This is a genomic window from Paenibacillus sp. FSL R7-277, from assembly GCF_000517965.1.
Lineage (GTDB): Bacteria > Bacillota > Bacilli > Paenibacillales > Paenibacillaceae > Paenibacillus_AQ > Paenibacillus_AQ silagei.
Map to the genome: position 1 here is coordinate 1 of NZ_ASPX01000121.1, position 57,671 is coordinate 57,671.

Here is a 57,671-nt window from a genome sequence, read left to right on the forward strand (position 1 = left end):
TCGCTGGTCGATGGTTCATCATTGCTGATTGGAAAGATACCGGCTGTTACACCGAGCGCCACATCTCCGGTTAACCCATTGACACTAAGTGCTCCACCCTCTGCTCCCGGAGCTCCGATAGGTCCAGCAGGACCAACAACCGGTCGAATATCTGCAGCTGTCTGGAGTTTGGATTGCAGCATCATTTCATGGCGGATAATTTTTTTCAACATAGCTTGAGTACTGCTGCTGACCTGACCTAATTCGGCAAGTGTAACGGGAGTGGTTCCTGGAAGGGTGCCGACCGCATACTGAATCTTCTCTCCTTCAGCATTGAGGATATGCGCCAGTCCTAATTCCTCCATGGCAATAGAGGAAAATAATAGATTAATTACATCGTCCCGCGATATGGATATCGTTGGGGTGATATTGGGCAGGTTCGGTTTTGACAAGTGATTCCCTCCTTATCTACAAAATGGGCAGGGGGCTCTTGCCCCCTTGCTCATCCCTTAATCCTCCTCAAAAAGCGGAATCTGTTCGTTTAACGGAACCGGATAATACTCAGGTTAGACCGATCCGTAACATAAGTTCCCGTACCGGCGCTTAGGTTATAAGTAGCATCGAGAGTCATGGTATTGTCAGTGGGGCCGGTCTGAAGAAAACCATTTCCTTCTAGAGAGAAATACACGGTAGCTCCGGTCCCGCCATTTTTTTGTCCGGTAACCGTTATAGGCTGGACATTACCGTTCAATCTAACTATAATTTCAGAACTGGTTACATTGTTTGTTTCAGCAGAGAGCTCAATAGTTATGGTAAACGAAACATAATATAAGCTGTTTGGGAGCACCGTGATATTGCTTGGGGGCGTTCCAAGTTCAATTCCGCTGCCATTAATAAAAATTTCTTGAAATACAATAGGTGTTAAGGTCGAAGCGACTGCAGCCGTTGCGGGCTCAAACATCGCATTGTTAGTTACAATAATAGGCCCGGTGACGCCGGTAGCTCCCGTAACGCCGGTAGCTCCGGTGAGTCCAGTGGCCCCTGTCAAACCAGTAGCGCCAGTGAGCCCGGTCTCCCCAGTGATGCCAGTAGCCCCGGTGACGCCAGTGGCTCCGGTGAGTCCGGTAGCCCCCGTCCCCCCGGTCTCCCCGGTGAGTCCGGTAGCCCCTGTCAAACCAGTAGCGCCAGTTAGCCCGGTCTCCCCAGTGACGCCAGTAGCCCCGGTGAGTCCAGTGGCTCCGGTGAGTCCGGTAGCCCCCGTCACCCCGCTCTCCCCAGTGACGCCGGTAGCCCCAGTGACGCCGGTAGCCCCGGTGTCACCGGTCGCTCCAGTGAGTCCGGTAGCGCCGGTGACGCCCGTGGCTCCGGTAACGCCGGTAGCCCCGGTAACGCCGGTAGCCCCGGTAACGCCGGTAGCTCCTGTCAATCCAGTAGCCCCGGTGACGCCAGTAGCCCCCGTCACACCAGTAGCCCCCGTCCCCCCGGTAGCTCCGGTCTCACTGGTGGCTCCGGTGACGCCGGTGGCCCCAGTCTCACCGGTGGTTCCGGTTGGCCCGCGAGCACCGATTTCTTGCCAATCTGACCAGCTCTGGCCACTGTCTGGACTACTGCGGTAATATAATGCTAGGTTGGAAATATACAACTGCTGGATATAAGGCCCTACCTGGGAGACGTAAATCGTCCATGACGGAGGATTGTCAACTCCCAGTGGACCATGTTCCGGACCTACACCAATTGGATTTCCCGAGCTATACACCCCGGCATTGATTAATCCGTTCAAATCTTGGGTTGATGGTTCATCATTACTGATCGGGAAGATACCAGCATCTGTAGTCAACACAATATCGCCCGTCAATCCATTGACGCTGTTTACTGCACCGGCAGCGCCGGTTACCCCCGTGGCTCCTGTGGGTCCGACTAATGATGGAATATCAGAAGCGGAGGTGAGTTTTGAATCCAGCATCATTTCGGTGCGGAATACGGAATCGAGCATCGCCTGAGCACTGCTGTTTATCTGAAGAACCTCACCCAGCGTAGCAGGTGTGCTCCCCGGAAGTGTACCTAAGGCAAATTGGATGTTTTCCCCTTGGGCATTAATAACATGCGCTAAGCCTAGCTCTTCCATTGCAATGGAAGAAAATAGAAGATTAAGCACATCATCTCGAGATAAAGTGATCGTTGGCGTGATATTGGGCAGATTAGGCTGTGACAATATAACCCCTCCTTTTATATAAGATACATCACTCTATTCAGGTGTATTAGTTGCAGTGTTAGGCATATCATTCATTTAAGTAGACTTTATGGATTTAATAATTGGTGTAATAGAATCCGCCGGAAGCCCGTTTTCACCTGCATTATGCCCCGCACAGATGCTCCATACGTCATGGAAATGGACGGTGGGGCATTTTTTTGTGTGCAGTCAGCAGGAATAAACTGGAGTGTTATCGAATATTAGCGATTATCAACATAATTCGACTTTCAACTACATACATAAGCGGGGGTTTGCGCAATGAAAACATGGAAAAAGACAGTATTCTTGATCGTTACCTTCGGACTTATCTTTCTGCTCCCGTTACTCGGCAGTATGGCGAAATGGAAGGGGATGCCCCCGGGTTACGGGGATTTCCCGGCCCAGAAGGTCGAGGCAGACCCCGGATTCAGCCTGCTGTATTTCTCGCTCGCCTGCGTCGTGGCCCTGATCATCACACTGGTCCTGGTATTCCCCGGATGGTTCGGCTTCAAAAAGACGGAGGAGGCACCCCGGAAGGCGGGGGCGGCCACCCCTTTCCCTGTCTGGTTCTGGTGGAGCCTGCCGGTGCTTGCGCTTAGCTGGTTCCTGATGTGGGCACGGGTGGAGCTTTTTATGTCCCTGGAGCATTACACGTTTGTTCCCCTCTGGTGGTCCTTTATTCTGATTCTTGACGGGCTGGTCTACCGGAGAAATCACGGAGCCTCGATCATCTCGCGCAAGCCCCGGGTGATGCAGCTGCTGGCGGTGGTGTCCTGCTTCAGCTGGTTTGCTTTTGAATACCTGAATTTCTTCGTCCTGGAGAATTGGTATTATCCTAATAATGAAGTCTTCTCTAACTTCGGCAATGTGTTCTGGTTCTCCTTATCCTATACCACTGTTCTTCCAGCTATCTTCGAATGGTACTTACTCCTCAAGACCTTCCGTCTGTTCCGCAACCGTTATAGCCATGGGCCTAAGCTGAAAGTGTCACGTGTGTGGCTGATTGTCTATTATATTCTCGGGCTGATCCTGGCCTTGGGCATGGGCTATTATCCGTACCTGCTGTTCTGGGTGCTGTGGGTTGCGCTGGTTCCGATGCTGTCAGCAGCGATGGCGCTTGCCGGTTACTGGACCCCCTTCACTCCGGTGAAGAACGGGGACTGGTCCAAGGTCATTCTGGTGGGGCTGGCTACGCTGTTCAACGGCTTCTTCTGGGAGTTCTGGAACTTTGGCAGTGAATGGTTCCATGACAATGCCCCTACCAATCCGAATTACTGGAAATACTCGGTACCTTATCTGGACAAATTCCATATTTTCTCCGAGATGCCGGTTCTGGGCTATTTCGGTTATCTGTTCTTTGGGCTGAATTGCTGGATTATCTGGCTGATCGCTGCCTATGTATTTAAATTCGATGCCGATATTGAGGTTACGGGAGAACAAGGCTAAAGGTGGAGTACAATGATTGCTAATGACCATTATCAGGTCCTCGAGACCATTTCAGATAATCCGATAAAAGCTGTATACCGCTGCACAGAGACTTCCTCTGCGGAAACGGTCATTCTCAAGGTGTTAAAATCGGAATTTGCCGGAACCGAAGCGGTGATGCGCTTCAAGCAGGAATATAAGCTGCTTACTGAGCTTAGCACCACCACAGAAGGGGTTATCCGTCCCCTGAGGCTTGAGGAGCAGAACGGCCTCTATGTCATGGTTCTTGAGGATATTGCAGGACGTTCGCTGAAGCGGATTCTGGCGGAAGAGCAGCCGGGGGAAGAGGATTTACTGAGACTGGCGGTCAAGGTTGTGGATATTCTCGGCTCCATTCATGAGCAGAACGTGATCCATAAGGATATCAAGCCGTCGAATATCATCTGGAACCGGGAGCGGGATATTGTTCAGGTGATTGATTTCGACCTTGCAGTGAAGCTGTCCAAGGAGAGACGGGATTTCCAGAACAGCGGCGTGCTGGAGGGCAGTCTGCTGTACATCTCACCGGAACAGACCGGCCGGATGAACCGGAATATTGATTACCGGAGTGACTACTATTCACTGGGTGTCGTCCTGTACGAGATGATGACCGGCCTTATGCCGTATCCATCGTCCGAGATGCTGGAGCAGATCTATTCCATTATTGCGAAGGAAGCTGTCTCTCCTTACCATGCAACCGGAGGCAGGGTTAGCAGGGGCTTGTCGGCGGTCATTATGAAGCTGATGGAGAAGTCGTCGGAGGACCGGTACCGCAGCGCTCACGGCATTAAGGCCGATCTGAAGAGATGCCTGGCCGGGCACGCGGATTTCGTGATTGGAACGGAGGATCTCCTGAACACCTTCCGCATTCCGCAAAAAATAGTCGGCAGACAGCAGGAGCTGTCCACCCTGGAGGCGGCCTTCCGCAGCAGCGTTAACGGGAGTTCACAGGTTATGCTGGTCTCCGGTGATGCAGGTGCAGGCAAAACAGCACTGGTCCATGAGCTGCACCGGACGATCAGCCGGGAGAAGGGGCTGTTCGCTGAAGGGAAGTTCGACCAGTACAATAAGAACATTCCGTACAGTGCGCTCATCCAGGCCTTCCGCAGACTGGTCAGCCAGCTGCTGGAGAGTCCGGATGAGGAGTACAGGAGTGAAGTCAGCCGTTCACTGACCCGGCTGCTTGGCGGCAACGGCGGTGTAATTACAGGATTAATCCCTGAGCTTGCCTCCTGGATGGGGACCCAGCCGGAGCCGGAGCCGCTGAGCCCGGCCGAGGAGACGAACCGGTTCTTCCTGACCTTTGCCAAGTTCGTGCAGGCCATGACGCAACCGGACCGGCCGCTGGTTCTCTTCCTGGATGATGTCCAGTGGGCGGATTATTCCAGCCTGCAGCTGGTGGAGAAGCTGGTGCTGGATAACCATCTGCAGCGGATGTTTGTGATCTGCTCCTTCCGGCAGAATGAGATCCATGAAGGTCACCCCTTGTTCGCCGCGATGGTTAAGATCGGCAAAAACCGTGAGGTTGGACGTATTCATCTTCAGCCGCTGCAAGAGACAGATGTACAAAGCCTTGTGGCAGACACGCTATACAGCAGCATGGAACGCGTTGAAGGAATTACCGGACGGTTATACAAGCGGTCCAAGGGGAATTCCTTTTTCCTGACGGAAATTCTGAAGGATCTTTACCGGCGGGGGATTATCTATTTCGACAAGCGGGACGGGGTATGGAGCTGGAGCCTGGAGCGGCTGGAGGCGCTGCCGGTCCATGACAGTGTGGTGGATTTCCTGGTCGGACAGCTGCAGCATCTGCCTGAGGAGGTCCGTCATATCCTGATGCTTAGCTCGGCGGCCGGCAGTGTATTCGACTACGGGATGCTGACGCTGATCGGCGAAGAAGCGCCGGAGGTGATTGCCGCTGCGATTACCCGGGCGGTCCAGGAAGAATATATCGTCCCTGCTGACCATAAGTATGCCATATTCTCCGCTACGCTGGCTGAATCCGGCCCCGAGGCTGCGCAGGTGGGCATCCGGCTGAAATTCGCCCATGACCGGATTCAGCAGGCTTTCTACCAGCTGCTCGATCCAGAACGGGGGAAGAGGCTTCATCTTAGTATCGGCCGGCTCCTGCTGCGGAATCTCACAGAGGAGGAAGTGGAGGACAAGCTGGTCGATATCGCAACCCATATCAATCAAGGGCTGGAGTTAATCACCGATAGCGCTGAGGCGCGTGAGATCGTCGCTCTGAATCTGCGGGCAGCACATAAGGCCAAAGCAGGATACGGGTATGATTCGGCCTTCTTACTGCTTGAAGCGGCAATGGAATTGCTCCCGGAGCAGATCTGGAGTACAGACCCGGGGCAGGCGGCGGAGATCTACAGGCTGTATGCGGAATGCAGCTATCTCACTCATCATATCGATCAGGGGGATCAGGCTTGCCGTCTGCTGCTGGAGCAGACTACGGAGCGGATGGCTATTGCGGAAATCTATGAGATGCAGACCAATCATTATATGTACCTTGGCATGATGCCCGAGTCGATTGCATCGGGGAGACGGGGACTGAAGGCGCTCGGAATTAAGATTCCGGCCAAGGTTGGAATGCCCGCCGTCCTTAAGGAGCTGCTGGTAGTTAAGGCCGCGCTGCGGTCGAGAACGCCGGAGACGATTTTTGCACTGCCGGAGATGCAGGACCCGGAGATGAAACTGGTGATGCGGCTGCTGGTTAACTTTATACCGCCGGCGTTTATCTCGGGGGAGACCTCGCTATTCGGGCTGGTGGTGCTGAAGAAGGTGGGGCTAACGCTGAAATACGGTAACTCGCCGGAGTCGGCGCTTGCTTTTATCGGCTATGCCATGCTCTTGTCCGGCTTCGGCGATACCCGGGGGGCCTTCGCTTATGGACGTCTCGGGATCAGAATTAATGACAAATTCAATGATCTGCAGTGGAAAGGCGCGGCGCATGTCCTGTATACGCTGTTCAGCCACGCCTGGACCGAGCCTTGGGATACGTTGCAGGACTGGTTCGGCACCTCAATTGAAGCCAGTCTGCGGACAGGCGATCTGCTCTATCTGGCCCATTCCGCCTTCTATGTGAATCTCTGGAATCCGTCGATGGACATCCCGGCTTTGCTTCAGGAAAGTGCGCGTACGATCTCTATGATTGAGAACACGAAGTACAGGGAGTCGCTTGCCACAGCACAGCTGGCCCGCCAGTATTACCTCAGTCTTGCCGGAGAGCTGCCGGACCGCACCTCATTCAACAATGAAGCCTTCAGCGAAGAGGTCTATCTGCACGAATTGCAGGAAGCGAGGTATTACTCAGGGATTGCGATTTATTATATCTACAAAATGAAGCTGCTGTTTCTCTACGAGAAGCATGATGAAGCGCTGGAGTATATCGAGCGGGCCTATCCGATTATCGGGACGCTGGCCGGTTCGGCTTTTATGGAGGAATTCGCGCTCTACACCTTCTTGAATCTGGCTTATGCTTACAAGGATTTGGGTGTGAACGGCAAGCGGAAGGCCAGGTCCAAAATGCGCAAGGAGCTTGGCCGGGTACGCAAATGGGCCAGCAATGCACCGGGAACCTTCCGCCAGCATGAATATCTGATGAGGGCCGAATGGGCCCGGATCTCCGGGAACAGTACGCGCGCAGGCTATTATTATGATCTGGCCATTGAGGCCAGCGAGCAGGGAGGCTTCGTCCGCTATAAGGCACTCTGCAACGAGCTGGCGGCCCGGTACTATATGGACAAAGGCTTCAACGAGTTCGCCGCCTATCTGCTGAGACAATCCGAATACTATTATTCGGTCTGGGGCGCCAAGGAGAAGATCGCGTTCATCAAGGAGCGATACCCTGCTCTTGACCAGAAAATCAGCAACAAGGAGTTCATGCACGGCAGGACGGTGACCGATTATACTGAGAGCATTGATCTGAATTCCATCATTCTGGCTTCACAGGCCATCTCCAAAGAAATTGAGCTGAACCACCTGCTGGAAGCGCTGATGGAGATTGTGATCATGAATGCCGGAGCGCAGCGGGGCTGCATCCTGATGACCTCCAAGGCCAATCTTCTGGTCGAAGGGGAATATAAAGCGGACACGGACCGGATCTCTGTGGCCATTCATGAGTCGCATCAGCTGGACAATCTGCCTGCTGCGATCATCAGACAGGTGGAGGAGAGCCGGGAGAGCCTGATCTACAATGATGCCTATTCCGAGACTCCATTCGTGAATGATCCTTATATTGTGAGGCAGCAGCCGAAATCGATGGTCTGCATGCCGCTGATTAACCAGAATAAGACGATTGCCATCATCTATCTGGAGAATAATCTGGTCACCGGTGTATTCACCGAGGAACGGATGAAGATTATCAATCTGCTGTCCAGAGAGATGGTCTTCTCGCTTGAGAATGCCAGTCTGTATAATGAGCTTGAGCGCTCTGAGGAGAAATACCGCCAATTAGTCAACAACCTGCAGGACGGGGTGTTCGTGGTCCAGGATATGCGGTGTGTCTATGTTAATGAGGCGCTGGAGCAGATGCTGGGCTATGAACCGGGCGGGATGCTGGAGCAGCCCTTCGGGAATTTCATTACGCCGCCGGAGCGGGAGAAGGTGATGCATTATTATGCCAGACGAGTCGAGGGCAAGCAGGCACCGGAAGAGTATGAGACTAGGCTTTTGCATAAGGATAAGTCGCATGAAGTTATCGTCATTCACAAGGTTGTCCGGATTATGTATCAGGATAAGCCGGCGATTCAGGGAACGATCAAGGATATTACCGAGCGGAAGAAGGCGGAAGAGGAGCTGCGGCGCCATAAGGAGCATCTGGAGGAACTGGTAGCCGAGCGGACGAAGGAGCTGGAGTTCAACAACGGGGAGCTGAGCAAATATATCGGACTGATTGAAAAGATCTCGATCACCGATGAATTAACCGGGCTGTACAACCGCAGATACTTCAATAAGCTGTTCCTGGATGAGGTGGACAAGGCTGCTGCAGGCAAAAGGTATTTAACCTACCTGATGCTGGATATTGATTATTTCAAAAAATTCAATGATACCTACGGACATTATGAAGGCGATACGGTACTGCGCAGAATCGGCGGGGTACTGAAGGAGCTGGCTGAACAGGCGGATGGAACCGCGTTCCGGCTGGGTGGTGAAGAATTCGGGATTGTGGCCGCCGGACTTACCCCTCCAGAGTCCCGTGTGTTCGCTGAATTAATCAGACGAAGCATTGCGGAGCTGGGGATTCAGCATGACCAAAGTCCGGAATACGGAAGAATTACCGTCTCTATCGGCGTAGCCGCCGTACTTGTTGACGGTCTGCGCGAGGAGGATATCTACAAGCTGGGTGACGATGCACTGTATCAGTCAAAGGCGGAAGGGCGCAACTGTGTTACATTGTTCGAGCGATAAGATTCAAGCGATAAGAGATGTACATAAATAAATAGGATTAGGGAGCTGTTGAAGCAATGAATACCGAACAGGAATCAGGACAAGAATCAGAAATGGACCAGCTGCGGAAGGCGCTTGAAATATCTTTGCCCCTGGTGCAGCGGCTTTTCCCGCTGGACGTAATGTTTGCCTTAACCGATACGGAGAAGTTCATCTATCATCTACCGGGGAAAGAGCTGCATGCCCGGGTCGGGGAGGGGAGTCCCATTCCGCCTAGCGGGGGAATCCGGACTGCGCTAGAGAGTGGAGAAGAAGTCAGCGCCATTATTCCCAAAGAAGTCTACGGGCTGCCCTTTAAGTCCTCATCGATGCCGATCCATGACCGGAACGGGGCGGTTATTGGCGTGTTCACGATCGGAATCAGCCTCAGCAATCAGGTAACACTCAGCGATGCAGCGAATGCGCTGGCGGTAACCTCCGACGAGATCAGCTCGACATCGGTAGAGATTGCAGGCACGGCCTCGGATCTGGCGAATACCGTAGGGGATCTGAAGGAGCTGGGCCAGAAGGTGGTAGAGGATCTGCAGCAGACCGACGAGATTCTCGATTTCATCCGCAAGGTGGCGGAGAATTCCAACCTGCTTGGGCTGAATGCAGCGATTGAAGCAGCGCATGCCGCTGAGCATGGACGGGGCTTCGGCATCGTGGCCCAGGAGATCCGCAAAATGTCGGTATCCAGTGCTTCATCGGCGAAGGATATTGCCGGCATATTGCAGATGATCAAGCAGAAGATTAACCAGATGGATGCCGTGCTTACGGATTGTCTGGCACAAAGCGAACGTCAGGCCGCAGCCACAGAGGAGATTACCGCCTCCATGCAGCAGCTCGCTGCTTCCGCCGTGGAGATTGAGAGTATCGCTCGTCTGATCTAGTCCGCACCGGTCTCTAGTGTCAAAGAGTTCCTCCCCTGCATATAGTATCTGGACGAATGCCCAGTGTTACTTAAGGCTACAATCCAGTCTGAGGAGGAACTAACCATGCTAGATCCAGTATTGCAGGCACCGGACCTGAAGCTTGCCGCCGATTCTAATCAGGTGCTTAATTATAAGCGGGATGCGAACAATTATATTACCCAGCTTTTTGGCGAACAGCTGCCGGCGATACGTAACGGGTTCTTCAATGCCCATATGAGCAGAGGCTTCATCGTCCAGCCGCACTGGCACACGAACGTGACGGAGATGATCTTCGTGATTAGCGGAGAGCTGATTGCTTCGGTATTCGATCCGTTCACCCAAAAGCTGATGACCTATCATCTGAAGGCCGGACAAATTGCTGTCTTCCCGAAGGGATGGTTCCATTGGATTCTGGCCGAGAGCGAACAAGCCCATTTCCTGGCGATCTTCGATGCGCCGACACCGGATATTGTGTATGGGTCAGACTTCCTGCGGGCCGTTCCCGCAGAGGTCATCCAGCGCGCCTATTGCATTAATGAAGAGGAATACGCCAAGGCCGTGGCCCCGCTGAAGGAATCGATTATTCTTGGACCGCCTCCGGGCTGCGCCGTAGCAGGGTCTGCCGGGGGAATGAATACGGATTCGTCCGCCAAAAGCATGCCCGCCTACGCTGCCCAGCAGCCGGCGGCGGCATTCTATCCTTATCAGATGTATCCGCGCCGTTAAGCGGCGGCTACGCTATACTAATGAAAAGAAAAAGCAGGCCAGGGAGGAATTCCTTGGTCTGCTTTTCTATGGAATGCAGGGTGTGCGTGGTTTATTTCGCTTCTTCCAGCTTGTGGTTAAGGTCCTTATATTGACTCAGCAGTGCGGACAGTGCCTGCTTAATTGCTGCTGCATCTGTGGCTTGTGCAGCTTCTGCCAGTGCAGCTTGTGCTTTGAATAAGCCATCGATGTACGCCGCATGTAAGGTTACCACATTGGCAAGCTTGCCGGATTCCAGAGAGTCAGGCACCGTTAGTGTGAGGCTTGCAGCTGCTGAGGCGGACGGAACTGCCTTAACACTGCCCCCAGTTGTCCCGTATTCCGGCACAGTGGCAAGCGGAAGCGTTTCTGCGTCCGTCAATGTTCCAGGCGTGGCTAATTGCACATCCATAATACCGGTTTTTTCTGTCCATGGAGCGGCAGACGTTGGCGTGGCGAGAACCACATTAAGCGCCTTCGTGCTTGTTAATGCATGGTAGCGGCTGAGCGTATCCCGCCAATCCTGGGAAGTTTCCGGGGCATAGCTGTTCACCAGCGCCAGAACCTGCGGTTCAAGCAAGGGGAGCAGCCTACTGCCATTTGTGGATGCAGCGGCTGTGCTTATGGTGGCAGTGGGTCCCTGTGCTGGGGGCGGCGCGATTCCCGTATCCGCGAAGACCGGGGTGGCGATACTGGACAGCAGCAGGGTGGATAGAGCCATTCTTTTCACGATTAGACGATTCATGTACGAACACTCCTTCAGGTGATTTGTCTTACAGCTCTCACTATAGCGGGGTTCTGTGGCAGGAGAGGGTCAGCAATGTGGAAAAACAATGGCAGCGCCCAATCGGGCTCACCCGCTTGCTATAATGGTGAAGAGACAAATCACGGAGGTTACCTGGATGAACAATCAAACGGTCATTGCCGTTGTGGACGATGACGAGAATATACGCAATCTGGTGGAAGCTTATTTACATAAAGAGAATTACCGGACCATTGGCCTTGGAAGTGCCGAGGAGGCATGGGATTTATGGAGGAATGATCCTCCAGGCATGTGGGTGCTCGATATTATGCTTCCGGGAATGGACGGCTATGAGCTATGCAGGCGTATCCGTGATGAGGCGGAGGTGCCGATTATTATGATCTCTGCCAAGGATAATGAAGTGGATAAAATCCTGGGTCTGGAGCTGGGCAGCGACGATTATCTGGTCAAGCCCTTCAGTCCCCGTGAGCTGGTAGCCCGGATTAACCGCCAGCTGAAACGGTGGGAACGTCTTCACGAATCCAAGTCTGCGGCTGTTCTACCTGCTGTGCATACAGGGATAGAGCTGGGCAGTCTGCTGCTGCATCCTGAGGAGAGAAGATCCTTCTGGCGGGGAGATGAAGTGGAGCTGACCAGCAAGGAATTCCTGATGCTGATGGTCTTTGCGGGAAGTCCGAACCGGGCCTTTACGCGCGAAGAGCTGCTGGGCCATGTCTGGGGGGAGGATTATTTCGGCAGCGACCGCGCTGTCGACCACCTGATCAAGCGCATCCGCAAAAAAATGGACGGCCTGCCGCTGGAATCGGTCTGGGGTCACGGCTACCGTATGAGAGAGGTGCAGGAATGAAGAGGATGGCGGAAAGGCTGAGCCTGCGGATGAAAAAGCTGAAGCTGGTGCATCAGATCAACGCTGCTTTTGGACTGTCTCTGCTGCTGGTCCTGTCTATCACGGGAGTGATGATCCATTATGTGCTGATGGACCATTTCATTGGTAAGGAGCAAGAGGGATTAAGGACACTTGGCGCTTCCCTGACCGCGAGTCTGCAGCGGGCTCCATTCACAGAAGGAGGGGCATTCACATTGGGCAAAAGCGAGCCGCTTACAGCTCCATATCCTACGCTCTACAGCGGAGTACAGGCCATTGTGAGCGACCAGCAGGGGAATGTGGTCTCGGGATATCTCCCGGCCCAGCCCGTGCAGGCCGGAGTAACGGTGGATGTCACAGCTATGGAGCAGGGGAGCTTGCAGAGCTTATGGGATGGCAATGATCCGCGTTATCTGGTGCAGGTCAACACACTTCCCGAAGGTAAGCTCACCTTGCTGACTCCTGTCAGCAGAATCAAGGCCATCGAGCAGTCGCTCTTGAAACGGCTGATTCTTGTCTTTGCTGCGGGAGCGGCAGCGATGCTCCTGTTCAGCCTGTTCATTACGCGGAAGCTGATTGATCCGCTGATCAGCCTGCGTCAGGAGCTGGGGAAAGTGAAAAACCGCCGGTTTGCCGAGGTAAATCTGATCCGGGCGGGCGGTGAAATCGGTTCTGTCGCCAGGGCAGTATACGAGATGGCCGGTGAACTGCACCGGTTCAACCGGGTGCAGAAGCAGTTTTTCCAGAATGCCTCGCATGAGCTGAAGTCTCCGCTGATGTCGATAGCCGGTTATGCAGAGGGCATTAGGGACGGGATATTTGAAGGAGAGGGCGTCCGTAAAGGACTGGATATTATTCTGAGTGAAAGCGGGCGCTTACGTGATCTGGTCAGCGAAATGACTCTTCTGGCGAAGCTGGACAGTGAAGAGGATATTTACCAGGCGGAGGATACAGATCTGGAGGAGCTGCTGAGCGAGGCGGTGGAGCGGGTCAATCCGCTGCTGGCAGCAAGGAAGCTGTCGCTGCATCCGGCAGTCTCCGGGGACTATGGGGGGATGGTAAGAGCGGACCGGGATAAGCTGCTGCAAGCTCTGCTGAACGTGTTATCCAATGCAGCCCGTTATGCCGAGAAGCGTATTGATGTAGAGGTGCATACAAGCAGAGGGAGAATTACATTAACGGTTGCTGACGATGGTCCGGGCATTGCGCAGGAGCTGCTGCCCAGCCTGTTTCACAGGTTCGTCAAAGGAAAAAATGGCGAATCCGGGCTGGGACTCGCCATCGCACGTGCTATTGTGGAACGCTGCGGCGGAGACCTGAGTGCCCGGAACCGCCCGGAGGGCGGCGCAGTCTTCACCTTTGAGTTCCCGCCATCTGCGGGCAGCGTTTAATACTCGTTGAACATTGCGGCAATTTCATCGTAGCCGGTGGTTTGCGTCAGGGCGAGGGAGAGCAGGATTCTGGCTTTTTGCGGGACCAGGCTGTTGCAGGGAATAGAATTGGCGGACAAGTCAATGTACGAGTCCTTCAGTGTAATTCCGCTGGAAATCCGCGAGCAGCGGACTACAGGGATGTTATTGTTCTTCAGCTCCCCCACCTTATCAATCCAAGGCTTGCTGTAGATCCCTCCGCCTGCTCCGGCAATGACAATCCCCTTGGACACCGTAGCCAGATAATCCAGAATCCCGGGATTGGCATCCACATGGAAATAAGCTACGGACACTTCCGGCAGCTCCTGAATAACAGATACATCGAACTGGGTTGCGGTGGTATGCCGTTTCAGGGTGCGCGTATAGAAGAAGGCATGGCTGTCACGCATATATCCGAGGCAGCCGAAATCGCGCTCATCGAAGGCGTTGGCCTTGAAGGTGTTCACCTTTTGCACATCCCGCCCGCTATAGATGCCCTCAGCGAAGACAACCATCACGCCTTGGCCGGAGGCCTCGGGATTTGCCGCCAGTGCTACGGACTGGTACAGATTCAGCGGACCATCGGCGCTGATTGCGGTAGCCGGGCGCATTGATCCGGTAATGATTACCGGCTTGTCAGTCTTGATCACCAGGTTCAGGAAGTAGGACGTCTCATCGAGGGTGTCGGTGCCGTGTGTAATGACGAATCCGTGCACATCCTCCCGGAGGGCGAGCGTGTTAATGTATGTTGCCAGGGTAAGCCAGTGCTGGCTTGTAATATCGGCGCTGCACAGATTGCTTACCTGTACCCCGGCGCAGTTCGCCAGCCGTTCCAGGTGCGGCACACTATCCAGCAGATCCTGCACGGGCAGAGCGCCAGGCTCGTAATTCAAGGTTTTATGGGCTTCGCCGCTGCCGGCAATCGTACCGCCGGTGGCGAGGATGACTACATTTTTGAGGCCGGGATTATAGTAAGGGGAAGCGGTGAAATTCACTTCGGGAATAGTATTCATCATAGGTCGTTTCCTTTCAGGTTGAGCCAGAATTCAGTCATTCGCATGACATTGAAAGTATTATAACATTCATTCCTCTATGGGTGACATAGTAAGGTATAATAAGTGTGAAAATATAAATGGGAGGAGATAAGCATGCTGAAGCTAGACAGCCGGGATTACGCCCTTGCCTGGCCGCTGTTAAAGGAAGTCAAGATCAACACGCTGTTCGCTGAAGGAGTTCTGAGCGGGCAGACGACAGGCAGTGTGTATGTGGACTCTGTACATAACCCCCGTAGCTTCTATGTGGCTCATGAATACGGGATGTCGCTGGTCTATGGGGATTCGGGCAATGAGGAGTTTAACCGGAGTCTGTCTGATTATATTACGAACAAGGCGGGGCACCGGCATTCAGCGGAATGGCTGCAGGCTGATCCGGCAGGGGGCTGGGACCGGCTGATTGAAGCTATGCTTCCTGAGCATAATGCACGGCTTGACGCGGACGATACACGCAGAATGTACATACAGACCCGGGTGAATTTTACGTTCGATCCGGAGGTCTATTACCGCGCGAAGGCGCAATGGTACCGGCAGGATGCTGAGATTGTCCAGATGGACGGCGAAGGATTCGGCGAGCAGACGGGTGCGGTGATTCCCCGGTATTTCTGGCGTGACGCGGAGCACTTCCTGACTTCAGGCCGAGGATACACTTTATTGTGGGAGGGAGAGCAGGCCTCCAGCGCCTTCTCGGCTTACCGGACAACGGATCAGCTGGAGATTGGAATCGAATCGGCACCGGGTCACCGGGGAAAGTATTTCGCCTTCTCAGTGTGCTGCAAGCTAATCGATTACTGTCTGGAGCAGGGTTTGGAGCCTGTCTGGGGCTGCCGCCAAGAGAATGTGGGCTCGTACAGACTGGCGCAGAAGCTGGGCTTCAAGCCTGCATTGAACATCCCCTACTACCGTTTGTCCGAGCTTCCCGCTTAACAAAGAGCAGCAAATCTCCACATAGATGGGGGATTGCTGCTCATTTGCGTTACATGGGCGGTACAATAGGTGGATTTTCTACACTTGCTGATGAATGATTGGCGACTGCTAGGACCATAGTTGGAAAAACGGCACTTAATAAATCGCACTTCCGCTTAGATGGGGAAATAGACAAAATTAGATGCTGTTTTTCCACTTGTGTACCTGTAAATGCCGGGAATTGCTGAATTAAGATAAGTTTTTCCACTAGTTTGTTGAAGGGAAGGCGGGGGCACCTGCGAATTGTGTGGCGTGCGCAATATCGGCTCAACTTCCGTTAGCCTAGCTTCTCAGCCACTCAACGCCCCAGCACTCCATGCCCCGCCAACTCACACCACTGCAACCTAGCGCCCCCGCCAGCACATGCCCCAGCACTCAGCCGTCATATCCGGCGGGCATCCACAAAGCAGTGCAGGTGCAGCGGTGACAACACCTTCAGCCCTTCCCCCAGCTCGAAGCCCCTGCCTTCGGCCAGCTGGCGGCCTTGCTCGCCGAAATAGAACCGGTACATGGCCAGCTGCTCTTCATTGAACTGGCTGCGGTGCAGGGCCATGGCCGCGAACTTGCGCTCGAAGTGATCCGTGATGTCGATGACCGTATTAGGCTCAGCGGTGAAGTAGAAGCCGATGGCCTTCGGTTGCCATGGCCGTGTAAGGGTGCCTCTCGGATACAGGGGCAGCCCGGAGGACAGCACAGCCTGGGCTGCGGCCCTGCCGGTAACGATATGGTCATAATGCGCCTCATAGCTCAGCCAAGGATCAGGACACAGTATCAAGTCCGGCTGAACCGTCCGGATGATCTCGGCTATCTCTCCCGCGAGGGCTGGGATATGCTCCAGTGTACCGTCGCCATGGTCCAGTTGGTGGAACACGGTGGCCCCCAGCGATCTTCCGGCCGCTTCGAGTTCGCTTGCGCGGATGGCAGCGATCTCGGCGGAAGACAACTGCTCGTCCACCGCGCCCAAATCCCCGTTCGTGATCGTCAGATAATGAATCTCGCAGCCCCTCTCGGCGAATGCGGCGATCGTGCCGCCGATGCCTACTTCATTGTCGTCCGGGTGCGGCTGTATACATAATGCCGTCCGGCATCCGCTAAGATCCGGAGGGGACATCAGCGCTGCTAGTGTGGATATATCCATAATCCAAATACCTCCCTATTAATCTGTGATGAGGGTACAGTTAGCCCCTCTGTAGGTTGGGTGAAGAGAAATCACTCAACCGGGCCTGCTCCTTACGGACCGGAGAGCCGTTATTTACAAGAAAATAGCCTATTGGGTTGCCTTGCGGACTGAGGCGGTCTTATTCGCTCCATAATCAATGTTACGGCGCAGAAAATCCGGCAATAAAGGCCGTAGGGTCCGTAACTTGCTCCAATCGTGGCTTTTGCCAGAAGTAAGTGCAACTGAGTCCGTTACGCCTGCCGCCCCCCTGACCATGAACGATTCAATCAGGGAAAAACAAAAGGAAGCGGGAGCCGGAAGGGCAAGTTAGAGAACATGAGCATGGGACCCCACTACAGGGACCGGCTGTGATTCAGATCGCTCAGGATCTGCACCCGCTGCTTCTCCGTTATATTATAGAAGAGAATCGGCAGAATAGCGGCCAGGAAGCACAGTGCAGGCAGCAGAAACATCACGAAGCTAAGGCCGTGCTGGAGCTGCGGAGTCGCCGGCTGATTCTCCACATAGCTGAGCAGGCCGAGACTGGCTCCGATAATCATCCGCGATACCGCTCCGCTGAACTTGGTAATGAAAGTGTTCGTTGAGAACACAATGCCCTCGCCCCGGAAGCCCAGCTTCCATTCCGAATAATCTATCGTATCGAGCAGCATCGAGGTACTGACAATCGTCGTCATGCCCGAGAAAAAGAAGCTGACCCCAAAGAACACCAGGGTGTTCAATACGTTATGGTCACCCAGCAGATAAGGCAGGATGCAGGCTACGCTCCCCAGAATGCAGGAGACAATGAATACTTTCTTCTTGGCGAAGCGGCGCAGCAGCGGCGGCGTAGCGATCATCCCCAGCAGCATACCGGCCACCAGACTGATCCCGACCTGCGTGGCATACCCCGCGTCCCCCCAGACATAGACCACATAATAGAGCTGAATACTCTGCCGGATGCCGTTCACCAGGTTGATAATCAAGAGAGAGGCGAGCAGGGTGAGCAGCGGCTTGTTCTTGTACACCGTTTGCAGGTTCTGGCGAAAGGAGATCTTCTCAGCGGAAGGGACGACCCGTTCCTTGGTGAGCATCCCGGTCAGGAAGATCGATAACGCCGCAATGACCCCGATAATGATTGCCGAGTACAGATAAGCCTGCGTATTCCGTTCTCCGCCGAAGGCGAGCAGAAGCTGGATACCGCCGATGGTGATAACGACTGCGCCGAGCGTTCCGCCGATTTTGCCCAGTGTGACGAATAAGGTGCGTTCCCCCGGATCGGTGGAGACTACGGACGACAAGGCCCAGAGCGGCGTGTCACAGACCGTGTACAGCATTCCCCATAGCAGATACGAGACGGTTGCGATTACAAGGGTCAGGGTCCGCGAACCGCCGAAGTCCCAGAAGCAGAGGACGGTCGCCAGCGCGATCAGACAAGGGGCGAACAGCAGGTAAGGCCTGAATTTTCCCCATCTGGAGCGTGTTTTGTCGGTAATCATGCCCATCAGCGGATCAAGACAAGCATCGATAATACTTGCTGCGACCAGAATGACGCTGGCGGTGGTTGCCGGAATTCCCAGCAGATCCGTATAGAAGAACAGGATGTACATCGACATGAAGCTGTAGAGCATATTCTGGCCCAGCAGACCGCCTGAGAACACCAGTTTTTCGGCCACAGGTACTTTTGCTGACATGACAAGCCTCTTTTCGCGGGGGATAAAATGGGATTGAATCGTTTGCTAATTATGTCTATTTATAACTTATTTCTATGTTCTGTCAAGCGGATTCTGCATCAAACTACGGAATAGTGAACATTTCAATTGATGAAGGGGAGGATTGCACTGAGTTTGATGAAAAAAATATGAAAAACACAAATTAGAATATAATTTTTTTGATATAAAATGTCGAAATATAGCTAATGATGTCCCGCCGGCTGATGGGGGAGTGTTAGGATAACGCCGACAAGATGGACACGATGTTTTAACCACAGGGGGAAGCACTATGAAATGGTTCGGGAACTTGAAAACAGCTACAAAGATTATCTCCGCTTTTTTGATTGTCTCTTTAATCCTGGCAGGACTTGGAGTCTATTCGGTCTTATCCCTGCGCAGCAGCAACCTGAATATGAAAGAGATGTACAGCAATAACCTGATCTCTGTCAGAGATCTGTCTGCTGCCGAAATCAGGTATCAGCTTAACCATGTCTATATACGGGATATGAGCAACACAACAGATGCAGTGAAGATTGCTGATTATGAGCAAAAGATTACGTCAGGCCGCCAGGAAATCGCCCGGAAGGTAGACAACTACCGGCCGCTGGCGACCACCCCCCGGGAACAGGAACTGCTTACCGCATTCGACCAAGAGTATGCAAGCTATGAAAAGCTGTTCGATCAGGCGTTAGTTCTGGCAGGGCAGGAGAATACGGCCGCATTCAATACCTTTCTGAACACACAGTTGTCCGTACAGGGCCAGAACGTGCTGAACAACCTGGATGGCCTGATCAAGGTAAACGTTGAACTGGCAGAAGAGGCAAATAGCGATTCCCAATCCGCGTATTCCACTTCGTTCACCGTAACGGTTTCTTTAGTCATTGTAGCGTTCATTCTAAGTATTCTGATTGGGTACCTGATCGCAAGAGCGATCTCAAGACCCTTGATGCAGATGCTGCATCTCGCAACAGAGGTAGCCGGCGGCAATCTGACCCAGCAAGCGGATATATCCTCGGAGGATGAAGTCGGACAGCTGGCTGCAGCCCTTAACCGGATGGTTCATAACCTGAAGGAATTAATCAACGGGATTGTGTTGAATTCACAGAGCGTTGCCGCCTCTTCCGAACAGATCTCAGCGAGCACCCAGGAGATTGCCAGCACCAGCACCAACCAGTCGGCGGCAGCGACCAATATCACCGAGCTGTTCAAGGAGCTGTCGCTGGCGATTGATTCTGTGGCCTCCAGTGCCGAGGAAGCGGCAGAGCTCTCCAATGATACCGTACGGACCGCCCGGGAAGGCGGATATGTGGTGGAGACTTCGCTGCAAGGAATGCAGACGGTGAACCACCAGATGAAGCAGCTTGAAGACGATTCCAGCAAAATCGGGGATATCATCGAAGTGATCGACGATATCGCCGAGCAGACCAATCTCCTGGCCCTGAACGCAGCGATTGAAGCGGCGCGTGCCGGAGAACAGGGGCGCGGCTTCGCCGTGGTGGCGGACGAGGTCCGCAAGCTTGCCGAACGCAGCAGCGATGCCACGAAGGAGATTACGAAGATTATCAAGGTCATGCAGGAGAATACGAAGCAGAGTGTGAGGGCAGTCGCTGAGAGCGTAGAGCAGTCTTCGATGACCAGTCAGGCGTTCGAGCAGATTATTAAGATGGTCAACACCTCCTCACTCAAGGTCAACGAGATTGCAGCAGCCTGCGAAGAGGAATCTGCACAGGCTGCTGAGGTGATGGACTCGGTTCAATCCATTGCGGCCTCCAGCGAGGAATCGGCAGCGGCTTCTGAAGAGACGGCGGCTACCTGCCAGGCCCTGGCGTTGTTATCCGAGGATCTGGCCAAGTCCGCTGCCGCATTCAAGACCCATTAATTCAACAGACGGAAGGTGAAGCCATGTCGTCCTTACAGAAGGAACAATATATCGAGCTTGCGGTAGGAGCCGAGACCTGTGCCATCCGGATTGAAGAGATTCATGAGATTATCAAAATGCTCAGCATTACAGATATCCCCTTCAGCCGGAATGAAGTCAAAGGTGTAGTCAATCTGCGCGGCAAGGTGGTCTGTGTCATGAGCCTGCGCAATCTGCTGGGAATGGCGGATGAGCCGTATACCCGGAGCACAAGAATTATTGTGGTTAACTACCGCGAGGAATTCGTCGGACTGATTGTAGATAAGGTGAACAAGGTGACTACGTACGCCGAGATTCATCCGCCGGCAGGCGGACATAACCGCAGCCGCGATGCGGTGTTCCACGGAGTGGGGCAGCGGGATGACCAGCTGATCGGTATTCTGAAGCTCGAAGAAATATTGGGCGGGTAAAAAGGGGAACAAGCAATGATGATGGAACTGTCGGCTTACCGCGATATATTCATAGAAGAGCTGAACGAGCAATTAGAGCGGATCGACCAGTCCCTGCTTGCGCTGGAGCATGCTCCAACCGCTGAGCTGATTCAGACGATCTTCCGCGCAGCCCATACGATCAAGGGCTCTGCCTCCACGATGGGCTTCCGCGAGATGAGCGATCTCACGCACGAGGTGGAGTATGCGCTGGAGTGGGTGCGGGAGAAGAAGCCGGAGATTACCGGCCATCTGATTGATACGCTCTTCCGGGCATTGGATGCGATGAAGCTGCTGCGCACTCAGTATGTCAGCGGGGAGGGCTTTACAGACTGCTCAGCTGTGGTTGCGGAGATCAAGGCGCTGATTAATAAGCCGGCTGAACTTCAGCCGGTACTGCTTCCGGTCTTAAATGCAGCGGAGCTGCTTCAGGCGGAAGAGGCCGTGGCAGCGGGCTACTCGCTGCTGGCTCTGGTAGTCACCTTGAGAGAGGACTGCCAGATGAAGGCGGCCCGGCATTATATCCTCTTGCAGCGTGTCGAAGAGGTCTGCGGGCCGGTGATTGCTGCTGCCCTGGCGCCCCCGGCGGCGCCGGGAGCCGATGAAGACGCCCGCTACAGCCAATTTGCTGTAGTCGCTGCTTCCCCGCGCGAGCTCCGGCAGGTGTCCGAGCAGCTGGCAGGGGAGACCGATGTCGAGAGCATTGTCATTACACCATTCGTGCCCGCACCTGCTGCCGGGACTGACGTCCAGACCACGGCCGGACCGGTGCCTGCAGAACCTTCGTCCTCTACTCCTGGCAAGGGGAAATCCCATGAGGTACAGTCAACCGTCAGGGTGAGTGTGGAGCGGCTGGACCATCTGATGAATCTGGTGGGGGAGCTGCTGATTGAGCAGACCTCTCTGGCCGATCTGAGCGCTAATGGACAGCGTACGGATCCCGCCAAGGTTCTACCTGATATCGGCTCGATATCGGATCATATGGGCGGAATTATCAAAGAGCTTCAGGAAGGGGTCATGAAGACCCGGATGCTGCCGATGGATCAGCTGTTTAACCGTTTCCCGCGGCTGGTGAGGGATTTGGCCCAGAAGCTGGGTAAGGATATTGAGCTGCAGATTCAGGGAGGCGAGACCGAGCTGGACCGGATGATCATTGAAGAGCTGAGTGATCCGCTAATCCACTTGATCCGTAACAGCGCCGATCATGGAATCGAGAGTCCAGAGGTGCGCGTGCAGCAGGGTAAGGCTCCGAAGGGCAGAATTACGCTTACTTCTTTTCATGAGGAGAACCAGGTCGTGATTCGTCTGGAGGATGACGGACAGGGCATCGATGCCGCCCGGATTACAGCCTCTGCGCTCAGCAAAGGGATCATAACAGAAGAACAGGCAGGGTATTTGACTGCACAGGAAGCCGTTAGTCTTATCTTCGAGCCAGGCTTCTCCACAGCCTCTGAGGTCAGTGAAGTGTCTGGGCGGGGCGTGGGGATGGATATTGTCCGCAGTCAGATTGGACGTCTCAACGGAATCATAGATATTCAGACCGAGCCGGGGGCAGGGACTCTGTTTACAATCCGTCTGCCGCTTACGCTGGCTATTATCAAGGGGCTGCTGGTCAAGGTGTCCGGGCGTGTTCTGATTTTACCGATGTATAATGTGGCTGAGATTGTGCGGATCTCCCCCGAAGAGATACAGGTCGTTCAAGGGGAGCAGGCGATTATCAACCACGGGCGGATTGTTCCGCTCTCCTGGCTCAGAGACAAGCTGCATTATCCGCGCACAGAGCGCCGTTCCAAGACGATTCCGCTCGTGATTGTAAGATCTGTTGACCGGATCGCTGCGTTCGCAGTCGATGAGATCATCGGCAACCAGGAGGTGGTCATCAAGTCCCTGGGCGCGTATCTGGGGACGATGAATCATCTGTCCGGGGCAACGATCCTGGGCAACGGCCGGGTCGCTCTGATTCTGGATGCCTCTTATCTCGTTAGCCACTGATTACTTTCCATTATCACAGTCTGGTATAGAACCGGCAGCAATGGTGAAAAATATGGAAAGAAACACCGGAAAGGGGTGAAGAGTTGGATATTACAATGGCTTCAGATGAAGTTATCAGTAGGATCAAGCAGCTTCAGTCTGGTGGGGGCAAGATGAACAAGAAGCAGATCAAGCAGCAGGAGCCCGAGCTGATGAGAAGTGCGCTGTATTATTTTCCAAGCTGGGAACACGCCGTGAAGAATGCGGAACTGCTCTAAGGAATAGCAACGCCTAATAACCGGAAAAGCCGCAGAAGCCTGCGACTCTTCCGGTTATTTGTTATTGTAGTGCCACGGTCAGGAGGTCTGTTCTTCGGTTCTCAGAGGCTTCGGGCGGTTGAACTGCAGCTCAAGAGCCTGCTGGTTCAGATGCAGCTCGTCCATATAGGCCTTGATCTTAAGCTGGAGCGCATGCAGCATTTCAGTATGCATATCATCTATACGGTCCTCGTTACAGAACGCTGAACAGGCCAGATAGCCATCTGTATAGGATTTGGTGTCATCCACTACCGTATTCAATTTTTCTTTGTAGATCCGTTTAACCGGTCCGCTCTCCGGCTTGATCTCATAATAGCGGTTCGTTTCCACCAGCAGACGCCAATGGCTAACCTCAAGACCATATTCATCCTTTTCCAGCTGCACGGTCACTTTGAAGATCTTGATAGGACTGTTCATGTTGTTGTTCCATTCTCATTGTAGGATTCAGAGATTATAGCATGTACAGACCGCAATGCCCACTGGAAGATTATATAGATATCGTATAATTTGGCATCATAGCATAAAATTAAACCATTATTGTCCTGAAGCGGCAATACGTTAGCCTACTATAAAGGAGATCTGAAATGAAAAACACTGCTGCACAAAGACATCCGCTCTTTTACTCGCTGGTATGGGGAGTAGTCCTGACTCTAATGGTATCCATAGCCGCTGCTGTCGCTACCATTCAGGAGTTCGGCGATATGGGGATACGCAATGCCCAGGCCTGCGCCTTCCTGGTTATGGGCATTATTGTAACCATTTATATGAAAAGAAAGGATTCTTCGCTCGTCAGCTTCGGCTTCCGCAAGCTGGAGGCTGGTCCGTCCCGGGCGGTGTTGTTCTACATCCCGCTGCTCATTATTGCGGTGGCCCAGCCGCTGATGAATGGAATCAACGTTGAACTGGGAGCGCCTGAAATAATCAGCATCGTCATTATGACCCTGCTGGTGGGCTATACTGAGGAAGCCATTTTTAGAGGGGTGATCTGGAATCTTCTGAAATCCAAAGGTCCGGTCTTTTATATTGTGTTCTCCTCCATCTTCTTCGGGGTTCTGCATATGGCCAACGCCTTTGGCGGAAATGATATCATACATACGATTCTCCAGGTTATCAATGCGCTGCTGCTGGGCTGTGTGCTCGCCTTGCTGATGGAGACAGGCCGGAATATTGTTCCGCTGATCGCGTTCCATTTTATCTACGATGCACTGGCCATGGTCAGCAATGAGAATCTGGAGCATGAGGTACTCATCGTCTCCATTCTTAATATTCTGTATCTGCTCTATGGAATTTATCTGCTCATGGTATTCAGCCGCAAGCACAGAAATCATAGTCTCACCCTGTAGACACACCGGCCAGTCCGGGGAAGGAATTCCTCAGGCTGGCCATTCATTTTCATATGAAATGATAGCGCATACATGAAAATGATCAGCTAACGGGAGCAAATAATCCGTAAACGGAGCAATGTTTAGAGATGGGCATTTTATTTGCAATCCTACTGGAATATCGCAGATTCTGCGGGGATATGCAGGTTTTTGAAAGTTTAAATTTAAGCGTTTCTCAGGTATAATGTAGACATCACCACAGGAACCACAGCATCAAGAGCACCAAGCATTACAGGTGGTACCGCAGGTGATGGTCTCATTCCTAAATTTAGCAATTAATGAAGGAAAGGAGAGAGCCCCGATGTACTAGCGTTAGCGAAGCATGCCGGAATCGGCTGCTGATGAAGAAGGTGGATGATAACATCTTCTGGCAGATCGTGGGTATGCGGGAACCCAAGAAGCAAATCTTTAATTGGAAGAAGAACGAAGCTTATCATTCAAGCAGGAGAAGTCTCTTGCGGAAGAAAGAGCGTGATTCCAATGAAAAAGGTTAGCGAAGCGTACAACTGCGATTCCTCACAGTAGGGAAAACGTCCGTGAAAACGTTTTTCGTGAAATCGTGTACGCGGGAATCCACCCCATATGCAGGACATGGAGCAACACTCCGGACAGGAGCGAACGGGCAACACGGAAGCATGAAGTGAACATGAAATTGAGAACAATCACCATGTCAGGGATATGGCTTTTGTTACTTGGAGGAAATGATTGAATTGAATAGCGTAATCAACACATGAATCCCCGGGCCTTAAGCAATCAGGCAGCGGGGATTTGTGCGTCTGTACATAATAAGCTCTTTCTCTCTTGGCCAGGGGGAAGGGGCTTTTTTTTGACGGGAAAAGCCGCTGCTACGTGGTTTAGAAATAAACCCACTTAGGCAACACTGGATACATAATTACGCGACGACACAGCAGGGAGAGTCTACACATGAAATTTCATGAACAACACCCCGGTGATTTGCCTAAGGAGCATCCACAGCGCCTAAGCCGGGAGTCTCACATCAATACGGAGCTGATCTGCCGCAGACTGGGGAATAGCTCGGATGTCAGCGTCCGGTCGTTGCGTCTGGATTGGGCTCATGTACAGCGGGAATGTGTCATTCAATTAATCTTCCTGGACGGGATGGTGAACAATCAGGTTCTGGAGGAGTCGTTCATTCCGGCGATTCAGTCTGCACCGCCTGCCCCGGAAGGGCACAGTCTGCTGGACTATTTCAGCAACCAGATCCTGAGCGCGGGACAGGTCCGAACGGCCGGGGAGCTGAGCGGAGCGGTCAAGGATATTTTATCCGGCTGTGTCCTGGTGTTGATTGACGGCTGTGAAGAGGCACTGGCGCTTGCCATCCAAGGCTATGAGAAGAAGAGTATCGATGAGACCAAGACGGAAACAGTGATCCGGGGGCCGCAGGAAGGCTTCACGGATGATCTGCGCACGAATATTACGATGGTCCGCAGGAAAATGAAGGATGAGCGGCTGAGAATTGTAACCCGTTCCGTGGGGCAAGTCACGCAGACGGATATTTCAATCCTCTATATCGAGGGGCTGGCCGATGAGCAGGTGCTGAACCGGATCACGGAGATGTTCGATCAGATCGGATTGAAGACCGTACTGGAAGGCGAATTCATTGAAGAATATCTGCAGGGCAACAAATATACAGTGTTTCCGACAGTGCTGAATACGGAACGGCCGGATAGCATCACGGCAGGCCTGGCAGAAGGCAGGGTAGCCATTATGGTGGACGGAACTCCTTTTGTCATGATTGTTCCCTCCCTGTTCCTGGATTTCATCCAGTCGGCAGAGGACAGCTATCAGCCTTATCTGTTCTCCAGTCTGATTCGGATCTTGCGGCTGACCGCTGTAATTATCAGTATCTTTGCTCCCGGACTCTATATTGCCATTACAACCTTTCATCAGGATCTGCTGCCCACCCGGCTGCTGTTGAGCATCATGTTCCAGCGCGAGGGCGTGCCGTTCCCGGCATTTGTTGAAGCAACGCTCATGGAGATTACCTTCGAGATCATACGTGAAGCCGGAATCCGTATGCCCCGCAATATCGGCCAGGCAGTATCCATTGTAGGGACGCTCATAGTGGGACAGGCCGCGGTAGACGCCGGAATTGTCTCGGCAGGGATGGTTATCGTGGTGGCGATCACCGGGATTTCCAGCTTTGTCATTCCAGCCTATAATATGTCGATTCCTATCCGGCTCATCCGGTTTCTGTTCATGGGGGCGGCCGCTTCCTTCGGGATCTACGGGATTACTGTAGGGTTCGTCATTCTGACCGTGCATATCTGCAGCCTGGAGTCCGCAGGAGTCCCTTACATGCGGCCATATGCGCCTTATTTGAAGAGTGAACAGGCAGACGGCGTCTTCCGTAGTCCTTATTGGTCCAGCTCGCGCAATAAACGCACCAGGAATGGAGCTTAGCCATGAGAAGAACGGTAATCCTGATCTGCGTCCTGGTTCTGATGAGTACGCCGTTAACGGGCTGTTGGAGCCGCAAGGAGCTGGGTGATTTGGCGGTTGCCATTGGTCTTGGCATTGACCGTACGGACAAGGGCTACCGGGTAACCGTCCAGATTGTTGCGCCCAGTCTGGCGGCTGCCAGCAGCGGCGGCGCGGGGGGACCGCCGGCCCTTGTGGTTGCCACGGAGTCGGCAACGATTATGGAAGCTCTGCGCAAGTTGACCACCATGTTGCCGCGTAAGGTATATCTGTCCCATCTGAGCATGCTGCTGCTTGACGAGGCTATGGCGAGAGAAGGTATCCGCAAACCGCTGGATTTCCTGTTCAGGGATCATGAGGTCAGGCCGGATTTCGATGTAGCGATCGTCCGGGAGGGAACGGCTTACGATGCCTTGTCGATTATGACGCCGCTGGAACGGCTGCCGGCCAGAGACCTCTATGATTCGCTGAACGGGTCGCAGAAGAATTGGGCGCCGACCTCGGCGGTGCGACTGCTTGATCTGATGAAATGGTTTGATCTGGACGGCCAGGAGGCCGTATTGACGGGTCTGCATATGGTTGGGGATCTGGAGAAGGGGAAGACGAAAGAAAATGTAGATTCCATTAACAGCCCGCTTAAATTTGAGTACCGGGGTATCGGCGTGATGAAGGATGATGTTCTGCTCGGCTGGCTGAACGAAGAGGATAGCAAGGCTTATAACTATGTGACTGGCAAGGTGAAATCAACCGTGGGTAAAGTGGACTGCCCGGATAAGGACGGGAATTTTGTAATGGAGGTACTGGATGCCAAGACCTCCATTAAGCCTGAGGTGCGAAACGGGGAGCCGTCAGCCACAGTCAAGGTTAGAATTGAAGCCAATGTGGGAGAGGTAGAGTGCAGTCTGGATTTGAACAGCCGCAAGACACTGGAGAAGATGAAGGAGAGGGCCATTGCGCGGACAGAGGCGCTGATTGTCACCGGGATCAGGGATGTACAGAACCGCTTTGGCGTAGATATATTCGGGTTCGGCAATAAATTTCACCAGAAATACCCCCGGTATTGGCACAAGTGGCAGGATCAGTGGAATGAGAAATTCAGGAGGATGGATGTGAAGGTGGTTGTGGAATACATCATTAAGGGCAGAGGAAGAATTGTAAATCCGCCATTTAAGGAACCGGACGAATGAGTGCTTTTCTGATTTCGGTCAATGTGCTGTTATGGATGTGGCAATTCAGCCGGTTCCGCAAGAAGCGGGGGAGCCTCCGGGAAAAAACGCTGGTGTACGCTCTGTATGCGGTAGCCTTAGGTTTAAACATTATATCGGCCAAGGACGGCTTCACCCCCGATCTGTTGCGGCCATTCATTAATCTGCTGCAATTCTTGAAACCGTGGGCCATTCTTGGTTAACAGGGGGATTAGACCGAACATAAGGAGGGGATGGACAAATGAGTTCCCGCCAGTTAATGATGCTGCTGACGCTTCATTATTGGGGTAGCGCCCTGCTGGGGCTGCCTTCCATGGTCATCGGACTGTCCGGTAAAGATTCGTGGGCGCCGATCCTGCTGGGCATGCTGATTCAGCTGCTGATCATCCGGTTATTCGTGGCGCTGTATTCCCAAATGAACGGCGATACCCTGGGGCAATTTCTAAGCCGGGTTCTGGGGAAGGTGGGCGGTAAAATCATGCTGGCCCTGTATATATTCTGCGTGCCCTTTCTCATCTTCATCCTGACACTCCGCAGCCTTGGGGACTTTACCGGCAACGACCTGTTTATAGAGACTCCGCCATCAGCTATCTATGTCCTGATCCTGTTCGCCCTGGTCTATTGCCTGTATAAAGGGATTATTGCGGTTGGCCGGTCTGCTGAAATAACATTCCCGGTTGCCATGGCCCTGCTGCTGCTGTTCCTGTTGTCCCTGCTACATGGGGCGGAATGGACCAGCTTCCTGCCCGTTTTCGAGAAGGGGGTTCAGCCCGTATTCCAAGGCACGATTATGTTTCTGGGCTATCCGAGCAGCGAGGTCGCTTTAAGCCTGTTTCTGGTTCCACTCGTTAAGGACAAAGCTTCTTACCGAAAAGCACTCGTCCACAGTACATGGATTACCAGTGTCGCCTTACTCCTGTTGACGGTGCTGATTATCGCGGTGCTGGGAGAAAGCCTGCCGCCGAACATGCCTTATGTCAGCCAGTTTGCGGCCAAAACAGTAACGATAGGCGGATTCTATGAGCGGATCGAGACTATTGTCACGATCATCTGGTTTATCGTCATTTTTTACCGGCTGGTTCTTACCCTCTTCGTCTCAACCTACGGCTGCGCTGAATTATTCGGGATTAAGCAATACAAGGGAATGCTGATTCCGCTGTCTCTCATCAGTATTCCCTTGGCGATGAATGTCTGGGATAATCCCTCGGTAATTGCCGATCTGAATGAAATCTGGTATCTCAATGTATTCTTCTTCAACCTGTTGTGTCCGCTGCTATGGTATGCTGCCGGTAAGCTAAGGAGCCAGCTTAAATAGATCCCAGTAAAGGCACGATATAGTCACGGAACACATCCGGCGGAGGATTATTCTTCCCGCGCTTGTTATCCTGGGTCAGCACAGTGACCAGTTGAAGCTCCGGCACTACATATATGAATTGTCCGGCATACCCGCGGGCGTAATAGTAGTCCACCAGACTGGATTCTCCGGTTGCTGAGCTGCAGGACAGGGCATCTGTCCACCAATGCCAGCCGTATCCGCCGTGGCGGGGAGGCTCCGTGTGCATGACTGGCTGTACCGAATGTACAGCCCGACTGCCGGAGATAATCTGCGAATCCTTCCATATCCCCTGCTGCAAATAGAGCTGTCCGAAGTTCAGCAGGTCTACAGGCCGCAGCTTCAGACCGAAGCCGCCGGTATGGATGCCCTGGGGGTCCGATTCCCAGTCATAGTCCCGGATGCCGAGCGGTCCGAAGAGAACCTGTTCGGCATAGCTGGCTGTGTTCTGTCCTGTGGCTTGTACCAGAATCGAAGACAGTAACTGCGAGATTCCCGAATTGTATTCCATCCGGGTGCCCGGCTCATCTGCGAGCGGTTGCTCCAGCACATAATTCACCCAGTGCGGGGTGCGGGTCATCTTCGGGAAGGAATTGGCCCCGCCGAACTCCGTCCAGCGGAAGCCTGCGGACATAGTCAGCAGCTGTTCGAGCGTAATGTTCCGCTTCCGTGCGTCCTTATCGCGCAGGACTTGCGGGAAGAAGCTGCTGAGCGGAGCCGAAGGGCCGGGCAGCAGCCCCTGGTCCATGGCGATGCAGATCAGCGCAGAGAGGATGCTCTTGGTGCAGGAGTTGATCTTCGCCAGCTCTGAGGCCGTGCGCTGATCTCTATAATGCTCGAAGATCAGCCTGCCTTGCTGCTGAATCAGACAGCTCCGCAGATTCAGCGGCGCAAGCGCGGCTGATAGGGTGGATAGGTTCATTGGGATTTTCCTTTCTATATATACAACTATCACTTGAATGTCTGTATACTCGCTTGATGAATTCCCCTGTATTATCTCAATCTGACGCCGGGAAGTCCAATTTGTTTATACACATTTATTACCAGCCGGGGCTTCCTCTAGTCAGTTATTATAAGATTAGTTGGCAATATATTAACTGTTCCGGAGGGATTCTATGATTCAGGATCATGAACTGCAGATTCGCCCAATAGCTGAAGGGGATCTGCCCAGGCTGTGGGAGCTCGCTTATAAAGAGGAAGAGCCGGAATGGAAGAAATGGGATGCGCCTTATTATGAGCACAAACGAATTACATGGGAGACGTATTACGGGAAGCGAGCCGAAATTATTGGCCGTGGGAACAATTGGGTAATAGAAGTAGAGGGCGGAATATACTATGATTCTATCCGGATGGGGCTGCTTAGAGAGGAGTGGGAGGATACGTTGAGAGAGTAAATATGAATGTTTGTGAAAAAAGACACAAATTCGTGAAAATTATCACGTTGTATTCATAAAATTTTAATATATAATAAAGTTAACTTAAAGAAACAGGGGGAATTAAAATGAAATTATTTAAAGTATTAGTAGTAGCAGGGGTATCAGTAGCTTTGTTGTCGGGTTGTGGATCGGATAAAAACAATGCAGACAAAGGGGCGGCAGCGACAACTGCACCAGCAACAGAACAGGTAGATGCAAAAACCTCCGCTTCGATCGTGAACCAGGCTGATTCTTTCATTAATGCAGTAAGCGACAAGGGAACCTGGATCGTTGCTGTGCTGAATGATCTGACAGTGGATAAGGATGTAGTGGTAGCAGGCGAATTCCACGACAAGAACGATACAGCTAAGCCAATCTATCGTAAGCTGGCCCTGTACGCACAGGATGCAGACCACAAAGTTACAGCTACTTACACCCTTACAGCACCAAAAGTAACTGTACAGAGCGAGAACTTCCGCGTTCAAGGCGGTACGATCAAAGGTGATGTATATGTAGAAGCTAACGGCTTCAACCTGTATAAGGATGCTACAATCGACGGCAACCTGTACTTCTCCAGCGAAGATGTGAAGGCAACCGCTGTGCTTGAAGGTAAAGTTACCGGAGCTACTGAAGTAAAATAAAATAAGTATATTGGAATCCATTCAATTACTATAATGAAATACAGCCTGTAGACAGGGTCCCGGAGGGGCTTGCGCTACAGGCTTTTTATATGTTATGGGGGGATTTTGTAATCTGGACCGAAATCATCTATAGTTAAATGGAAGCTGTTGTAAGCGCAAACAATCGGGACGGGAGATGCACTCATGAAAACTACACGGAGATGGGGGATGGCTGCGGGAGTGATTCTGGCTTCTGTAGCGGTACTCTATTTATTGTTATATATGTATGAAAGACCCGGCGGGTGGTCGGACCAGCGGATGTCCCGCTCATTGGGAATGAATCAGTCGCTCCAGATTCCCCTGGGCTCAAGTCCAGAGGAGGCCGTGCGGTTATTCCGTGAGTCTGATTCCATGACGGTGGTACATGAGGAGACTGTTGGCAGGGGGAAGCTTGTTTTTCTCACCCGTTCGGGCGATCAGGACCGCAGCAATCTTCAAGTCGAATATGTCCGCAAAACCTGGATCGGCTGGAAGTGGGTCTGGGGGGCGGGCTACGGGATGGACGGAGACCCTACCGTGTCGGCAATGAATTATATGAGGCTGCCTGAGCTGGAGCAAATCTCCACTCCGTTTCCTATGGTGTTCGGTGAGGTGCTGGACCCGTCCATTCAGCAGATTATCGTTCAGCAAAAGCAGACCGGGACCGATAAGTCCGAGGCAAAGCTCATTCAGACGGCGCAGGGCCGGACAATTTGGTTTGCTTTTCAAGCGGCGACGGCGGGCGTTCCGTTCGAGATTGAAGGATTGGATAAGGCAGGGGAAGTAGTCGCCTCCAAAATCATAACAGACGCCAGAGACAGCGGGTCGATACCGCCCGGTAAATGAAATAAGAGTGGAGGTAGACAGATAACCGGTCACCTTGTAGTCAACCGCATACAACACATCATAAGTTGTATGAAAAGCGGACGAAGACTCCGGCTGTCGTGCCTGCACGGACTGCCGGAGTCTTCATTTGTAATAGGATTCGTTCCTGGATTTATACTTTTAATGCAGAAGCAAATGATTTCGCATAAGGTACAGCTTGCAGGTCATCAACCGGTGCTGTGCTGAACTGTATATGGTGCAAATCAGCATAAAGTCCGTCTTGCTTCAGGAGTTCATCATGTGTACCCTGTTCTACAATGGTGCCATGATCCAGGACAATGATACGTGAGGCTTCCCGCACTGTTGACAGGCGGTGGGCTATCACGAGGGTGGTCCTGTCTTTCATCAGCAGATCTAGCGATTGCTGAACCAGCCGTTCGGACTCGTTATCAAGTGCCGAGGTCGCTTCATCCAGCAGCAAGAGCGGCGCATTACGCAGAAAGGCTCTGGCGATGGCAAGGCGCTGCCGTTGACCGCCTGATAGAGTAGATCCGTGTTCACCGATCAATGTGTCGTATCCTTCGGGCAGATACATAATGAATTCATCTGCACCTGCCAGCCGGGCAGCTTCCCTGATTGCTTCATCGCTGGCATGATCAGCACTGAACGCAATATTCTCCCGGATGCTGCCGGAGAATAAGTAGGGATTCTGTGGCACGTAAGAGATCATCCGCCGGGCAGCTTCTAGCTGATCGTGTACGGAATTGCCGCATACGGTAATGCTGCCGGCCTCCGGTTCGTAGAGTCCGCAGCATAAACGCACAAGTGTCGTCTTGCCCGAGCCGCTGGGTCCGACAACAGCAACGGTCTCGCCATATTGGAGCTGGAGATTAATCCCTGACAAGCCGGCCTCCTCCTTGGACCGAGGTCCTGCGAAGCTGTAGTGCAGCCCTTGTATGCTCAATGCGGCAGCTTCGGCAGAGGCAGAGGCTGCTGCTCCCGGGGAAGAGGAGCGGTCCCTGTAACCAGAGGTTGTTCCTTCCAGGGGAGCATCAAGAATTTCAAATACACGATCAGCCGCACCGAGCGATTCCTGTACCGCGCCCCAGGTCTGCGACATTTGGACAAACGGCCACTGAACACGTCCCATCAGGATAATGAAGGCAAGCACTTCTCCCGCCGAGGTCTCCCCCCGTATTGCTGATCTTGCAATTAGAACAGCGCAGGCAATCATAACAACATTGTTGATGAATGCAGAAGAATGCCAGAGCAGAGCGTTAAGCAGGGTTCTTTGCTGCTGCAGCCGGTTCAGCTTCCCTCGTTCAGCCGCGTACCTGCTCAGCAGCGTATCCTCCAGTGAAAACGAACGGATGACCTTCATTCCTTGGAGGGTCTCCTGCAGAATTCCCCGTAACAGAGCCTCCTGGGCATAGATTTGGGTGAACAGCTTGCGGAGTCTGCGGTCAAAGAAACGCCCGGACAGAAATACTACAGGTCCCGTGCCCAGCGCAAGGAGTGCAAGCCAGACATCCATGTTGGCCAGATACAGAAATGCAACCAGGCAGAGCAGCAGATTATAACCCAAATCGTAGACCAGACTGCTAATCATTCCCATGGCAGCTCCAGCATCCTTCGTGTTGCGTGAGGTCAAATCTCCGGAATGCATGGCTTCCAGCTGGCGGAAAGTCAGCCGGTGGCTGGTATCAAACAGCTTCGTCCGGAAATCCCAGGCGATCCGGCTGTGCACGGTGAAGCGGAGATAATGCTGCAGCATAAGACAGAGAATGATCACACAGCAGGCCACTGAACAAATTAGGGTTATCCGTGTCAGTGACTGCATATTGGTACTGTTAATTGTATCAATGAAAACCTGCTGAATCGTAGCAAACCCGACATCCAGGGCAAGCCTAGCCATTAGCAGCATTATAGCTGCCAGGAAGCCGAGCCTGTATGGCTTCACATAAGGAAGCAGCCGCTTGAGGGCTACTCGGAGCTGAATTCGGCCGGATGAAGAAGAGTTAATATTCATTAGATATTCCTCCTCCGGCGGTAGCCTCTGTCTGGACGCCTGCCTGGGCCATAGCGTGATATTTGCCTTGCAGAGCCATCAACTCCCCATGTGTCCCTTGTTCAGCAATGGCTCCGGCTTCCATGAAGCAAATATGATCCGCATGCCTGATAGTTGATAACCGGTGGGCGACCACAACCGTTGTCCGGTTCGTCATCAGCACGCGCAATGCATGTTGGACAATCTCCTCATTATGGCTATCAAGTGCAGCGGTAGGCTCATCCAGCAGCAGCAGTCCCGGATCGCGGACGAAAGCCCGGGCAATAGAGAGCCGCTGGCGTTCACCTCCCGATAGCGTGAGCCCTCTTTCTCCGATGACCGTCTCATACTGCATGGGAGTCCGCATAATGTATTCATGGATGCCCGCATTCTGTGCGGCGGCTATCACCTCTTCACGGGAGGCTTCCGGCCGACCCCAGGCAATATTCTCGTATAGTGTTGCAGAGAACAGATAAGGCTCCTGGGATACATAGGCAATACGGTTGCGCCAGCTACGCGGCGGAATGGTCTGTAAGGGCACACTGCCATGATGTATGCTTCCTCCATCAGGCACATAAGTGGCAAGCATAAGCTGAAGAATTGTGCTCTTGCCGCTCCCGCTGGCTCCGGCGAAGGCGGTAACCTTACCTGGCTCAATCCGTAGATGAACATCCGTTAGCACCTTCGTTTGTCCATAGCGAAAGCTGACATTGCTGAAAGTAAGCGGCTGCTGTCCGGCAACGGTCTGATGGATACCCTCAGTCCATGCTTCATCCTGCACTCCTGCCGTCTTAAGACAAGCGGAATTGCCGTCTTCTTCAGATAAATCCATTATCTCAAATAAACGTTTCCCTTGTGCCAATGATGACTGTAGTTCTGTCCACAGGTTAGCAAGCTTCGACACCGGATTCGAGATTTGCTCGAAGCAGATCAGAAACGCGGCAACGGCACCTACATCCAGCCGGCCGCCGATGACCAAGTAACCGCCATAGGAGAGAACGTACAGTAATCCGCCCAGAATAACAGCCAACGGCATATTGTAACCTACAGCCTCTATCCGTGAGACGGGCAGGTGAACGTTGTTAAATTGCCGGACTCTGCGGTTGAACTGCCCGAGTAGACGGGGAGCAAGGGAGAAGGCGCGCACGACTTCGGCACCCTGTACCGAATCCTGAACAAATGCCTGCTGGGCGCTCTCAATACTCTGGCGCTGCTCATTCATCGTGCGGAGCCGGGAGGTGAAGGGAAGCATGACCAGCGGGACCAGTGAACAGATAAGAATCGTCCCCAAGGTCAGAGCAAACTGCAAAGACAGAAGATAAGTGAGGAGAAATGCAATTTGCAGCAGATTGCTGATCAGATCAATGGTCTTCCGGTTAATTCCCTGCTGGGCGGCTGGAGCCGAGTCGTTCATCCGGCTGATCAGATCAGCTGAATGATAGCGGTCCAAATCTTTCATTTGTAATTTGAGCATTCTACTCAGCATAGAGATCTGAAGCTTTGAGGTGGATTTGATCTCAAGCAGCCCTGAGAGATAGGTATTCAGAAAGTGCACTCCGGCATCGGTAACAACAATGACCGCAGCAAAGATCATCCCGGCTGCCAGCCCAGAGGTATCATGGCTTGTAGCCGCATTGATAATCCGCCGCAGCGTTTCAGCCAAACCTACGGTGGTGAGCGAAATGACCGCTGCGAGCCCACACAGAATGATGTACCAGCCTGTATAAGGCTTACCGAGTTTTAGCAATCGGATAAATGTACTCTTGGGACCGATGGGCTGTTCTTCCCCTGGCAATGCTAAGCTATTTGTGATTCTGTTCAAGGAGAACCCTCCAGTCATCAACTCATGAATTGGTCTTCATCAAGCATAACTTTTGCCGTTAGAGCTAGCAGATTGCGCAAAGTCTCTGTTCTAAGCACATAATACAGGCGATGATCTACCCGCTCGATATCGAGCAAATCCAGGAAGAAGAGAAAGTTGGAATGATAATTGACAGCAGCCTGTGTGATACCGAGCGCAGTGGCGATTTCCTTGCCATAGTGTGGACGCTGCTTAAGCAGAAGCAGCAAATCCAGCCGCCGTTTATCCGAGAAAGCCTTGAGGAACAACTCGGTCTTCTGCCGGTCGGCGACAGGTCCATATACGCGCTCGTTGTGTATGCCGAAGATGACCCATCCTACCCGCCCGGCTTCTGTATGGAAATTATAGAAGGCATTGCCCACCTGTGAGACGAAGCTGACATGGAAGGTGGCCGGAAAGTCAAATAGCGCAGGCTCATTCTTGTGGACTTCACGAATGAACGCCTCCGGATTGCTGCGGAATTGGGCTTCATACCGGAGGGCTGCCTGTTCAGAGATCGCGTGAATCCGGTCTTTCCAGTGAATGAAAACATCCTGATGGAATTGTCGCAGAAGCTGTATATAGCGCAGCTTGGTCTCTTGCGGATAAGCCAGGCATTCAAGCAGCGGTGCATGAGCCTCTGCAACCTCAGGCTGAGGTTTTGTATCGGCCACAAGCTCCATGAGCTTCTTGAGATCCTTTTTGACCAGCTCCCATTCGTTACCATTCAATAAAGCTTCCATATTATCGTTGTAGACGCCATAGACCATCTCTGAAACGATATGCTCTGCAGGGCTGTTCTCCAGCCGCTTGAGCCATTCCTCTACAGTCTGCGCTTCCGGGTAAGAGCAGATCGATTCATACAAAGGGAAATCCAGTGCAAGATGAAAGAAGTTATGGCCGAAAAAAAACATCAGCTCGCGGGTGTAGTGAGGTGACAATCGTTTGCGCGCCTCATCGAAATAGGCTTCCAGCAGCTCATCGATTTCGATCTTATAATCCTCTGCCAGAGCTGCCAGCTGGTCTTCGCAGGCCAGCATTCCCATGGAAACCATGAACTCAATAGCCTCGTTGTAAGCAAAACGGATATTTTTCTGTAATGTCTCCTGTAAAGAGTGATTCATCAGTTCCTCCATTTTACAATGTTTTAGTTATAATACTAAATGTTATTTGATATTCAGCAACATTCAGTATTTACTTAATGTTAAAGTAATCCATATTCGAGAATTTGTAAAGAATAAGTTATGTGTGGATGTTGATCTTTTGAATGGTTATCCTTTGATATTATGGAAGAATGAAATGAACCGGGAGGGGCGAAGGGGGCGGAAACGATTGTCCAGGTTGAACTGGAACCCCAAGAAGGAGGCGCTATGCTACGCTGACTTAGCGGCTGTCTCTACTCGTAGAAAAACTACTTTTGAGACAGTCCCTTTACTAAATCAGGCAGGAAATGTCTGACGAAGCTGCTCCGTTATAAGGGAGTGCTACAACAGGTTCAATATCCCCATTACCATAACGAAGGATCCGATCCATAGGGCAACTGCCCCTCTGAAGCGCATGGAGCTGATATAGGCGTCACTAGGCTCCCCGTCGCCCTTCGTTTTCCAGCTCTCACTCGCCTGCCAGGTGAAGGTGGGATTCCGGCGGACATATAGTCCAAACACATTGATTCCGATTCCGAACAGCAAGATAATAATTCCATCAAAAGTTCCGATGATCATCAGCTCCCCTGTATATTCAAAGTTTCAGCCGTTAATAACTAATACGTCACTTGGCTTAGGAAAGTTTTATAATAAGAAAAATGACTGCGCTGAAGTAGCGAATGAAGTGAATTATTTCAGATACACACACTATCAAATCAGATTCTACGAATGTAGCGGATTCTGGAGATGCAGGACCCTCCGGCGGCGATGCTTGTCACCAGTGATCAGGTGGCGAAGGTCTGACCCATAAAGAGATTCCGCTGAACCTGATTGAACGGTTGACGGTCGAACAGTGGTGAAGTGGCTGGGAGAGCCGGGACATGTTCCAACCTTTGTCAATTCAGCGATGTGAAGTATAATAGACCGATAGTATTCCTGCTGAAGGAGAGTCCTTTGTGTTCAAAATAATGCTAATCGAAGATGATATCACCCTGTTCGGGGAGATCAGGGAGAGGCTTGCCCAATGGTCCTATGAGGTGTACGGGATTACAAATTTCGGTAAGGTACTGCAGGAGTTCTCGGAGGTAAAGCCCGACCTGGTAGTGATTGATATCCAGCTGCCGCAGTTCGACGGCTTCCACTGGTGCCGGATTCTGCGCAGCCACTCCAAGGTGCCGATTATTTTCCTCTCCTCCAGGGACCATCCTAGCGATATGGTGATGTCGATGCAGCTTGGAGCCGATGATTTCATTCAGAAGCCGTTCCATTTCGAGGTGCTGATTGCCAAGATTCAGGCTACCCTACGCCGGGTCTATAATTACGCCAAGGAAGGCACGGAGCTGAAGACCTGGCGCGGAGCGGCGATTGAGTTCGTGAAGAATACGGTCACGGGCAGCGGGGGAGCGGCCCTGCTGACCAAGAATGAGATGATGATTCTCAAAATCCTGCTGGAGCGCAAGAACAGTATTGTGGAACGTGAGGAGATCATCACCAGCCTATGGGACAACGAGCATTTTGTCAGCGATAATACGCTGACTGTGAACGTGAACCGGCTGCGCAAGAAGCTGGAGCCGCTCGGTCTGGATGCCTACATAGAGACTAAGGTGGGGCAAGGGTATATGGCGACTGAAGAGGCGGCAGAATGATAAGGAAATATATCACCGAGAAGCGGAGCTGGCTGCTCCTGCTGGCCGCCCTCCAACTGATTATTATATTCGTGGCCTATATTGATTCTGCCATACCGCTGCTGCCAGTCCTATACATTGTACTGCTGAATACGCTGCTCTGTCTGGCCTTCGTCTTCCTGCGCTATTCCCGGGAGACCCGGTTCTATAAGAGCCTTGCCTCCTGGGATCAGATCTATGAGCTGCAGGCGGTCCTCGATCCCGGTAGTCCGATGGAGCGGCTGGTCCATGAGGCGGTAAGCGCCCAGACAGACCGCTACAAGCGCGAATCCTTCATGAATGTCCAGCTGCTGGAATCGGAGAAGGACGAGCTGCTGGCCTGGATACATGAGGTCAAGACCCCGCTGACTGCCATGCAGCTCATGATAGAGCGCCTGCCGGACGAGACCCTGCAAAGACAGATGATGTACGAATGGCTGCGGATTCACCATCTGCTCGACCAGCAGCTGCATCAGAAGCGGATTCCCTTCATCCGTAATGATCTGTTCATTGAAAAGGTCAGTCTTGCCCCTATCCTTAATAAGGAGATCCGGGCACTGAAATCCTGGTGCATCTCCAAACGCATCGGGTTCGACGTAGAGCTTGATGCTGAGACCGTGCTGACAGACGGCAAATGGCTGGCCTTCATGCTCAGACAGCTCCTGACCAATGCCGTGAAATACAGCGAAGCCTCCGATATCCTCATCCGGAGCCGAGAAGAGGGCGGCCATGTCGTGCTTGTCATTGAAGACAGCGGACAGGGGATAGATCCCAGGGATCTGCCGCGCATCTATGATAGGGGCTTCACCTCATCGCGCTTCCGCCAGGAGGGGGCAGCCACCGGCATGGGGCTGTATCTGACCCGGCAGGTTGCGGAGCCGCTGCAGATCAGACTTCACGCTGCTTCCGTGCTTGGGCAGGGGAGTGTGTTTACGCTAACTTTTCCAAGGGAGAATGACTTTCAGCGGCTAACAGGCATGTGACAATAGTGTCACATGCCTGTTCCATTTGTTCGGCGAATAGCAGGAAAATGATCATCCACCCGCTTATGATAGAGCTATAGAAAAGGAGTGGGGAACAGATGCTTATCATGCAAGCTAACAAAATCTATAAAACTTATGGCAACAAATTCAATAAACAGGAAGTCCTGAGCGGTATTGATCTTCAGGTGGACAAGGGCGAGTTCGTAGGAATCATGGGACCTTCCGGTTCAGGTAAAACGACGCTTCTGAACGTTCTCTCTTCGATTGACCGGGTAAGCAAAGGCACGATTGAAATTGAGGGCAAGGAATTCACGGGGATGAAGGAGAAGCAGCTTGCCGAGTTCCGCAAACATCACCTCGGGTTCATCTTCCAGGATTATAATCTGCTCGACACGCTGACCGTCAAGGAGAATATCATGCTGCCGCTATCGATTACAGGCATGTCCAAGAAGGAGGCGCACCAGAAATTCGACCAGGTAGCGGGCGAGCTGGGAATCTATGAGCTGAAGGATAAATATCCGGCGGAAATCTCAGGCGGGCAGAAGCAGCGTACCTCTGCGGCACGGGCGTTCGTGCATGATCCGAGTATTATTTTTGCCGATGAGCCGACGGGAGCCTTGGATTCCAAATCTGCGTCCGATCTGCTGAACAAGCTGGCTGCCATGAACAGCAAGCGTGAAGCTACCATTGTCATGGTTACGCATGATGCCGTGGCCGCCAGCTACTGCAGCCGCGTGGTGTTCATCCGGGATGGGCAAATCTACACCCAGCTGAACAAGGGGGAGGAATCGCGGCAATCCTTCTTGGGTGATATTATCAGCACCCAGGGCGTACTTGGCGGTGTCACACAATGAGTCTGAATTATATTATCCTGCGGAACCTCAAAAAGAACATTAAGAACTATTATCTCTACGTTTTTGCTCTTATTTTCAGTGTGGCCCTGTATTTCTCCTTCGTGACGCTGCAGTTCGACCCGGCCATGCACGAGGTCAGCGGTTCAATCAAAGGCGGGGCAGCCATTGGCGCGTCCTCAGTGCTGCTGGTTGCGATTGTGGCCATCTTCCTGCTGTATGCGAACACTATCTTCATCAAGCGCCGCAGTAAGGAGATCGGGCTGTTTCAGCTGATCGGGCTGACCAAGAGCAGAATCTTCGTGCTGCTGAGCGCCGAGAATTTGATTCTATATTTCGGATCGATGTTTGCGGGGATCGGTGCAGGGTTCGTGATGTCGCGGCTGATCCTGATGATTCTGTTCAAAATCCTGGAGGTCGAACAGCTGGCGGCCTTGCGCTTTTCCCCCGAGGCTTTGCAGCGGACGGTGCTGGTTTTTGCCGCCGTGTACGTGCTGATTATGATTATGAATTACACCTTCATCCGGGCCCAGAGCATTCTTTCGCTATTCAAGGCTACGGCCACCTCCCAGACGCGCATTCAGAGAATGTCGCTGTGGGAGGTTGTGATTGGCCTGCTCGGGATGATCAGTATCTGTGGAGGATACTATATCTCCGGGGAGCTGTTCAGCGGCAAATTCACGGGCATGGGCGGATTGATGTATGCGATGATTGCTATCCTCGCACTGGTGATTATCGGGACTTATCTGTTCTACAAAGGCTCGGTCAGCTTCCTCTTCAATCTCATCCGCCGCAGGAAGAAGGGCTACCTGTCCATTCGGGAGGTATTATCGCTCTCTTCTATTATGTTCCGGATGAAATCGAATGCCCTGCTGCTGACGGTCATCACCACGGTATCCGCGCTGGCGATCGGCCTGCTCTCTCTGAGCTATATCTCATATTATTCGGTGGAGTCCTCCGCGCGCGAGAGCTCGCCGCATGATTACGGCTTCCTTCAGAAGGCGGATGAGGCCGGATTCCGGGAGGCGCTCGACAAGGCCGGCATAGGTTATACCACTCTGGAGATTCCAACGGTGCAGGTAGAGGTGGATCTTAAGGAGGTCCTGGATACTAAAAAATTCTCCAACAATGACACCAGTCTATTGGCTACCGTGATTAGTGAGAGCAGTCTGAAAAACATGGATTTGCAGCCGGGTGAGGTACGGATTATGGGGTATACGACTACGAAGCAAACCATGCATCAGCTCAAGAACAAGGGGGAACTCGCCTTCTCCACCAAGGATGGTGTTATGAAGCAGCAGCTCGCAGGATTGTCAGAGGAGACTGTTCTGCCGTATTATTTTGGCGGAGGTGTTCTGGGGGTGTTCGTGGTGGATGATTCAGTCTTCCAGGAATTGCTTCAGCATAAAGATCCGGATGAGCAAAAAAGAGTGAGCGGCGAAGGAATCTATTACGGTATTAATCTTACCGGGTCCTCGCAGGCCAAGCAGGCTTATGAGATTTATAAGCAGCAGAAGCCGGAGCTGCAAAGCTTCTCGCAATATGAATTTGAGTTCAACCAGCGGACCAATATGGGCCTCATTATGTTCATTGTCGGCTTCCTGGGCCTGACGTTCCTGATCACCTCCGGCTGTATTCTCTATTTCAAGCAGATGGATGAGAGCGAGGAGGAGCGGGAGGGATATACGATCCTGCGCAAGCTGGGCTTCACCCAAGGGGATCTCCTGCGCGGCATCCAGTTCAAGCAGCTGTTCAATTTCGGTATTCCGCTGATTGTCGGGCTGTGCCACAGTTACTTTGCGGTGAAATCCGGCTGGTTCTTCTTCGGGACCGAAATGCTGACTCCGATGTTCGTCGTTATGGGGGTCTATACCGTGCTGTATTCGATCTTCGGCATCCTGTCCGTCCTGTATTACAAGCGGGTAATCCGGGAGTCACTGTAAAGATATGTAATGATGAGGATAGCCTTGGGGCTGTCCTTTTTCTTTTTAGAGGATTATACTACTGCTGAATTCATCCAAAAGTGCTCAGCTCTTGTCTTACGCAAAACAGGCAGCGATAATGGTATAATAAGGAGGAAATTTCAGACTATAGACAGAAGAGGTGGGGGCGTGTCAGTTACAGTTGGGGAGATTAAATCGATTAACCGTTATCCGGTGAAATCCTTTGCGGGGGAGGCACTGGAGGCCTGTAAGGTTGTATCTTACGGAGTGGAGGGGGACCGGTATTGTTCCTTTTATGATATGACCAAAAAAGACTGGTCCCAGTATATCACTGCCCGGAAGATTCCGAAGATGATGTCCTATAAGGCGGAGTATACGGGGGAAGATGTCCGTGTAACGGCTGGGGATGGCCGGGTGTTCGGCTGGGACCAGGAGCTGCTGGACGAAATACAGAGTTTGACCTCTACCGAAATTACGATGTCTGCGTTCAAGGCACCACACCCGGAGGAGCAGTACCCGGAGCTATTATCGGTAGATGGGGCAAGTATTCTGCTGGTGACCGATAAGAGCTTGAAGAAGCTGGAGGCGATGTGGGGCAAGCCAATTGACCAGCGCCGCTTCCGGGGCAACTTCCTCGTGGAAGTGAGTGAGGACTCGCTCGGGGAGGATGAGTGGCTCGGCCGCCGTCTGTCGATAGGCAGTGCAGTGCTGCAAGTGGATAGCTATTGTGAGCGCTGTGTGATGATTACGACCGACCCGGATACCCTGGAACGGGACAGTTCGCTGCTGAAGCAAGTATATAAAGAGCTTAAACAGCAGTTCGGCGTCTACGCTTCCGTCATCACTCCGGGAGAGGTCCGGCTCGGTGATCAGGTTGTGCTGCTGGATAACGCTGAACAGGGGTGAACGATATGCTGGAGTTATCCATGGAGCATGCGGATAAGCTGGTGAAGGTGACACATGCGTTGTCTACGGAGCTTAGGCTCAGAATGCTGGCGCTGCTTAACAGCCGTAGAATGAATGTGGCGGAGCTGGCGGAGGCGCTGGAGATTCCGGTATCTACGGCAGCTTCCAATGTGAAGGTGCTGGAGCAGGCAGGGCTGATTGAGACCGAGCTGCTGCCTGCTTCACGCGGGGCGATGAAGGTATGCAGCCGGATCTATGATGATATCAAGATCACGATCAATGCCCCGCAGCGCCGCCTGCAAGCCGGTCAAGGCGAATATTGCTATGAGATCTCCATGCCGATCGGCAATTTTACAGCCTGTGAAGTGGCGCCTACCTGCGGGATGGTCAGTGAGAACGGTCCGATTATAACGGAGGATTCACCGGCGGGATTTTTCCATCCGGACAGGGTACAAGCCCAGCTGCTCTGGCTGCGCAAAGGGTATCTCGAATACCGCTATCCGCTGGAAATTCCACAAGGAGCGGTGCTTCACCGGATTCAGTTCTCCATGGAGATCTGCTCAGAGGCACCGAATTACGAGAATGACTGGCCTTCGGATATCACACTGTGGATTAACCAGGTGGAGGTGGGAACCTGGACCTCGCCCGGCGACTTCGGCGGCAGACGCGGGAAGCTGAATCCCTCGTGGTGGATTGATACGGGAACCCAGTTCGGCGCACTCAAGACCTGGAGCGTAGATAATACCCGCAGCACTATCGACCATCAGGAGCTATCTGCTGTTAATCTGGAGCAGCTGAACCTCACCGGCCAGAACCACGTGGATCTGCGGCTGGGTGTGAAGGAGAATGCGGTCTTCAAGGGCGGCATGAACCTGTTCGGCAAAAAATTCGGCGATTATGAGCAGGATCTGGTGATGAAGATTTTTTATAGTGTGGAGCCTTAGTCTAGAAGTAAGGTGAATGTAAGATTTTATTTGCGGAAAAGAACCTGCTGCTTACGGCGAAGGTTCTTTTTGGCGTCACCATTGACATTTCAGCGGATTCTGCAATAATTGATACATATTTATTGTATTAAAACAAAAATATTGTTATTAAGGAGTGTGCGCATTATAATGACAACCCGGCACTATATCAAGGATTATCCTCGGCCGCAGTTCGTCCGTGACGCCTGGCAGAGCCTGAACGGGGAATGGGATTTCCGGTATGACGATGACAACATGGGGGAGCGGGAGAGATGGCATGAGGAGCTGCACGGCGATCTGAAGATTCAGGTTCCGTTCACGTATGAGACGGTGGCGAGTGGAATCGGCGAGACCACGTTCCATCCGTATGTATGGTATGAGCGGGAGGTACAACTACCTGACACCTTGGGCAACAAGCGGGTGCTGCTGAATTTCCAGGCGGTGGATCATATCGCGAAGGTGTGGGTGAACGGCAGCTATGCCGGGGGGCACCAAGGCGGGTACGCGGCTTTTACACTGGATATCACAGATTATCTGAACACAGGTGCCGGAGCGCTGAACCGTCTGACCGTCAAGGCAGAGGATAGCCAGAGCTGTACACAACCACGGGGCAAGCAGCGCTGGGTGGATGAGAATTTCGAGTGCTTCTATGTGCAGACCACGGGAATCTGGCAGAGTGTGTGGCTGGAGTATGTATCCCCTTCGTATCTTAAGTCTGTCAAAATTACTCCGGACCTCGATAACCGCTCAGTCCGCTTCGAATACGAGGCTCAGGTGGCAGCCCCGAATCTCCGGCTGGAGACCCGGATCAGCACGCAGGAGAAGACCTTCAAGCAGGTCTCGCTGCATATAGACCGGTCTTGGCAGCAGCTGGATGTAGAGCTGACCCATGAAGTGAATGGCCCGTGGAAGCTCCAGTCCTGGTCGCCCGCTTCGCCGGTGCTGTATGAGGTGGAGTTCGTTCTGTACGAAGGGGACAAGGTGATCGACCAGGTCTACTCCTACTTCGGACTCCGCAAAATCTCCATCGAACAAGGCAAGGTGCTGCTCAACAATACGCCAGTGTACCAGAAGCTGATTCTGGACCAGGGCTATTGGCCGGACAGCAATTTGACCCCGCCTTCGGAGGAGGCGCTGATTGCTGACATTGATGCGATTCTCGCGATGGGCTACAACGGGGTACGCAAGCATATGAAGATTGAAGATGCGCGCTTTCTGTACTGGTGTGATGTGAAGGGACTGCTGGTCTGGTCGGAGATGGCGGCCACCTATGAGTTCAATGATGAGGCCGTGGAGCAGTTCACGAAGGAATGGACCGAGATTGTCCGGCAGCAATATAATCATCCCTCAGTGATTACCTGGGTGCCTTTTAACGAATCCTGGGGTATTCCGCAGGTCTACACGAATAAGCGGCAGCAGCAATTCACTGAGGGCATCTATCATCTTACTAAGGCGATGGACCCGGACCGTCCGGTGATTGTCAATGACGGCTGGGAGCATACGATCAGCGATATTATTACCTTGCATGACTATGAGGAGAGCGGAGCTGCGCTGCTTGCGCGTTATGCAGACTCCGGCAGTGTACTTGGCGGGAGCTCCTCGTTCAATAACTGGAAATACGCGATGGCCAAGGGCTACGAATACCGGGGTCAGCCTGTCATAGTCAGTGAATTCGGGGGCATTGCCTTCAACACCGGCGAGGGATGGGGCTATGGGGAGCAGGTCAGCAGCACGGAAGCCTTCATTGAACGGTTCCGCAGCATCACGCAGGCGATCAAGGATACACCTTACATCTGCGGTTATTGCTATACTCAGGTTACGGATGTGCAGCAGGAAGTGAATGGGCTACTTACGGCAGACCGGACACCGAAGATTCCGCTGGACGAGATTCGTAAGATCAACCGGCAGGCGAGGGAATAATCGTAACATTGTGACCTAAATAGCGGTGAATTATCGGTTCTACGACCACGGGAAGCCCTTTAGAATCTTTGGTGAAAGCACTTACATATAAGTGCGTTCAACAGGCTACACCTATTCAAGATTAAGAGGAGGGGCTTATGTGTTAAAAAAAGTGTTTACCTCGCTGTCTGCTTCCCTGTGTCTGCTGCTGATTTTTGCCGCTATCCCGGTGTTTGCCGCGAATGGACCGGTGGTGTGGGGGAGTTCCTCCACCATTACCAATATCAACACGTTCACCGATGCCGGTCCCGATGCCCGGGGCTTAAGACCCGGAACCTTCGGCGCGGAATATGCGCGGATGATCAAGCTGGCGAACGGAGACTGGCTGGCCGTCGCCGCCATCTACGACAACAACGGCTATACCAAGGTCTCCTGGGGCGGGACCCGGCTGCAGGTCTTCCGCAGCACCGACAACTGCCGCACCTGGTCGCTGATGTCCACCCTATGGGAGGATGGGCGTGACCTGGACAACGGGCAGCTCATCCAGCTGGCGAATGGCGAGATTCTGCTGGCGATGCGGTCTGTTCGCTGGCAGGAATCGTACAAGCTCAGAGTGTATAAAAGCGTGAATGGAGGCGCGAACTGGAGCTTCCTCAGCACCATCGACGAGAACAACGGAGCTCCCGGCGCGCTCGGGAATCCCGACAAAGGCGTGTACGAGCCGCATATGCAGCTCCTGAATGACGGCTCGGTCGCCGTGATGTATGCAAGCGAGAAGCATGTGACGGAGAATCCGTCGTACAGCCAGATCATCTCCCAGAAGATCTCCACCAACGGGGGAGCCAGCTGGGGGAATGAAATCTATGTCGCATGGGACCCCTCCAATTCAGGCGCGCGTCCGGGGATGCCGGTCTGGACCAAGATGGCGAACGGGCAGTATATTGTAGCCTTTGAGGTGTGCGGGACGCAGAGCTGCAGAATTTTCACCAAAAAAAGTGCTGACGGCAAAACCTGGTCCAGCGGCATCGGCACCCAAGTCTCCACGAACCAGCAAGGCGGACCATACATCCTGTCCTTGGCAGACGGGCGTCTCCTGCTCAGCTCCAATTCCAACGTGCTGTCCCTGAGCAACGATTACGGGAACAACTGGGTGGATAATGATATTCCGGCATTCGGAAATTCATGGTGGACGGCGATGTACCAGACGGGAGCGAATGAGATTGCCTTCGTGAATTCGGTGGACCGGAGTGTCGGCGGGCATAATGTCCAGGTGCGGTTCGGGACGCTCAGCGGCACGTACAGCAATGATTTCTCGGCGAATGACAACGGGTGGGCCCGCTATGCTGGGACTTGGGCGGTAAGCGGCGGAACCTACAACCTGAATTCAGTGAATGCCGACAAATCGCTGTTAACCCCTTATCCTTCCAAAATGAGTTATACGCTGGAGGGCGACATCCGGCTGAATAATGCAGGCCAGGCCAGTCTTCTCTTCAATGTGACCAGTCCGGGGACCGGGGCTGATCTGCAAAAGGGTTACGCAGCAGGGATTGACTCTGCCGGTGAGGTGTGGCTTGGACGGTTCAATAATAACTGGACCTCTCTCCAGACCGTAAATACTCCTATTGCCGTGAACACCTGGTACCACATGAAAGTTGTGGTCAATAACGGAAACATCAAGGTTTATGTGGGAGATATGACGGTGCCCAAGATTGACAAGAATGATGCCGTCTTTACTTCGGGCACAGTAGGTGTTCGCGGCGGCTTCGGCAACAGTGTCAGCTTTGACAATTTTACAGTGAATTGACTGGAATTTCACGGGGGCCTCTCAAGAGGTCCCTTTTTGCGTGCGCAGACGACTGTTCATGATCTGTCGATTCTCCACCCTGCGTAAGATCGTCTACCTGCCAGGGCTTCCGGCCGGGTTACATCTGTCGTTTGTTCACCAAGGAACGGCGGTTTGTCGGTTCAAGCACGGCGGTGTTCGCTGTAGAGTTATAGAGAAGAAAGCCCTTACATCACAGTGTGACGGCTTTCCTCGCACAAACTTTACGGAGAAGAGGGTTGTACAGATGAAGATGAAAAAAAGATTGGCAAGTGTGGTATCGGCCGGGCTGACACTGGCGCTGGTCCTGCAGGGATGCTCTTCCGGAAATACAGAGAACGGAGCGGCCAAGGCATCGAACGGGCCCGTAGCAACAGAGAGCGCAGGCGGCAGTCCGGTGGAGATCTCCTTCTGGAATATGTTCGGCGGCGGGGAAGGGGAATTCGTGGACCAGATCATCAAGGGCTACAATGACTCGCAGCAGGAGGTTAAGGTCAAACAGCTCCGTCTTGAATCCAACGAGTATTACGCGAAGCTCGGCACAGCGTTGTCGTCCTCCAAAGGCCCGGATGTTGCGGTAGCCCACGTGGAGCGGATCTCGCCGTTCGTGAAGGCCCAGCAGATTGTGCCGGTGGATGAGCTGGCCTCCAAGGCAGGCTTTGATCTGAAGCAAATCTCGGATTCCAATATCAAGAGCGTATCCTATGACGGCAAGCCCTACGCGGTTCCGCTCGATACCCATTTCCACATGTTCTACTACAACAAGGATATTCTGAAGCAGGCCAATCTGCTGAACGAGGACGGTACGCCCAAGCTGGATGATATGACCCCGGCAGGCTTCGAGAAGACGCTCTCCGGGATTCAGGCCAAGGTGCCGGATGTTCAGGCGATGGCGGTGAATACCCCGTATTTCCAGGAGCCGTTCCTCAATCTGTATTATGAAGCGGGCGGCGAGCTGCTGAACCCGGAGATGACCAAGGCGAGCATCAACAACCCGCAGGCACTGGATGTGCTGAACTTCTATATGGATGTCTTCAATAAAAAATATGCCGATCTCAATGACAAGACGCCTTGGGATACCTTCCATAACGGCAAAGCCGCCTTCTGGTTCGGCGGGGTATGGGAAGCAGGGCTGCTGCTGGGGGATGAATCGCTGCACATCGGCGCTATGCCGCTGCCCCCGATCTTCGGCAGCCAGACGCACTGGGGCAGCTCCCATACGCTGGTCATCCCGTCCTACGTGACGCCGGAGAAGCAGGAAGCCGCAGCCAAGTTCATGAAGTACTTCTCCGAAGTGGGCGGGGAGATCTGGGGACAGGCGGGTCATGTGCCGGCGAACAGCAAGATTACAGAGAGTGAAGCCTACAAGAGCCTGCCTTACCGCAGCGAATTCATCGAGGCGCAGAAGACGGTGAAGTTCGCGCCGCCAACCGATAAATATACGACGATTATCACCACCGTTTCCGAAGGACTGCAGAACATAATTTTTGGCAGCGAGACGCCGGAGGATGGCCTGGCCAAGCTGGAGAAACAGATTAACGAAGTGCTGGAGAACTAGCCTTATCTGACTGGATTGGGATGAACTACTGCCAGAGGCAGGTCAGTCCCAATCCGGCTCATGATTCATTTCAACTGAAGGAGAGAGATAATGATGGAGCGGAGCTTGAGTGAGAAAAGGCCGGCTGCGGCTCTTCGCAGAGCTGAGCCTGTACACCTGCTGACTGAACTGAAGGCTATTCTGTACCTGATCCCGTTCCTGATCCCGTTCACGGTGTTCTATCTGTGGCCGGTGATCCGCGGAGCCTGGATGAGTCTGCATGTGTGGGGCATTCAAGGGATGCAGAAGTATGTGGCTTTGGCGAACTATGCAAAAATACTGCAGAATTCAGATTTCTATGCTTACCTGTGGAACTCATTCTATTTCGTGCTGCTGTGCGCGCCCACGGTCATCATCCTGGGCCTGCTGCTGGCCCTTATTATTAATCAGAGAATCTGGCTGCGAACCCTGATCCGCTCAGTGTTCTTCCTGCCGTATGTCCTGTCGGTCTCCGTGGTCAGCTTCATCTGGCTGCGGCTGCTGGATGCGAAGAACGGCCCGGTCAATGCAGCCTTACATATGCTTGGCATCAACGCAGACATTAACTGGCTTACGGATCACCGGTTTGTGTGGTGGGCGATTACCCTGGCAACGGACTGGTGGAGCGTCGGATTCGTCATGGTGCTGTTCCTGGCCGGTCTACAGGAGATTCCCACTGATCATTATGAAGCGGCGAAGATCGATGGTGCGAACGCGTGGCAGCGGTTCTGGAGCATTACCCTGCCGGGACTGTCCAATGTGATGAAGATCCAGATCTTTTATCAGATTATCAACTGTCTCAAGCTGTTCGGCCAGGTACAGATTATGACCGGCGGCGGGCCAGGCGATTCCACGAATACGATGATCCGCTATATCTATGTCACGGGGTTCAAAAAGGATATGTTCGGCATGGCTGCGGCGCAGTCCATGGTGTTCTGCTTCATCATGCTGCTGATCGCCGTGATTCAATTCAAAATTACAGACCGCAAGGACGGATAGGAGAGGAGAAGATTCATGAAGAAGCTTGCTTTAAATACTGTGGCTATTGTGCTTGCCCTGCTGTTTGTTTTTCCGCTGATCTGGATGTTTCTCACCTCCCTGAAGCCCGATGGAGTGAATGTCTATACGCTGGACGATTGGGTGGATTGGTCGGATCTGAATACCGGTAACTATGCCAAGGTCATTAGAGATTCGCAGATTCTGCTCTGGACCTGGAACAGTCTGGTGATCGGCGTACTCACTACCCTGATCTCCATTCTGCTTAGCTCGCTGGCAGCCTTCTCGTTCTCCAAGCTGCCGTTCCGCACACGGGGCATCTTCTATGTGCTCATTGTCTCAGGCCTGCTGATTCCGACAGAAGCTATTCTGATTCCGCTCTATGAGACTGCGCTGCATCTGGAGCTGATCGATAATATCTGGGCCATTATCCTCCCGGGACTGACCAACCCGATCGGTATTCTGCTGCTGAAGCAGTTCATGGACGGCGTGCCTAAGGATTATATTGAAGCCGCGCAAATCGACGGCAGCCGCAGCTTCAGGCTCTGGTGGAGTATCTGCCTGCCGCTGACGCGCTCGGCGATGGTGTCTGTCGGGATCTTCTTTTTCATCCTCTCGTGGAACAATTTCCTCTGGCCTTATCTGGCGATTACCTCGGAGGAGAATATGATCCTGTCGGCAGGGCTGCCCACCTTTTTGTCGAATAATAATATGTCGCTCAATCTCATTATGACAGCCAGCGCCCTGGCGGCGATTCCGACGATTGTTGTCTTCATCCTGCTCCAGCGTCAGATTGTCCAGGGCGTAGCCATGTCGGGGGTCAAGGGGTAGCCTGAACCATATTATATACCGGGAAAGGGATATAGGGCATGCGTACATCTCCTGAGAGTTCTGCCAGGTCCTTGCGGCTCCGCTTGATATCCTGGATCATCCAAATGAAGAGCAGCATGCGCTATAAGTGGATGCTGCTGCTTGTTCTCTTCTCCTTGACACCGCTGGTGGTCATGGGGATTATTTCTTTTTCCATCTCGAAATCAACCCTTAACGACAAGGCTACCGAGTATTCGGAGCATCTGCTCAATCAGACCGCTGATAATCTCGATACGCGCCTGGGCATCTACAAGGATATGCTGATGCAGGTGCTGAACAATCATGAGATTGTGGGGATGCTGCGGGCTCTTGATGGGACCACTCCGGCCAGCTATGATGTGGATAGTCTGTCTCTGACGACGAAGCTGTCCACGATTGTGGCAATTAATCAGGATGTACAGTCCATCTCCTTCGTCTCGGATAAGCACTATATCAAAGGGATCTACCGCTGGAGCACGCGCACGCCCGCCGAGGTGGAGCCGTTCCTTGCGACTCTTAAGGGCGGCAGCAATTTCCGCTGGTATCCGACCCGCTACGGCACTTATGTGGACAGCCTCAATTCCCAGAGCACCCATGTCTTCTCAGTCGCCAAGCAGCTCTACAAAATATCCGATGACAGTCCTCTGAAGATTGTTGCTGTGCTGGATATCCGAGAGGATGTGATTAAGGAGCTGGTCTCGAAGGCGGTCAGCAATAACCGTGACCTGCAAAGCTTCGTGATAGACGGCGGAGGCAGGCTCGTCTCGTACCCGGACAGCGGGCTGATCGGCCGGAGCGTGAGCGAGGTCCTGGGACAGGCAGGGTATGAGCAGCTCATGCGTACCGGACAGGAGGAAACGAGGTTCCCGCTTGCCTACAAGGGAGACAGCCTGATCGTGAATGCCAAGAAGCTGCATACGAATGACTGGGTGGTCGTCAATGTGATCTCCAAGGCGGCACTGTATCAGGATTCCAACCGCCTGCTGCAGATTTTCATCTTCGTCGGGCTGCTCTGCATCATCTTCTCGGTCATTGCCGCGCTGGTGCTGGCGAACTCGATTACGAACCCGATTCTGAAAATGATCCGGCTGATGCGGCAGGTGATGTCCGGCGAGCTCAGCGTCCGCTACAAGGCCAAAAGCCGGCATGATGAAATCGATATTCTCGGCGACAACTTCAACGCAATGGTCGTGCAGATCGACGGGCTCCTGAAAGCGGTATATCTGGAGCAGGACCGGAAACGGATGGCTGAACTCAAGGCGCTGCAGGCGCAGATTAACCCGCATTTTCTATACAACACGCTGGATATTATTAAATGGACGGCGCTCATTCAGAAGGCCAATAACGCGGCGGAGATGGTCAGCTTATTATCGCGTCTCTTGCGGATCAGCCTGGGCCGGGGGGAAGAGACGGTGACGGTGGAGGAAGAGATCGAGCATGTACAGTGTTATCTGGGCATACAGAAGTTCCGGTTCAACTTCAAGATTGACACTATCATTGAGATGGATGAAGACGTCCGCCGCCTGCGTACGCCGAAGTTGATTCTCCAGCCCATTGTCGAGAATGCGATCATCCATGCTTTTGGGGAGATGGAGTCCGGCGGTATGCTCCGTATCTCCTGCACCAAGGCACCGGGCAACCTGCTGTGGTTCGAGGTCACTGACAACGGCAAGGGCATGGACCCTGTGCAGGCCAGTAGTCTGCTGGATGGGCAGGCGCGGGAGGAGGAGAAGCCGGGAGGCATCGGGCTGGCGAATGTGGACGAGCGGATCAAGCTCATTTGCGGCAAAATGTACGGGCTGGACCTGCGCAGTGAACCGGGAAAAGGGACGTCTATCCGGATCAAGCTGCCGCTTATCACAGACGACACAAGGGGGAACCACTGATATGTACCGGGTCATTATCGTAGAAGATGAATTTATCGTGAGATATGGCATCCGGTCGATGATTGAATGGGAAGCCATCGGGATGGAGGTCACCGGGGAGGCCGGGAACGGCCGGGAGGCGCTGGAGCTGATGGCAACCGGACTGCCCGACATCCTGATTACGGATATCAAAATGCCCGTCATGGACGGCATTGAGCTGATTGCCGAGGTGCGCAAGCTGTCTCCGGACCTAAAGATTGTTATCCTCAGCAATCTGGAGGACTTCCAGTATGCCAAGGAAGCGATTAAGCAAAATGTCTCCGATTATATCATCAAGTCGGATATGATGCCGCGCGACTTCGAGCAGGTACTGCTTAAGCTGAAGGACAGCCTCGAAGGGGCGCAGAAGCCTTGGGAGCAAAAGTCTGCGCCAGCTCAAATTGCGCCGGTGCATAAGGAGAACTTCCTGATCGAGCTGCTGGAGCTCGGGGCGGTTCAAGGCAGAATCGAACACGATACACTTTCGCGGGCAGGGCTTGCGGAGAAGCGGCCGCTTTATGTGCTGCAAATTCTGCCGGGGGGCAGAGCAGAGCCGGAGTATGGGCAGGGAGCAGCGGTAATCCGCAGCCTGCTTGAAGAGATAGGTCTTAACGATCCTGTTATCGGCTATGAGCTGATTCGTGACAGACAAGGTGTACTGCATGTAATTGTAACCTCAGAGGTAATGGTACAGACCGGTAAGGCTGCGATTATGGACCGCTTACTCAGCTCCAGTGAACAGTTGATTCTCCGGCTATCCAGACAATACGGCTGGACTGTAACGATTGGCATTAGCGGAGAAGTCAGGGAGTGGGCGGATTTGAAAAATGCGTATGTCCAGGCCGCAGGCGCTGCAAGGATGAAGCTGTTCATGGGAACGGGGCGTGTGCTGGTTCACGGTAGCGTTGAACTGCTGGCACAAGGGCCGCAGTCTGACGCTGCACAGCCTGACACAGCGCAGCATCAAATGACACAGTCAGGGACTACACTAGCGCCATCGCTCCAGATTAGCAGCCATCAGATTCAGTCGATGGTCTATGCTTTTCAGTCGCGGGAGCTGGAAGAATATCTGGAGCAGCTGTTTGGTCAGCTGGCTGTGCGCAGGGATGCGGAGCTGGTGCAGATTATTTCACTGGAGCTGTTGATGATTCTAACCACTCTGTGGCCGGATGTGTCGAAGGATGCAGAGCAGGTGCTTGAGCTGAAGAAGCAGTACTTTGACGAGCTGTCCAAGCTGGAGACGCTGGAAGAGAGCCGCGAGTGGTTCCTGCAGGCCTTCCAGGCGCTTGTTGCACATATGAAAGAGATGTATAATAGCGACCGTAACAGTATTATTAAGGCGACTCAGTATATCCGGCAGTATTATCACCAGGAGATTACCCTGCAGTCGATCAGCGGGCTGGTCCATCTGAGCAAGAACTACTTCGCCAATCTGTTCCGCAAAGAAGTCGGGGAGAGCTTCCTGGAGTATCTGACCCGCATCCGCATTGAGAAGGCGAAGACCTTGCTGACCGGCGAATTGAAGGCTGGCGACATAGGCAGTCTGGTCGGCATCCAGGACCCGAAGTATTTCTCCAAGGTATTCAAGAAAATCACAGGCGTATCTCCCTCCGAGTATCGCGCGCTGGTCCGCAAGGAGCGGTAAGGGAGCCTCGCGGCGGAACTTATTGCAAACGCTTACAATATTTAGGGAGCATGTACAGGAAAGTAGAATCAGGGTGAGCCAGTTAAGTGAAGTGAAAGGGATTTATCCCTCTGGTGGTGCTAAGTAATGTTGGTGAAGAGCACAAGTACACATGAATTCGCAGAATGATGCCCAAACGAACAATTAAGGAGCATAACTCTTGCATTATTCGTCCGTTAGATTGATTTATGTTTCAAGGAGGAGGAGAAAGATGAAGCTGATCCTGCCTGTTCTGCTGCTGTGTCTGTTGCTGTTCACGGGCTGCGCGGATTTCTCTTCCAGGTATACGGAGCCGCCGGAGCGCAGCACGCCTGTGACGATCTCCTTCTGGAATCCGTTCGGAGGGGGAGAGGGCGAATTCGTAGAGCGGATCATCCATGACTATAATGCTTCCCAGAGTGCAGTGTTCGTCAAGCAGCTCAGACTGGAATCGAACGAATATTATGCGAGACTCCGCACCGCTCTGTCCTTCGGCAAGGGGCCTGATGTGGCGGTCATTCATGCTGACCGGCTGTCTCCGTTCATCAAAGCGCAGCAAATTATACCGCTCAATGCTCTGGCTCAGCATGGCAGGTTGCAGTTCAATCAGATCGGGGAGCAGAACCTTCAGAGCGTCAGCTATGCCGGGCAATACTATGCAGTGCCTCTGGATACTCATTTCCATATGCTCTACTATAACAAAGCAATTCTGGCCAAGGCCGGTGTATTATCTGCTGACGGAACGCCGCAGCTGGAGGAGAATACACCGGAGGGATTCGTCCGCCTGCTGCGGCAGATTGCTGCGCGGGTACCGGCTGTACAGCCTATGGCGGTGAACACCCCGTATTTCCAGGAATCCTTCCTCGATCTGTATTATCAGGCGGGTGGAGAATTGCTCAGCCGGGACGGCAAGCGGGCAGCCATCTATAATGAGAAGTCCGTAGAGGTGCTGAGCTTCTATCAGCGGCTGTTTGATGAGGGATTAAGCGATTTGAGCGATAATACGCCTTGGGATTCTTTTGACAAAGGGCAGGCAGGCCTATGGTTCGGCGGAGTATGGGAAGCAGGCCACCATCTGGACAATAAGGCGCTGGATATCGGAATTATACCTCTCCCGCCGATCTTCGGCAGCGCAGACCATTGGGGAAGCTCCCACACCCTGGTGATTCCAGCCTATACCACCGTGGAGAGGCAGGCGGGTGCCATGGACTTCATGAAATACTTCTCGGAGGTGGGCGGAATGATCTGGGGCGAGGCGGGGCATGTTCCGGCGAACTCTACTGTTGAACAGAGCCGGATGTACCGGGAGCTGCCTTACCGGGAGCGGTTTATTCAAGCAAAAGATCAGGTCAAATTCGCCCCGCAGACGGATAAATATGCAGCTCTGTTCACTGCAATGTCCGAGGAACTGCAGCATATCGTGCGCAACCGGATACAGCCCGAAGCGGGACTTAAGCGGCTGGAGGAGAGTCTGAATCAGATTCTGGCGAACTAGGTGATCAGCTCCGGGACCGGACAGAACCCAGGGTTCGCGGTGCACAGAGCTGTGGTGAAGTCGGGCCGTGTCTTCCTCAGCACAGCGAAATAACTACGGATGACATGATTCAGCTCAGGGCTGCCATTCTGGAAGGATAGGGACTTAAGGGTCTGGACATGGGTGTAATAGTATTTGGTCTTCTGCTTAGGCAGCTTGTAGACGGTTGGCGGAACATACGTAGTGACGTCAAAAAGATTGGCATAGCGGTAGCTGCTGCGCACATACCGGCTGAAGGCGTTGGCAAAATCCGGGTCGCCTACACGCGGAGACCCGTAAGTATACAGCCGGGGGGTGGTGAAGGCGGAGTTGGCAGCAACATCCAGCGCACACAGAGTAGCCAGTGCCCCGCCAAGGCTATGGCCTGTTACATATAGCGTCTTCTCCGGAGACAGAGTGCCAAGCACGGAGAGAATGGCATCCCGAGCGGATGCATAGATATCGGTGAACCCCCGATGGGTCATGCAGGGTTCCTGGATGTATTTAAATTTCTTTTGCGCGGCAT

At 53.0% G+C, this 57,671-nt stretch carries 46 protein-coding genes and 1 pseudogene (1 of these 47 running past the window's edge); 34 read left to right on the forward strand and 13 right to left on the reverse strand.

The window, feature by feature from the left end; genetic code table 11:
- Both C173_RS31575 and C173_RS31580 read right to left on the reverse strand, forming a co-directional pair.
- A pseudogene (locus C173_RS31575) lies at positions 1-431 on the reverse strand (collagen-like protein); the annotation flags it as partial.
- A gap of 89 nt (positions 432-520) precedes the next feature.
- The gene (locus C173_RS31580) at positions 521-2,191 is read right to left on the reverse strand and encodes a collagen-like triple helix repeat-containing protein (protein ID WP_051478732.1); all 1,671 of its coding nucleotides are present in this window, start codon (positions 2,189-2,191) and stop codon (positions 521-523) included.
- A 297-nt stretch (positions 2,192-2,488) separates the two neighbouring features.
- Between C173_RS31580 and C173_RS31585 the strand changes: the two genes are divergently transcribed.
- The 4 genes from C173_RS31585 (at position 2,489) to C173_RS31600 (ending at position 10,749) form a co-directional block, all read left to right on the forward strand.
- Positions 2,489-3,655, forward strand: coding sequence for a hypothetical protein (locus C173_RS31585; RefSeq protein ID WP_036733076.1), 1,167 nt, complete (start codon positions 2,489-2,491; stop codon positions 3,653-3,655).
- 12 nt (positions 3,656-3,667) lie between these two features.
- Positions 3,668-9,091, forward strand: coding sequence for a diguanylate cyclase (locus C173_RS31590; protein ID WP_036733079.1), 5,424 nt, complete (start codon positions 3,668-3,670; stop codon positions 9,089-9,091).
- A gap of 56 nt (positions 9,092-9,147) precedes the next feature.
- Entirely contained in the window at positions 9,148-10,002 is an 855-nt protein-coding gene (locus tag C173_RS31595; RefSeq protein ID WP_036733081.1) for a methyl-accepting chemotaxis protein, read from the forward strand.
- Between the two features lie 105 nt (positions 10,003-10,107).
- Positions 10,108-10,749, forward strand: coding sequence for a cupin domain-containing protein (locus C173_RS31600; RefSeq protein WP_081751432.1), 642 nt, complete (start codon positions 10,108-10,110; stop codon positions 10,747-10,749).
- 91 nt (positions 10,750-10,840) lie between these two features.
- Here the strand turns inward: C173_RS31600 and C173_RS31605 are convergent, their stop codons facing one another.
- Positions 10,841-11,512, reverse strand: a complete 672-nt coding sequence (locus tag C173_RS31605) for a hypothetical protein (protein ID WP_036733083.1) — start codon at positions 11,510-11,512, stop codon at positions 10,841-10,843.
- A gap of 157 nt (positions 11,513-11,669) precedes the next feature.
- On the opposite strand from C173_RS31605, the gene C173_RS31610 reads away from it, so the two are divergent.
- Both C173_RS31610 and C173_RS31615 read left to right on the forward strand, forming a co-directional pair.
- The gene (locus tag C173_RS31610; protein ID WP_036733085.1) at positions 11,670-12,377 is read left to right on the forward strand and encodes a response regulator transcription factor; all 708 of its coding nucleotides are present in this window, start codon (positions 11,670-11,672) and stop codon (positions 12,375-12,377) included.
- Positions 12,378-12,382: 5 nt separating this feature from the next.
- Positions 12,383-13,786 (forward strand): sensor histidine kinase, encoded by a 1,404-nt coding sequence (locus C173_RS31615; RefSeq protein WP_235192093.1) that lies wholly within the window; start codon positions 12,383-12,385, stop codon positions 13,784-13,786.
- Here C173_RS31615 and C173_RS31620 read toward each other — a convergent pair.
- Positions 13,783-14,820: an asparaginase gene (locus C173_RS31620; RefSeq protein WP_051478733.1), complete on the reverse strand. Its 1,038-nt coding sequence runs from the start codon at positions 14,818-14,820 to the stop codon at positions 13,783-13,785. The two genes, C173_RS31615 and C173_RS31620, sit on opposite strands and share 4 nt — an antisense overlap.
- 132 nt (positions 14,821-14,952) lie before the next feature.
- Between C173_RS31620 and C173_RS31625 the strand changes: the two genes are divergently transcribed.
- A complete protein-coding gene (locus tag C173_RS31625) occupies positions 14,953-15,783 on the forward strand; it encodes a GNAT family N-acetyltransferase (protein ID WP_036733089.1) in 831 nt (276 codons plus the stop codon).
- A gap of 421 nt (positions 15,784-16,204) precedes the next feature.
- On the opposite strand, the gene C173_RS31630 is transcribed toward C173_RS31625, so the two are convergent.
- Entirely contained in the window at positions 16,205-16,960 is a 756-nt protein-coding gene (locus tag C173_RS31630) for a PIG-L deacetylase family protein (protein ID WP_036733091.1), read from the reverse strand.
- A 374-nt stretch (positions 16,961-17,334) separates the two neighbouring features.
- Positions 17,335-18,672: an MFS transporter gene (locus C173_RS31635; protein WP_036733093.1), complete on the reverse strand. Its 1,338-nt coding sequence runs from the start codon at positions 18,670-18,672 to the stop codon at positions 17,335-17,337.
- Between the two features lie 325 nt (positions 18,673-18,997).
- Here C173_RS31635 and C173_RS31640 point away from each other — a divergent pair, with 325 nt between their 5' ends.
- The 4 genes from C173_RS31640 (at position 18,998) to C173_RS34420 (ending at position 23,285) form a co-directional block, all read left to right on the forward strand.
- Positions 18,998-20,569, forward strand: a complete 1,572-nt coding sequence (locus C173_RS31640; protein WP_235192094.1) for a methyl-accepting chemotaxis protein — start codon at positions 18,998-19,000, stop codon at positions 20,567-20,569.
- Between the two features lie 23 nt (positions 20,570-20,592).
- Positions 20,593-21,018 carry a chemotaxis protein CheW gene (locus tag C173_RS31645; RefSeq protein ID WP_036700854.1) on the forward strand — a complete coding sequence of 142 codons (426 nt, stop codon included), beginning with the start codon at positions 20,593-20,595 and terminating at the stop codon, positions 21,016-21,018.
- A 15-nt stretch (positions 21,019-21,033) separates the two neighbouring features.
- Positions 21,034-23,028, forward strand: coding sequence for a chemotaxis protein CheA (locus tag C173_RS31650; RefSeq protein ID WP_235192095.1), 1,995 nt, complete (start codon positions 21,034-21,036; stop codon positions 23,026-23,028).
- Positions 23,029-23,123: 95 nt separating this feature from the next.
- On the forward strand, positions 23,124-23,285 hold the full coding sequence (locus tag C173_RS34420) for a hypothetical protein (RefSeq protein ID WP_235192096.1): 162 nt from the start codon (positions 23,124-23,126) through the stop codon (positions 23,283-23,285).
- Positions 23,286-23,363: 78 nt separating this feature from the next.
- Here the strand turns inward: C173_RS34420 and C173_RS31655 are convergent, their stop codons facing one another.
- Positions 23,364-23,741 (reverse strand): hypothetical protein, encoded by a 378-nt coding sequence (locus tag C173_RS31655; RefSeq protein WP_036733098.1) that lies wholly within the window; start codon positions 23,739-23,741, stop codon positions 23,364-23,366.
- 167 nt (positions 23,742-23,908) lie between these two features.
- On the opposite strand from C173_RS31655, the gene C173_RS31660 reads away from it, so the two are divergent.
- The 6 genes from C173_RS31660 to C173_RS31680 all read left to right on the forward strand — a co-directional run bounded on the left by C173_RS31660 (position 23,909) and on the right by C173_RS31680 (position 29,668).
- On the forward strand, positions 23,909-24,667 hold the full coding sequence (locus C173_RS31660) for a CPBP family intramembrane glutamic endopeptidase (protein WP_036733101.1): 759 nt from the start codon (positions 23,909-23,911) through the stop codon (positions 24,665-24,667).
- A gap of 380 nt (positions 24,668-25,047) precedes the next feature.
- On the forward strand, positions 25,048-25,200 hold the full coding sequence (locus C173_RS35270; protein WP_235192097.1) for a hypothetical protein: 153 nt from the start codon (positions 25,048-25,050) through the stop codon (positions 25,198-25,200).
- A gap of 430 nt (positions 25,201-25,630) precedes the next feature.
- Positions 25,631-27,130: a spore germination protein gene (locus C173_RS31665; protein ID WP_063830969.1), complete on the forward strand. Its 1,500-nt coding sequence runs from the start codon at positions 25,631-25,633 to the stop codon at positions 27,128-27,130.
- Between the two features lie 2 nt (positions 27,131-27,132).
- Complete coding sequence (locus C173_RS31670; protein ID WP_036733104.1) at positions 27,133-28,335, forward strand: Ger(x)C family spore germination protein; 1,203 nt, start codon at positions 27,133-27,135, stop codon at positions 28,333-28,335.
- Complete coding sequence (locus C173_RS31675; RefSeq protein WP_036733107.1) at positions 28,332-28,556, forward strand: hypothetical protein; 225 nt, start codon at positions 28,332-28,334, stop codon at positions 28,554-28,556. The genes C173_RS31670 and C173_RS31675 overlap by 4 nt, the downstream gene beginning before the upstream one ends.
- Positions 28,557-28,594: 38 nt before the next feature.
- Positions 28,595-29,668: a GerAB/ArcD/ProY family transporter gene (locus C173_RS31680; RefSeq protein WP_036733110.1), complete on the forward strand. Its 1,074-nt coding sequence runs from the start codon at positions 28,595-28,597 to the stop codon at positions 29,666-29,668.
- Here the strand turns inward: C173_RS31680 and C173_RS31685 are convergent.
- A complete protein-coding gene (locus C173_RS31685; protein ID WP_036733113.1) occupies positions 29,661-30,608 on the reverse strand; it encodes a serine hydrolase domain-containing protein in 948 nt (315 codons plus the stop codon). The two genes, C173_RS31680 and C173_RS31685, sit on opposite strands and share 8 nt — an antisense overlap.
- A 193-nt stretch (positions 30,609-30,801) precedes the next feature.
- Between C173_RS31685 and C173_RS31690 the strand changes: the two genes are divergently transcribed.
- The 3 genes from C173_RS31690 to C173_RS31700 all read left to right on the forward strand — a co-directional run bounded on the left by C173_RS31690 (position 30,802) and on the right by C173_RS31700 (position 32,606).
- A complete protein-coding gene (locus C173_RS31690) occupies positions 30,802-31,080 on the forward strand; it encodes a hypothetical protein (protein WP_051478734.1) in 279 nt (92 codons plus the stop codon).
- Between the two features lie 107 nt (positions 31,081-31,187).
- Positions 31,188-31,742, forward strand: coding sequence for a lipoprotein (locus C173_RS31695; protein WP_036733116.1), 555 nt, complete (start codon positions 31,188-31,190; stop codon positions 31,740-31,742).
- 183 nt (positions 31,743-31,925) lie between these two features.
- Positions 31,926-32,606 carry a hypothetical protein gene (locus tag C173_RS31700; protein ID WP_036733119.1) on the forward strand — a complete coding sequence of 227 codons (681 nt, stop codon included), beginning with the start codon at positions 31,926-31,928 and terminating at the stop codon, positions 32,604-32,606.
- Between the two features lie 151 nt (positions 32,607-32,757).
- Here the strand turns inward: C173_RS31700 and C173_RS31705 are convergent, their stop codons facing one another.
- The 4 genes from C173_RS31705 to C173_RS31720 all read right to left on the reverse strand — a co-directional run bounded on the left by C173_RS31705 (position 32,758) and on the right by C173_RS31720 (position 38,193).
- Positions 32,758-34,614 (reverse strand): ABC transporter ATP-binding protein, encoded by a 1,857-nt coding sequence (locus C173_RS31705; RefSeq protein ID WP_051478735.1) that lies wholly within the window; start codon positions 34,612-34,614, stop codon positions 32,758-32,760.
- Positions 34,604-36,454, reverse strand: a complete 1,851-nt coding sequence (locus C173_RS33260; protein WP_162174725.1) for an ABC transporter ATP-binding protein — start codon at positions 36,452-36,454, stop codon at positions 34,604-34,606. Before C173_RS33260 ends, C173_RS31705 begins: the two co-directional genes overlap by 11 nt.
- A gap of 17 nt (positions 36,455-36,471) precedes the next feature.
- Positions 36,472-37,596 (reverse strand): ArsR family transcriptional regulator, encoded by a 1,125-nt coding sequence (locus tag C173_RS31715; protein ID WP_036733122.1) that lies wholly within the window; start codon positions 37,594-37,596, stop codon positions 36,472-36,474.
- A gap of 360 nt (positions 37,597-37,956) precedes the next feature.
- A complete protein-coding gene (locus C173_RS31720) occupies positions 37,957-38,193 on the reverse strand; it encodes a DUF6199 family natural product biosynthesis protein (protein WP_036733127.1) in 237 nt (78 codons plus the stop codon).
- Positions 38,194-38,570: 377 nt separating this feature from the next.
- On the opposite strand from C173_RS31720, the gene C173_RS31725 reads away from it, so the two are divergent.
- The 14 genes from C173_RS31725 to C173_RS31790 all read left to right on the forward strand — a co-directional run bounded on the left by C173_RS31725 (position 38,571) and on the right by C173_RS31790 (position 57,127).
- Positions 38,571-39,260 (forward strand): response regulator transcription factor, encoded by a 690-nt coding sequence (locus tag C173_RS31725; RefSeq protein ID WP_036733129.1) that lies wholly within the window; start codon positions 38,571-38,573, stop codon positions 39,258-39,260.
- The gene (locus tag C173_RS31730; RefSeq protein ID WP_036733132.1) at positions 39,257-40,261 is read left to right on the forward strand and encodes a sensor histidine kinase; all 1,005 of its coding nucleotides are present in this window, start codon (positions 39,257-39,259) and stop codon (positions 40,259-40,261) included. Before C173_RS31725 ends, C173_RS31730 begins: the two co-directional genes overlap by 4 nt.
- Positions 40,262-40,359: 98 nt before the next feature.
- Positions 40,360-41,115 (forward strand): ABC transporter ATP-binding protein, encoded by a 756-nt coding sequence (locus tag C173_RS31735; protein WP_036733135.1) that lies wholly within the window; start codon positions 40,360-40,362, stop codon positions 41,113-41,115.
- Positions 41,112-43,055, forward strand: a complete 1,944-nt coding sequence (locus C173_RS31740) for an ABC transporter permease (RefSeq protein ID WP_036733138.1) — start codon at positions 41,112-41,114, stop codon at positions 43,053-43,055. Before C173_RS31735 ends, C173_RS31740 begins: the two co-directional genes overlap by 4 nt.
- A gap of 168 nt (positions 43,056-43,223) precedes the next feature.
- The gene (locus tag C173_RS31745; RefSeq protein ID WP_036733140.1) at positions 43,224-43,961 is read left to right on the forward strand and encodes an MOSC domain-containing protein; all 738 of its coding nucleotides are present in this window, start codon (positions 43,224-43,226) and stop codon (positions 43,959-43,961) included.
- A 5-nt stretch (positions 43,962-43,966) separates the two neighbouring features.
- The gene (locus C173_RS31750) at positions 43,967-44,905 is read left to right on the forward strand and encodes an ArsR/SmtB family transcription factor (protein ID WP_036733143.1); all 939 of its coding nucleotides are present in this window, start codon (positions 43,967-43,969) and stop codon (positions 44,903-44,905) included.
- Positions 44,906-45,073: 168 nt separating this feature from the next.
- Entirely contained in the window at positions 45,074-46,843 is a 1,770-nt protein-coding gene (locus C173_RS31755; protein WP_036733146.1) for a glycoside hydrolase family 2 protein, read from the forward strand.
- A 139-nt stretch (positions 46,844-46,982) separates the two neighbouring features.
- Positions 46,983-48,626, forward strand: a complete 1,644-nt coding sequence (locus C173_RS31760; RefSeq protein ID WP_036733151.1) for a family 16 glycoside hydrolase — start codon at positions 46,983-46,985, stop codon at positions 48,624-48,626.
- Between the two features lie 265 nt (positions 48,627-48,891).
- A complete protein-coding gene (locus C173_RS31765) occupies positions 48,892-50,202 on the forward strand; it encodes an ABC transporter substrate-binding protein (RefSeq protein ID WP_036733154.1) in 1,311 nt (436 codons plus the stop codon).
- A gap of 105 nt (positions 50,203-50,307) precedes the next feature.
- Positions 50,308-51,219, forward strand: a complete 912-nt coding sequence (locus C173_RS31770) for a carbohydrate ABC transporter permease (protein ID WP_235192098.1) — start codon at positions 50,308-50,310, stop codon at positions 51,217-51,219.
- Positions 51,220-51,234: 15 nt separating this feature from the next.
- Positions 51,235-52,047: a carbohydrate ABC transporter permease gene (locus tag C173_RS31775; protein ID WP_036733157.1), complete on the forward strand. Its 813-nt coding sequence runs from the start codon at positions 51,235-51,237 to the stop codon at positions 52,045-52,047.
- Positions 52,048-52,151: 104 nt separating this feature from the next.
- The gene (locus C173_RS33265) at positions 52,152-53,951 is read left to right on the forward strand and encodes a cache domain-containing sensor histidine kinase (RefSeq protein ID WP_162174726.1); all 1,800 of its coding nucleotides are present in this window, start codon (positions 52,152-52,154) and stop codon (positions 53,949-53,951) included.
- A gap of 1 nt (position 53,952) precedes the next feature.
- A complete protein-coding gene (locus C173_RS31785) occupies positions 53,953-55,614 on the forward strand; it encodes a response regulator (protein ID WP_036733160.1) in 1,662 nt (553 codons plus the stop codon).
- Positions 55,615-55,864: 250 nt separating this feature from the next.
- Positions 55,865-57,127 (forward strand): extracellular solute-binding protein, encoded by a 1,263-nt coding sequence (locus C173_RS31790; protein ID WP_036733163.1) that lies wholly within the window; start codon positions 55,865-55,867, stop codon positions 57,125-57,127.
- On the opposite strand, the gene C173_RS31795 is transcribed toward C173_RS31790, so the two are convergent.
- Positions 57,124-57,671, reverse strand: partial view of a lipase family protein gene (locus C173_RS31795; RefSeq protein ID WP_036733166.1) — the 3' portion only. 250 nt of this gene lie beyond the right edge of the window; 548 of the gene's 798 nt are visible here — the last part of the coding sequence; its start codon lies beyond the right edge, outside the window; its stop codon occupies positions 57,124-57,126. The genes C173_RS31790 and C173_RS31795 overlap by 4 nt on opposite strands.

Coding starts and splice junctions, on each gene's coding strand:
- C173_RS31610 (WP_036733085.1), top strand. CDS start 11,670: ATGAACAATCAAACGGTCATTGCCGTTGTGGACGATGACGAGAATATA.
- C173_RS31655 (WP_036733098.1), bottom strand. CDS start 23,741: ATGAACAGTCCTATCAAGATCTTCAAAGTGACCGTGCAGCTGGAAAAG.
- C173_RS31620 (WP_051478733.1), bottom strand. CDS start 14,820: ATGATGAATACTATTCCCGAAGTGAATTTCACCGCTTCCCCTTACTAT.
- C173_RS31680 (WP_036733110.1), top strand. CDS start 28,595: ATGAGTTCCCGCCAGTTAATGATGCTGCTGACGCTTCATTATTGGGGT.
- C173_RS31615 (WP_235192093.1), top strand. CDS start 12,383: ATGGCGGAAAGGCTGAGCCTGCGGATGAAAAAGCTGAAGCTGGTGCAT.
- C173_RS31775 (WP_036733157.1), top strand. CDS start 51,235: ATGAAGAAGCTTGCTTTAAATACTGTGGCTATTGTGCTTGCCCTGCTG.
- C173_RS31735 (WP_036733135.1), top strand. CDS start 40,360: ATGCTTATCATGCAAGCTAACAAAATCTATAAAACTTATGGCAACAAA.
- C173_RS31730 (WP_036733132.1), top strand. CDS start 39,257: ATGATAAGGAAATATATCACCGAGAAGCGGAGCTGGCTGCTCCTGCTG.
- C173_RS31670 (WP_036733104.1), top strand. CDS start 27,133: ATGAGAAGAACGGTAATCCTGATCTGCGTCCTGGTTCTGATGAGTACG.
- C173_RS35270 (WP_235192097.1), top strand. CDS start 25,048: ATGAAGAAGGTGGATGATAACATCTTCTGGCAGATCGTGGGTATGCGG.
- C173_RS31720 (WP_036733127.1), bottom strand. CDS start 38,193: ATGATCATCGGAACTTTTGATGGAATTATTATCTTGCTGTTCGGAATC.
- C173_RS31605 (WP_036733083.1), bottom strand. CDS start 11,512: ATGAATCGTCTAATCGTGAAAAGAATGGCTCTATCCACCCTGCTGCTG.
- C173_RS31690 (WP_051478734.1), top strand. CDS start 30,802: ATGATTCAGGATCATGAACTGCAGATTCGCCCAATAGCTGAAGGGGAT.
- C173_RS31695 (WP_036733116.1), top strand. CDS start 31,188: ATGAAATTATTTAAAGTATTAGTAGTAGCAGGGGTATCAGTAGCTTTG.
- C173_RS31715 (WP_036733122.1), bottom strand. CDS start 37,596: ATGAATCACTCTTTACAGGAGACATTACAGAAAAATATCCGTTTTGCT.
- C173_RS31705 (WP_051478735.1), bottom strand. CDS start 34,614: ATGAATATTAACTCTTCTTCATCCGGCCGAATTCAGCTCCGAGTAGCC.
- C173_RS34420 (WP_235192096.1), top strand. CDS start 23,124: ATGGCTTCAGATGAAGTTATCAGTAGGATCAAGCAGCTTCAGTCTGGT.
- C173_RS31645 (WP_036700854.1), top strand. CDS start 20,593: ATGTCGTCCTTACAGAAGGAACAATATATCGAGCTTGCGGTAGGAGCC.
- C173_RS31740 (WP_036733138.1), top strand. CDS start 41,112: ATGAGTCTGAATTATATTATCCTGCGGAACCTCAAAAAGAACATTAAG.
- C173_RS31685 (WP_036733113.1), bottom strand. CDS start 30,608: ATGAACCTATCCACCCTATCAGCCGCGCTTGCGCCGCTGAATCTGCGG.
- C173_RS31750 (WP_036733143.1), top strand. CDS start 43,967: ATGCTGGAGTTATCCATGGAGCATGCGGATAAGCTGGTGAAGGTGACA.
- C173_RS31790 (WP_036733163.1), top strand. CDS start 55,865: ATGAAGCTGATCCTGCCTGTTCTGCTGCTGTGTCTGTTGCTGTTCACG.
- C173_RS31755 (WP_036733146.1), top strand. CDS start 45,074: ATGACAACCCGGCACTATATCAAGGATTATCCTCGGCCGCAGTTCGTC.
- C173_RS31675 (WP_036733107.1), top strand. CDS start 28,332: ATGAGTGCTTTTCTGATTTCGGTCAATGTGCTGTTATGGATGTGGCAA.
- C173_RS31650 (WP_235192095.1), top strand. CDS start 21,034: ATGATGATGGAACTGTCGGCTTACCGCGATATATTCATAGAAGAGCTG.
- C173_RS31590 (WP_036733079.1), top strand. CDS start 3,668: ATGATTGCTAATGACCATTATCAGGTCCTCGAGACCATTTCAGATAAT.
- C173_RS31665 (WP_063830969.1), top strand. CDS start 25,631: ATGAAATTTCATGAACAACACCCCGGTGATTTGCCTAAGGAGCATCCA.
- C173_RS33265 (WP_162174726.1), top strand. CDS start 52,152: ATGAAGAGCAGCATGCGCTATAAGTGGATGCTGCTGCTTGTTCTCTTC.
- C173_RS31635 (WP_036733093.1), bottom strand. CDS start 18,672: ATGTCAGCAAAAGTACCTGTGGCCGAAAAACTGGTGTTCTCAGGCGGT.
- C173_RS31585 (WP_036733076.1), top strand. CDS start 2,489: ATGAAAACATGGAAAAAGACAGTATTCTTGATCGTTACCTTCGGACTT.
- C173_RS31765 (WP_036733154.1), top strand. CDS start 48,892: ATGAAGATGAAAAAAAGATTGGCAAGTGTGGTATCGGCCGGGCTGACA.
- C173_RS31595 (WP_036733081.1), top strand. CDS start 9,148: ATGAATACCGAACAGGAATCAGGACAAGAATCAGAAATGGACCAGCTG.
- C173_RS31600 (WP_081751432.1), top strand. CDS start 10,108: ATGCTAGATCCAGTATTGCAGGCACCGGACCTGAAGCTTGCCGCCGAT.
- C173_RS31625 (WP_036733089.1), top strand. CDS start 14,953: ATGCTGAAGCTAGACAGCCGGGATTACGCCCTTGCCTGGCCGCTGTTA.
- C173_RS31630 (WP_036733091.1), bottom strand. CDS start 16,960: ATGGATATATCCACACTAGCAGCGCTGATGTCCCCTCCGGATCTTAGC.
- C173_RS31660 (WP_036733101.1), top strand. CDS start 23,909: ATGAAAAACACTGCTGCACAAAGACATCCGCTCTTTTACTCGCTGGTA.
- C173_RS31785 (WP_036733160.1), top strand. CDS start 53,953: ATGTACCGGGTCATTATCGTAGAAGATGAATTTATCGTGAGATATGGC.
- C173_RS31700 (WP_036733119.1), top strand. CDS start 31,926: ATGAAAACTACACGGAGATGGGGGATGGCTGCGGGAGTGATTCTGGCT.